Genomic DNA, 56356 nt, shown 5'->3' with positions numbered 1-56356 from the left:
GGACTACTGGTCCTCAGCGTGGTCATGTCGGTCCTGCTGCTCGTCCCGATCAACAACCGCAACAAGACCTGGACCACCGAGAACCGGCCCGCCGACTGGAAGGAGCAGTTGCAGCGCTGGAACCGCTACCACTACCTGCGCGTCGCCGTCCTCGTCGCCGCGTTCACCCTGCTGGTCGCCGCCCTCGCCTGACAGCGCACCACGCCCTCCGCAGCACGACACCCGCGTGCAACCCACCAACGGCCGCAACGGCCACGGCTCGCGCTGCCGATCCGACGACCGGCCACGCCTGCCACGGACCCTCACCCGGACCATGGTCCCGGGGCTCGTTCCCGCACTCACCGACACCGGCCCTCGGCGGCCAGGACTGCCGTGAGGCCTTCTCGCAGGTCCTCGACGAAGTACCCGGGAACTTCCAGCGACGGGAAGTGGCCGCCCGCTTCCGCCGTCCTCCAGCGGACGATCTGCCGGTACCGCTGCCGCGCCCAGGGGCGTGGGCACTTCTCGATGTCGCGGGGGTACATGGTGATGGCCGACGGGACGTCGACGCGGAGGCCGGGGTCGAAGGCGTCGACGCCGCCGTGGCTCTCGTAGTAGATCCGGGCAGCGGAGGCGCCGGTCCGTGTCAGCCAGTACAGGGTGACGTCGTCGAGGATGCGGTCGACGGAGATCCTCTCGAAGGGACTGTCGTCGGTGTCCGTCCATTCGGCGAACTTGTCGAGGATCCAGGCGAGGAGTCCGACCGGGGAGTCGACGAGCGAGTATCCGATGGTCTGCGGCCGGGTCGCCTGCTGTTTCGCGTACGCCGAGCGGTGACGCCAGAAGTCGCGGGTCTCCTCGGCCCATTGGCGTTCGGCCGGCGTCAGGCCTTCGGTGCTCAGGCCGGAGGGTGCCTGCGCGAGTGTGGTGTGGATGCCGAGGACATGCGCGGGGAACCTGCCGCCGAGGACGGTCGTGATCACGCCTCCCCAGTCGCCGCCGTGGGCCGCGAACCTCTCGTAGCCGAGCCTGCGCATGAGTTCGACCCAGGCGGCCGCGATCCTGCCGGTCCCCCACCCGGTGGTGGTCGGCTTGTCGCTGTGGCCGAAGCCCGGCAGCGACGGGGCCACGATGTGGAACGCCGGCGCGTCGGCATCCTCCGGATCGGCCAATTCGTCCATCACGTCGATGAATTCGGCGATGCTGCCCGGCCAGCCATGGGTCAGGAGCAGCGGGGTGGCGTCCGCGCGTACCGACCGGCGGTGCAGGAAGTGGATCCCCAGGCCGTCGATGGTGGTGCGGTACTGGCCGAGTGCGTTCAGGCGGTCCTCGAACCACCGCCAGTCGTACGCGGTGCGCCAGTGGTGGACGACATCGACGAGGTCGCAGAGCGGTACGCCCTGGCTCCACCGGCGCGGGCCGGGTGCGGCGCCGTGGACCGTCTCGGCCTCCGGCAGCCGCGCCGCGGCCAGGCGTGCGCGCAGCTCGTCGAGTTCGGCCTCGGCGGCACGGGGGGTGAACGCGTACACGTCACCGGTCGGGTGGGACACGGGAGCCTCCTGGGCATCGCGGCACCGGCCGCACTCGCTCGCGAACCGGCATTGACGGTTCTAGCGTGAGCTCCCGCCCGCGTGCAACCGGCTATGGTGGTTTCATGCGCCCCGAGTTTCCTGACTTCCGCCTCGGATCCGTGCTGGCGACCAGCTTCACGGGGACCTTGTCCGAGCGTCATGGCGACGCCGTGGAGCGCATCCCCACGCCGCGGCGGCTCGTGGACTGGCTGGCGGTGTACGGCCTCGACGTGGACTCCTGCACCCCTGAGCAGCTCGACCTCGCCCGGAGACTGAGGGAGTCGATCCACACGACCGCGACCGCTGCCGCACTCCGGGAGCCCCTGCCCGCATCCGCCGTCCGCGTCCTCAATGACCGCAGCGGGCGGGGCGGGGCCTCGGCGGTCCTGACACCCGCGGGAGAACGCCACTGGCGGCTCGGTCCGGCCTCCGGCCTGGAGGACGCCCTGGGCGTGATCGCCGCCGACGCGATCGACGTCATCGCAGGTGAACGGGATGGACGGCTGGCCCTGTGCGCCTCACCGACGTGCCGAGCCGCCTTCTTCGACACCAGCCGGAGCCGCACCCGCCGATGGTGCGACATGAACACCTGCGGCAACCGCCAGAAAAGGGCACGCTTCCAGGCCAACCAGCGCAAGAGCACCATCCCGGCCGAGTGACGACCGCCGCCGGAACGGCCGACTGCCGCGCCACGCCTGCGTATGCCCTGGCCTCCGGGAATCCGGGCGCAACATGGACCGCTCGGGCAGACCGCCCCATGGCCGTCTCGCGCCTCGGCGCGGACATCGCCTGAATCAGGGACGCACCGACACCGGAAGGCGATGCCCCTTCCCGCTCACTTCCCGCGCTGGCGCAGGGGCTTCGCCGCCATGGCGACACCGACTGTCACGACCACTGCGACGACGAGGACCCGGCCCCGAAACCGGACCGTCGGCCACCTGGCATCGCTGAAGGCCGGAGCCGCGTCCCCTGCCACCCCGTCCGCGACAGGACACCCCTCAGCCCCGCGGCCCCGGCAGCCGCTCCGGGCCCGCCGCGGGCCTGGCGCCGCCCGGGGCGCTCGCGGTGGAGCCCCGGACCACGAGTTCGGGCATGAAGACGAACTCGCTGTGCGGGGCGGGGGTGCCCTCGATCTCCTCCAGGAGGGTGCGCACCGCCGCCTGGCCCATCGCGGGCACCGGTTTGCGCACGGTGGTCAGCGGCGGGTCGGTGAAGGCGATCAGCGGGGAGTCGTCGAAGCCGACCACGGAGACCTCCTGCGGCACCCGCAGGCCCTGCCGGCGGGCGGCCCGGATCGCGCCGAGCGCCATCATGTCGCTGGCGCAGACGATCGCGGTGCACTCGCGGCCGAGCAGGGCGGTGGCGGCGGCCTGCCCGCCCTCCAGGGTGTAGAGCGAGTGCTGCACCAGTTGCTCGGCCACCTCCTCGCGGTCCAGGCCGAGTTGCTCGTGCATGGTGCGGACGAAGCCCTCGATCTTGCGCTGGACCGGCACGAAGCGCTTGGGCCCGAGCGCGAGGCCGATCCTGGTGTGGCCCAGCGAGGCGAGATGGGTGACCGCGAGGTCCATCGCGGCGCGGTCGTCCGGGGAGATGAAGGGCGCCTGCACCCGCGAGGAGAATCCGTCGACCAGGACGAACGGCACGCCCCTGGCGCGCAGTTGCTCGTAGCGGGAGGTGTCTGCGGTGGTGTCGGCGTGCAGTCCGGAGACGTAGATGATGCCGCTGACCCCGCGGTCCACCAGCATCTCGGTCAGCTCGTCCTCGGTGGAGCCGCCGGGGGTCTGGGTGGCGAGCACCGGGGTGTAGCCCTGGCGGGTGAGCGCCTGGCCGATGACCTGGGCCAGCGCCGGGAAGATCGGGTTCTCCAGCTCGGGGGTGATCAGCCCGACCAGGCCCGCGCTGCGCTGCCGCAGCCGGACCGGGCGCTCGTAGCCGAGGACGTCGAGCGCGGCGAGCACCGACTGGGTGGTGGCGGCGACGCCCGGCTTGCCGTTGAGGACGCGACTGACGGTCGCCTCGCTGACCCCTGCCTGGGCGGCGATGTCGGAGAGCCGTGCGGTCACAGGGGTGGACCCTACCGGGCGGGGGCCGACAGGCTCACCAACCGGCCTTCCGGGACGGGCAGTTGACCCGGCCCCTGCTGACTCCTGCGGCATCGCGCTCCTTCGGCTCCCGGCGGCCGAGGCGCCACCGGATGTCGTGATGATCCCCGCAGCGCTCACTCCTGGCAAGACCTTTCAACTCCTTGCGCAAGGAAGCCGCCGGACATCGATGCAGCACAGAGAGTGGGAGCCAGGGGCAATACCCCCTCATCCGGACATCACGCCACCGCCCTTGCACTGTTTTGCTGCAAGGTCTTTCGCTTCGCTTTCCGCGCTGTTACGTTCTCGTCGCCCGGCAGCCGGAAGTCGTGCTGCTTCCCCCGGACATGGCGCAACGGGACCGCGCGATGTCCCTGGGCCCTCACCCTCAAGGAGATCTCATGCGGCGTGGCACAGCGGCCATCGCGCTGGCAGCGTCCCTGGCGCTCGCGGCGACGGCCTGCGGCAGCAGCGACGACGACGGCAAGGCGGACGGCCCCCTCACGATCACCTGGTGGGACACCTCGAACGCCACCAACGAACAGCCCGCCTACGAGGCCCTGGTCAAGGACTTCGAGAAGGCCAACCCGGGCATCAAGGTGGACTACGTCAACGTCCCCTTCGACAAGGCGCAGAACAAGTTCGACACCGCCGCGGGCAGCAAGGGCGCCCCGGACGTGCTGCGCGCCGAGGTCGGCTGGACCCCCGCCTTCGCGAAGAAGAGCTATCTGCTGCCGCTGGACGGCACCGAGGCCCTGAGCGAGAAGTCGGCCTTCCGCCAGAACCTCGTCAAGCAGGCGCAGTTCGACGGCAAGACCTACGGCGTCCCGCTGGTCACCGACACCCTCGCCTTCGTCTACAACAAGGCGCTGTTCGAGAAGGCCGGCATCACCGAGCCGCCCGCCACCTGGGCCGAACTGCGCGCCGACGCCGCGAAGATCAAGGCGAAGACCGGGGCCGACGGCTACTGGGGCTCCACCAAGGGCTACTACGCCCAGCCCTTCCTCTACGGCGAGGGCACCGACACCGTCGACGCCGCCGCGAAGAAGCGGACCATCACCTCCGCCGAGGCCGTCAAGGGCATCAAGACCTGGCAGGGCCTCTTCTCCGGCAAGGGCCTGCACAAGGCGGACACCACCGCGGACGCCTACGCCCACATCCAGGACGCCTTCGTCAACGGCAAGGCCGCCTCCACCCTGCAGGGCCCCTGGGAGATCACCAACTTCTACAAGGGCAAGGCCTTCAAGGACAAGGGGAACCTCGGCATCGCCCCGGTGCCCGCGGGCTCCACCGGCAAGGCGGGCGCCCCGACCGGCGGCCACAACCTCTCGGTGTACGCGGGCTCGGACTCCGCGCACCAGAAGGCCGCGCTGAAGTTCGTGGGCTTCATGGCCTCCGCCAAGTCGCAGGAGACCATCGCCCTGAAGAACTCCACGCTGCCGACCCGCGAGGACGCCTACACCGCGAAGGTGAAGGCCGACCCGGGCATCGCGGGCTTCCAGAAGGTGCTCGGCACCGCGCTGCCGCGGCCCGAACTGCCCGAGTACAGCTCGCTGTGGACGCCGCTCGACACCGAACTGCCGAAGATCGCCGGCGGACGGGTCTCCCTCGACAAGGGCCTGAAGAACGCGGACCTGGCCATGGCCGGTCTGCTGCCCGACTTCAAGAAGTGAGCCCGGTGGCCGCGGGCGACCGCGGCCACCCACCCGCCCCCGCACATCCCCGAGAAGGTGTCGCCTGATGACAGTCGCCGTCGACCGCGCGGCCACCGGGCGCGGAGAACGCCCCGGTCTCCGCGCGCGCCTGGTCCGCTCCTACCGCCGCCACTGGTACGCGTACGCGATGATCGCCCCGGTCGTCATCGTCCTCGGCGTGCTCGTCGGGTACCCGCTGGCCCGCGGCGTCTATCTGACCTTCACCGACGCCGACAGCCTCAACTCGGCCCGCACCATCGGCGTCAACCACATCGACGCCACCTACAAGTTCGTCGGCCTCGACAACTACGCCGACATCCTCTGGGGCCCGACCTCCGGCGACCGCTTCTGGTCGCACTTCGTGTGGACCATCGTCTGGACGGTCAGCTGCGTCGCCCTGCACTACGTGATCGGCCTCGGGCTCGCCCTGCTGCTGCACCAGAAGCTGCGCGGCCGCACCGCCTACCGGCTGATGCTCATCCTGCCCTGGGCGGTGCCCACCTTCGTCACGGTCTTCTCCTGGCGGATCATGCTCGCCGACGGCGGCTTCCTCAACACCGCGCTCGGCTCCCTGCACCTGCCCCAGCCGGCCTGGCTGGAGGACCCCTTCTTCCAGCGCCTCGCCGCGATCATGGTGAACACCTGGTGCGGGGTGCCCTTCATGATGGTCTCGCTCCTCGGCGGCCTGCAGTCCATCGACGCGACGCTCTACGAGGCCGCCGAGATGGACGGGGCCAACGCCTGGCAGCGCTTCCGCTACGTCACCCTGCCGGGGCTGCGCACGGTCAGCTCCACGGTCGTGCTGCTCGGTGTGATCTGGACCTTCAACCAGTTCACCGTGATCTTCCTGCTCTTCGGCACCGGCGCCCCCGACGCGCAGATCCTGGTGACCTGGGCCTACTACCTCGGCTTCGGCCAACAGCCCCGTGACTACGCCCAGTCGGCAGCGTACGGCGTACTGCTCCTGTCGATGCTGATCGTCTTCACCTCCCTCTACCGACGCTGGCTCGCCCGCGGCGAGCAGTTCGCCTCCTGAGGAAGGACACCGATGACCACCACCACCGAGCCGACGCCCGCCGAGGTCCGCCCCGCCGCGCCCGCCCCCGCTCCGGAGCGCGCGCTGCGGCGCGGGGAGAGCAGCCGGACGGCGCGCCTGCTCTCGCACACCGTGCTCAGCCTGGCCAGCCTGATCGCCCTCTTCCCCATCGTCTGGCTGGTCTTCCTCTCGCTGGGGCCGGACAAGGACGACTATCTGCACCCCTCGCGGATCCTCGACAAGGCGACGCTGTCCAACTACACCCACGTACTGCAGGACACCAACTTCTTCCAGTGGCTCGGCAGCACCCTGATCGTCTCGCTGGGCACCACCGTCATCGGGGTGCTGCTCGCCGCCACCACCGGCTACGCGGTCTCCCGGATGCGCTTCCCCGGCTACCGCAAGCTGATGTGGCTGCTCCTCGTCACCCAGATGTTCCCGATCGCCGTCCTCATCGTCCCGATGTACGAGATCCTCTCCGAACTCCAGCTCATCGACAGCTACGGCGGGCTGATCCTGGTCTACTGCTCGACCGCGGTGCCCTACAGCGCCTGGCTGCTCAAGGGCTACTTCGACACCATCCCGATGGAGATCGACGAGGCGGGCCGGGTGGACGGGCTCTCCCCCTTCGGCACCTTCCTGCGGCTGATCATCCCGCTGGCCAAGCCCGGCCTCGCGGTGGCCGCCTTCTACAACCTGATCACCGCCTGGGGCGAGGTCGCCTTCGCCTCCACCTTCCTGCTCGACGACGAGAAGTACACCTTCGCCGTCGGCCTCTCCAGCTTCGTCAGCGAACACGACGCCCAGTGGAACTACATGGCCGCCACCGCGGTACTCATCGCGGTGCCCGTCTCCGCCTTCTTCTACGTGGTGCAGAAGCACCTGGTCACCGGCCTGACGGCCGGGGGCACCAAGGGCTGAGCACCCCCGCCCACGCGCCCTGTCCCTCCCCCTCACGCAGCAAGGACGCCATGAGCCAGCACCTCGCCGACGGCACCCGCACCGCCACGCTGACCGCCGACGCCCGCCCCGGATGGTGGCGCGACGCGGTGATCTACCAGGTCTATCCGCGCAGCTTCGCCGACGCCGACGGGAACGGCATGGGCGATCTGGCGGGGGTCCGCTCCCGGCTCGGCTATCTGCGCGAACTCGGCGTGGACGCGGTCTGGTTGAGCCCCTTCTACGCCTCCCCGCAGGCGGACGCCGGATACGACGTCGCCGACTACCGCACCGTCGACCCGATGTTCGGCGACCTCGCGGACGCCGAGGCCCTCATCGAGGACGCCCATACGCTCGGCCTGCGCCTCATCGTCGACCTGGTGCCCAACCACTCCTCGGACCGGCACGAGTGGTTCCGGCGGGCCGTCGCCGAGGGCCCCGGATCCCCGCTCAGGGGGCGCTACCACTTCCGCCCCGGCAAGGGGAAGGACGGCGAACTCCCGCCCAACGACTGGACCTCCCTCTTCGGCGGCCCCGCCTGGACCCGGCTCCCGGACGGCGAGTGGTACCTGCACCTCTTCGCCCCCGAGCAGCCCGACTTCAACTGGGAACACCCCGCGGTCGCCGACGAGTTCCGCTCCATCCTGCGCTTCTGGCTGGACAAGGGCGTGGACGGCTTCCGCATCGATGTCGCGCACGGCCTGGTCAAGCAGGAGGGCCTGCCCGACCTCGGCGACCACGAGGAGCTGCGGCTCCTGGACAACGGCGCGGTCCCCTTCTTCGACCAGGAGGGCGTGCACGAGATCTACCGCGACTGGCGCCGGCTGCTCGACGAGTACGCGGCCGAGGGCTCGGGTGGCCTCGGCGAGCGCATCTTCGTCGCCGAGGCCTGGACCCCGACGGTCGAGCGCACCGCCGCCTACGTACGCCCCGACGAACTGCACCAGGCCTTCAACTTCCCCTATCTGAGCACCTCCTGGGACGCGGAGGACCTGCGCGCCGTCATCGACCGCTCGCTGGAGGCGATGCGCCCGGTCGGCGCCCCGGCCACCTGGGTGCTCTCCAACCACGACGTCACCCGGCACACCACCCGCTTCGCCAACCCGCCCGGGCTCGGCACCCAGCTGCGCACCCCCGGCGACCCGGAGCTCGGTCTGCGGCGGGCCCGCGCGGCGACCCTGCTGATGCTGGCGCTGCCCGGCTCCGCCTACGTCTACCAGGGCGAGGAACTGGGCCTGCCCGATGTCGTGGACCTGCCGGACGAGGTGCGCCAGGACCCCTCGTACTTCCGCGCGCACGGGCAGGACGGCTTCCGGGACGGCTGCCGGGTGCCGCTGCCCTGGACGCGTGGCGGCTCCGCGCACGGCTTCGGCGCGGGCGGCAGCTGGCTTCCGCAGCCCGAGGGCTGGGGCGAGCTGAGCGTGGAGGCGCAGCAGGGGGTGCCCGGTTCGACCCTGGAGCTGTACCGCGCCGCGCTCGCCGCCCGCCGCGAACACCCGGCGCTCGGCGCGGGCGACTCCCTGACCTGGCTCGACGCACCCGAGGGCGTGCTCGTCTTCCGGCGCACCGCCGAGGACGGCACCCGCTTCTTCTGCACCGCCAACACCACCGGCGCCACGGTCCGCCTCCCGGCCCCCGGGCAGCTCCTCCTGGCCAGCACGGCCGAGCAGCCCGCCCGCGGCACCGAGGGCGAGGTGCTGCTGCCGCCCGATTCGACCGTGTGGTGGACCGCCTGAGCCCCTGGGCCCCGCACGGTGGGCGGCCCGGCACCCCGGGCCGCCCGCACTCCCCACCTCACCCGCACCTCGACAGCACCCCCACGTGCAAGGAGGAACCATGCCAAGGAGATACGCCGAAGACACCCGAAGGACCCGCCGCCCCGCGCGGATCGCGCTCGCCGCGGCCGTGGCGGCCGCCGCCGGACTCGGCGGCACCCTGCTCGCCCCGCCCGGGCAGGCCGCGGCGGCCCCGCCCGGCGAGAAAGACGTGACCGCCGTCCTCTTCGAGTGGGACTACGACTCGGTGGCCGCCGAGTGCGGCCGCAGCCTCGGCCCGGCGGGCTACGGCTCCGTCCAGGTCTCGCCGCCCGCCGAGCACATCCAGGGCGGCCAGTGGTGGACCTCGTACCAGCCGGTCAGCTACCGGATCGCGGGGCGGCTCGGGGACCGGGCGGCCTTCTCGAAGATGGTGGAGGCCTGCCACAGCGCCGGGGTCAAGGTGGTCGCGGACGCCGTGATCAACCACATGTCGGCCGGTTCGGGCACCGGGACCGGCGGCTCCTCGTACACCAAGTACGACTACCCGGGGATCTACGCCGCCGCCGACTTCGACGACTGCACCTCGGAGATCGTCGACTACCAGGACCGGTTCAACGTCCAGCACTGCGAACTCGTCGGCCTGGCCGACCTGGACACCGGTGAGGAGCACGTCAGGGCGGGCATCGCCGGATACCTGAACGACCTGCTCTCGCTCGGCGTGGACGGCTTCCGGATCGACGCGGCCAAGCACATCCCGGCCGAGGACCTGGCCGACATCAAGTCCCGGCTGAGCGACCCGGGGGTGTACTGGAAGCAGGAGTTCATCGCCGGTGGCGGGGAGGCCGTGCAGCCCGGGGAGTACACCGGCGTCGGCGATGTGCAGGAGTTCCGCTACGCCCGGGACCTCAAGCGGGTCTTCACCTCCGAGAAGCTCGCCTATCTGAAGAACTTCGGCGAGGAGTGGGGCTATCTGCCCGGCTCCCAGGCCGCCGTCTTCGTCGACAACCACGACACCGAGCGCAACGGCGAGACCCTCAACTACAAGGACGGCGCGGCCTATACGCTCGCGGGCGTCTTCATGCTGGCCTGGCCGTACTCCTCCCCCGATGTGCACTCCGGCTACGAGTGGAGCGAGAAGGACGCCGGGCCGCCGAACGGCGGCCGGGTGGACGCCTGCTACCAGGACGGCTGGAAGTGCCAGCACGCCTGGCCCGAGATCAGCTCGATGGTCGCCTGGCACAACACCGCCCGGGGCCAGGACGTCACCGACTGGTGGGACAACGGCGGCAACCAGATCGCCTTCGGCCGGGGCGACAAGGCGTACGTGGCCCTCAACCACGAGTCCACCGAGCTGAACCACACCTTCCAGACCGGGCTGCCCGCAGGGGACTACTGCGACGTCCAGGGCAAGCGCACGGTGAGCGTCGACGGCTCCGGACAGTTCACCGCCACGCTCGCCCCGGACACGGCACTCGCCCTGCACACCGGGGCGAAGGACTGCTGAGGGGGCGCGGCTCGTCGAGCCGGGGGGCGCGGCCCTCCGGGTGAACGGGCGCGGCTCGTCGAGGCAGCATCCGGTGCTCCCCGGCCGTCTGTGCGCGGACGGCCGGGGCATCGGGTGCTGCCTCTTCTTCGTGGTTCTTCGTGGTTCTTCGACTCCTCTCACGGCTCTTCGGGGCGCGGGTACGAAGGTCGCGATGCGCGCGAGTACGGCGGTCGCGTATGCCGCGTGTATTGCAGTCGTATGAAAGCTCCGGTGGCCGTCCCCGTGGACTTCGGGGCCGGGGCGAGGCCTTCACCGTACGGGCGCGGCAGGGCTGTTGACGCAGGTCAGCACGGGGACGGCGGGGAGAGGGCCAAAGTCCCCGGGGTCGCGGGCGGCCGCCGCCGCGCAAGGTGAGCGGTGGGCGGGCGGCTGTTGACGGCGGCAGGGTGCCCTGCGAGTCTCCGGCACATGCCCGTCACGACCCACCTCGTAGCGCGGCTCCACGTCGATCTGGAGCGCCTCGCCTCCGCGGCGTGTACGGGCCGCTCCGCCGCGCCCGCCCGCGCCTGATCCCGGGCCCCGGCCGCCGGAGCACTGCCCGCGAGCCCCTCCGGCGCTCCCGCTCCTCCGCACTCCCCCACTCCCGGTGACTCCGCCGGCTCTCCGGCTTCCGTCCGCGGCAGGCCCGCCGGGTGGTTCCCGCACTCCGAAGGGATTCCCATGACCTCCGCCCCCGCCACGCACGCGCCCTCCCGCCCGGCCGCGCCCGCCCCCGAGACCTCCCCCGCCGTGACCGTGGAGAAGATCGGCGGCCGCGTCGGCGCGGTGATCGGCGGGGTACGGCTCGGCGGCGACCTCCCCGCCGAGACCCTCGCCGCCGTGCGGGCCGCGATCCTCGCCCACAAGGTGGTCTTCTTCCGCGGCCAGCACCACCTGGACGAGACGGCGCACGAGGCCTTCGCCCGGCTGCTCGGCACCCCGGTGGCGCACCCCACCGTGCCCTCCCGGGACGGGCGCTACTCGCTCGGCATCGACTCCGGCTCCGACCTCGGCGGCCGGGCCAACCAGTGGCACACGGACGTCACCTTCGTACCGGCCTACCCCGCCTTCTCGATCCTGCGGGCCGTGACCATCCCCCCGTACGGCGGCGACACCCTCTGGGCCAACACCGCCACCGCCTACGAGAACCTGCCCGCCCCGCTGCGCACCCTGGCCGAGACCCTGCGCGCCGTGCACAGCAACGAGTACGACTACGTCGGGGCCCGGCCCGGGGCGAGCGAGGAGCAGCTGGCGCAGTTCCAGCAGGTCTTCCTCTCCACCCGGTTCACCACCGAGCACCCGGTGGTGCGGGTGCACCCGGAGACCGGTGAACGCACCCTGGTGCTCGGCAACTTCGTACAGAAGATCCAGGGCCTGAGCGGGCAGGACTCGCGGCGCCTCGTCGAGCTGTTCCAGGCCCATGTGGAACGCCCGGAGAACACGGTGCGCTGGCACTGGGCGACCGGGGACGTGGCCATCTGGGACAACCGGGCCACCCAGCACTACGGCGTCGACGACTCCGACGACCACGACCGCGCGCTGCGCCGCGTCACCATCGACGGCGAGGTGCCGGTGGGCGTGGACGGCCGCAGCTCGCAGCTGCTCACCCCGCGCGAGGTGCCGGAGCCCGCCTTCGGGGTGGCCTCGGGGGCGTCCGGCGCGACCGGCGCGGCGGACGCTGCCTGACGGACAGCGCTCGGCCGGACGGCCTCCTGCCCGCCGGCCTCCCGGCCGAGGGCGGTACGGATCCGGCTCCCCCTTCGGGTGTCAGCGCGTGGGGCGGCGCAGCTGCCGCCACACCGCCTTGGCCGCGTTGTGCCCGCTCATGCCGTGCACCCCGGGGCCGGGCGGCGTCGCGCTGGAGCAGAGGAAGACCGCGGGGCGGGGCGTGCGGTACGGGGCGAGGGTCAGCCTCGGGCGAAGGAGCAGCTGCAGCCCGTCCGAGGCACCGCAACCGATGTCCCCGCCCACGTAGTTGGCGTTCTTCGCGGCCATCTCGGGCGGCCCCGCGGTGGCCCGGGCGAGCACCCGGTCCCGGAACCCCGGGGCGAAGCGCTCCAGTTGGCGTTCCACGGTCTCGGTGAAGTCGCCGCGCCAGCCGGCCGGGACATGCCCGTACGCCCAGAAGACCTGCTTGCCCTCGGGGGCGCGGCCGGGGTCGGCGAGGGAGGGCTGCACGGTGATGAGGAAGGGCTCGGTGGGCGGCCGGTTCTCGCGGGAGACGGCCCGCAGGGCGGCGTTGATCTCCCGGGGACCGGCGCCGACGTGGACGGTGCCCGCGCGGCGGGCGTCCTCGGAGGTCCAGGGCACCGGACCGTCCAGGGCGTAGTCGATCTTGAACGAGCCGGGGCCGTAGCGGTAGCCCGCGTAGTACCGGCCGAGGCCCGCGATCCGGGCGAGGGCGGTCGGCGAGGTGTCGAAGACATAGGCGCGGGCGGGCGGCAGATCGTCGAGGCGCTTGACCTCGAAGTCGGTGTGCACGCTGCCGCCGAGGTCCTTCAGATAGGCGGCGAGAGCCTCGGAGATGCGCCCCGAGCCGCCGCGCGCGACCGGCCACCCCACCGCGTGCGCGGCCAGCGCGAACACCAGGCCGACCGCGCCGGTGGCCGGGCCCGTCAGCGGCGCCCTGATATGGGCGACGAGACCGGCGAGCAGGGTCTTGGCGGGCTGGTCGCGGAAGCGGCGCAGCAGCCAGGAGGCGGGCGGCCCGCCCGCGAGGCCGAAGCGCGCGAGAGTCAGCGGATCGCGGGGCAGCGCGGTGCCCGGCAGCTGCATGAAGTCGCGCGCCAGCGTCTCCCACCTGCCCGCGAAGGGGGCCGTCAGGCGCCGGTAGATGACCGCGTCGTGCGCGCCGAGGGAGGCACCGGTCTCCGCGACGGAGCGGGCGAGGACCGCGGCGGAGCCGTTCGGGAGCGGATGGGCCATCGGCAGCGGGGCGTGCAGCCACTCCAGGCCGTAGCGCGCCAGCGGCATGGTGGAGAAGACGGGTGAGCCCGCGCCGAGCGGATGGGCCGCCGAGCAGGGGTCGTGCAGGAAACCGGGCAGGGTGAGTTCCTCGGTGCGCGCCCCGCCGCCGACGGTGTCCCGGGCCTCGAAGAGGGCGACGTCCATGCCCCGGCGGGCCAGTTCGACCGCGGCGGTCAGCCCGTTGGGGCCCGCGCCCACCACGACCGCGTCGAGCATCGAAGGCACCTCGGACTCCTTTGTCAGCGGGCGACCACTCGCCTCAGGATATGCCGGGTGCCCCGCGGCCCGGCGGCCGGGCCGAGCCGCGGTCGCACACGCTCAGGCACCCGCCGCGAGCAGCCCCGCGATCCGCCGCGCGGTGGCCTCGTCCCGGGCCGCGGTGAAGGGCAGCGCGTTGCCCCCGGTGATCCGGAAGGGCACGCCCTCGCGGGTCAGCTGGGCACCGCCCGCCTCCTCGACCAGGAGCAGGCCCGCGGCGTGGTCCCAGGCCGCCTCCCAGGAGAAGGCGGTCGCGTCCAGCTCGCCGCGCGCCACCGCCAGGTACTCCAGCCCCGCCGAGCCGCAGGGCCGGGGCCGTATCCCCTCGGTCCGCAGGGTGAGCAGGGCCCGCTTCTGCTCCTCGGTGGTGTAGTCGGGGTGCGAGGTCGCGACCTCGAGTATCCGGTCCCCGGCGGGGGCGCCCGGGGCGAGGGGGCGGCCGTCGAGGGTGGCGCCCCGCCCGCGTACCGCGACCGCGAGCTGGTCGAGGGCGGGCGCGAAGGTCCAGGAGGCGTGCAGGACGCCGTGGTGCGCGAGGGCGACCAGGGTGCAGAAGCCGGGGTCGCCGTGCACGAACTGCCGGGTGCCGTCCACCGGGTCGACTATCCAGACCGGGGCGTCCCCCTGGAGCGCCCGATAGGTGTCCGGGTCGGCGTGCACGGCCTCCTCGCCGACGACGACGGAGCCGGGCAGCAGCCGGGTGAGCGCGGCGGTCAGGTGCTCCTCGGCGCGGCGGTCGGCGACGGTGACGAGATCGTGCGGGCCGTTCTTCTCGACGATCTCGTGGGCCGCGAGCTGCCGGAACCTGGGCATGACCTCCACGGCCGCCGCCTTGCGGACGGCCTCTTCCACCTCGGACAGGCCGGTTGCGAGAAAGTCCTCGATCATGTCCCCCATGACACCACGCGGGTCTGACATCCCGTACCGGCCCGGTGAAGCCCTCGTTGAGCGCGGGTGAAATCAGCGCGCCGCCCGGCAGCCGCGCCCGTCCCCCGGCCGCCCGCGCGCGGCCCGTCGGCGGGGCCTGCGCGCCCCCGGCCCCTTCCGCGGATCTCCACCTACGAAGCGCTGCCCACCGCGTCCGGCTCCATGCCGCGGCTGTCCTGCCCGGGCACGCGCGGCGCCGGAGAGGAGGACACCCGGCCGTCCCGCAGCCGGAGCTCCGCGCGGCCGGACTCCGGGTCGCGCTCAAGCACCACGTACCGGCCGAGGACGGCGAGGGCGACCAGGCAGCCGCTCATCTCCAGGCCCTCCTCCACGATCGTCCCCAGCATGAGCACGGTGCTGTAGTCGTTCTCGTGCGCCCATCCGTTGAACGCCTCGGTCAGCAGCGCCCCGCCCAGGTACACCGCCAAGGCGCTCAGCAGTCCGACCCGCAGCTCGCGCGGCAGCCGCCGCGCCCAGAGCACCGCGCACACGGTGCCCGCGGCCGCGAGGAGCGCCCCGGGCACCACCCAGGCGTGGGTCGGCAGCGAGACCCCGGCCCACTCCTTCCACGACTTGCCGAACTCGCCGAGCCGCTCGTGCAGGGAGACCGTCTCGTCGATGCTGAGCAGCGTGGTGGCGGCCGCGAGACCGAGCCAGGACAGCCGCCCGGGGCGCGCGCCGCTCCCGCTGAGCATGGCGGCGATCAGCGCCACCCCCGCCACGGCGAGCAGCAGCGTGCTGTTCCACCAGGCGGGCAGGTTGGTCTCCAGGTCGACGTTGACCAGCCTGCGCAGGCTCGGTATCCGGTCGTAGTGGTTGTAGGCGCGCGTGCCGAGGTCCGCGAGGAGCAGGGCCCCGGTGACACAGGCGGCTAAACGCAGGAGGGGGCGCGACGGCGGCCGCTGAAGCTCACCCACGATCCGGTCATGGGTTCGAATGTCGGTCATGTGCATGGAGGTTATCGGCTCGGCGGGAGCGCGAATTCCCCGGGGTGCCCCGGTCGGGCGTGCTCAGCGCGGCGCCGCGGACTCCCCGGGCGCCCGGTACCAGGCCGAGCGGCCGAGCCTGCCGGTGCTGCCCAGGTCGATCGGCGCGGTCGGCCGCACCACCTCGGGCTCCGCCCCGGCCACCGCGGCGGCCTCGACGTAGGCCGCGTTCACCGGCGGCTTCGAGGTGTCCTGGTAGGTGTTGCGCCAGGCGAGGCTCGCGTGCAGCGACTCGCCGGGGCGGAGCGTGTAGGAGCGCGGCGACTCGTCCCGGACGCCTCCGGCGATGGCCGAAGTACCGCGCAGGATCCGTACGTCGAGGGGTTCCCGGTCGGCGCCGAGGAGCCGGAGCCGGGGGTAGCCCGCGAGCGTCTTCGCCGCGCGTCCGCAGTTGGTGACGGTGAGCCGTTCGACGCGCAGCCCCATCGCCGCTTCCGGCAGGCCCATCGCCATCCGCAGCCCGGAGGCGGGGCAGGGCCCGGGACTCCCGGCGGGCGCGCTCGGCTCCGTGCCGTAGGGGGTGCGGTGGACGTCCAGCGGCTCGGTGCGGACCGGGGCGGGTACGCCGGAGGGGGCGGTCGCGGGCGTGCCGGTGGCCGCGGCACCCCGGGCGCCGCCGCCGGGCTCCGTACCGCAGCCGGTGGCGAGCAGGCACAGCGCGGCGGCCAGGGTCAGGGCACTGGGGAACGCCCCAAGGCGCGGGGCGGCGCGGAAGGCTCTCACGGCGTGATCATGCCACGTGGCCACACCCGGCAGGGCCTCACGGCCGCCCGGCCCCGAACCGGCTCAACTGCCCGCATCCCGGCACCTCTTGAAGCCCAGGACCCGCAGTAGTATAAATCTCGTACTAGTGGGAGATCCGAAAGCGGGGGACGTGAGCCCATCACACGGCGCGTGGATACGCGCCTGCCTGCAGCTCTGCCTGCTCGGCATCCTGGACGGCGAGGGCGAGAGCTACGGCTACGCGCTGCTCAACCGGCTCGCCGAGGCGGGGCTCGACGGGGTCAAGCCCGCGACGCTGTATCCGGCGCTGACCCGGCTCGCCGAGGAGGGCGCCGTGGCCGTCCGCTGGTCGCCGGGCGAGAGCGGTCCGGGGCGCAAGTACTACGCGCTCACCGACCGGGGACGCGCGCGGCTCGCGGCGGACAGGTCCGACTGGCAGGACTTCATCACGACCGTCGGCACGCTCACGGGGGCACCATGACCGCAAGGGACACCATCGACTGGGCCCGCGAGGAGGACGCCCGCTGGGCCGCCGCCTTCGAGCTGCGGCTCGTCCTGCACCACGAGGTCCCCTCGGCGCTGCCCGGTCAGGCGCTCGCCGAAGTCCGGGAGCTGACCGAGGAGTCGGGGGCACCTGCCGAGGAACTCCTCGGGGATCCGCGCGCCTACGCGGACAGCGTCGCCGCCGAACGCGTCGGCGAGAAGCACACCGGCGCCGTCGACCTCTCCGGACTCACCCCCGCCCAGCGCTTCCGCTCCCTCGGCTACGCCGCCGCCTTCACGGCCGCCGTGCTCACCTGCGTGCACTGGGCGCAGGAGGGCATGCGGGTCCGGGTCTCCCCCGCCGCCGGGCTGTTCGCGGTGCTCCTGACCGCCGCGGTGCTCGCCTGCGCGGTCGCCGCCGGGCTGTACCACGCGGGGCGGCACCGGGCGATGAGCGGCTGGTGCCTCGCCGCGGCCGGGCTCCTCTCGGGGGCGATCGCGGCCGGGGCGGGCCTCTCCGACGACCCGCTGTTCAAACTGCCCACCCCCGTGGTCCTGATCGTCTCGGCGCTGCTCGCCGCCACGGTCCGCACCTTCTCCGGCCCCGGCACCGACGACTGGTTCCGCGGGCCCGCCGAGGAACCGGACGACGCACGCTGGATCCGCCGCCTCGGCGGGCTGCTCCGCGGGCGCCACGGGCTCGGCTTCCGGGAGGCCCGCGGCCACACCGCCGAGGTCCGCTCGCACCTCGCCGCCTCCGGCACCGGCGCCCAACAGGCCTACGGGGACGTGGCGGTGTACGCGGCGCGCCTCGCGGGCAAGACCGGCCGGGCCCGGCGCAAGGAGCGCCGCCGGCGCCTCGCCTTCGGCGGCCTGACCGCCCTGGTGCTCCTCGTCGACGAGGAGTACGTACGCCGTGGTGAGTTCGGCGCCTATCAGTTCTGGCTGGTGCTCGGGGTCCTGGCGCTCTTCCTGTGGGAGGCCCTGGTCCGTCCCCGCCTTCAGCGGCGCACCAAATAACCGCCGCCGGGCCCGCCCCGTACGAGAACGGACCCGGCCCCCCGCTCACCCCTCCACGCGCAGCGAGCCCCCCGCGGGGATCCGCACCGCCCGCCGGTGCCCGCCGATCACCACGGTGGTACGCGCCCCCGGCCTGCCGTGCAGCGTGGCCTCGGTGACCCGGCCCGCGCGCCAGCGCAGGTCCACGGTGAAGCCGCCGCGTACGCCCAGGCCCCGCGCGCTGCCCTCGGCGGACCAGGCGCCGGGCAGGGCGGGCAGCAGTTCCACCCGGTCCGGCCGGGACTGGACCAGCATCTCGGCCATCGCGGCGGGGATGCCGAAGTTGGCGTCGATCTGGAAGACCGAACTGGTGGCGCCGAGCCGGTACATGTCGAAGAAGTTGGGCGCGCTGCCGTTGCCGTGGTCCACCGAGGGCTTCAGGACCGCGAGCACCAGGCGGTAGGCCTTCTCGGCGTTCTTCAGCCGGGCCCAGCACAGGGCCCGCCAGGCGCTCGCCCAGCCGTAGGTGTCCATGCCGCGCGCGGTGAGCAGCGCGGTCGCCCCGTCGACGATCTCCTTCGGCGAGTCCTCGACGGTGATCCGGTCGCCGGGGAAGAGCCCGGCGAGGGGCGAGAGATGGCGGTGCGTGGTCTCGCCGAGGTTCTCGTCGGTCATCCACTCCTGGAGCCCGCCCGTGGTGCGGCTGACCCCCGGCAGGTGCAGCCGGTCCTGGAGCCCGGCGACGGTCCGCGCGTAGTCGCTGTCGCGGCGCAGGACGGCGGCCGCCGTACGGTAGTTGCGGAACAGCTGCCAGACGAGTTCCTGGGCGTAGGTGATGCCGCGGGTGTCGGTGGGGCCGTGCTCGGCGGACCAGTCGTGGTCGTCGATCAGCACCTCGCGGCTCTCGCCGGTGGCGGGATCGGTGACCGTGGTGGTGATCAGCCGCGCCTCCCAGAACTCGCAGGCGCCCTTGAGCAAGGGGTAGATCCGGCGCAGTCGGCCGGTGTCCCCGGTGTACTGGTAGTGCTCGAAGAGCGAGTTGCACAGCCAGGCGTTGCCGGGCGGATGCCACCACCAGCCGTTGCCGCCCCAGACATTGGTGGAGATGGCGACGGTCCAGCCCGCGATCTTCCCGGAGGTGTTGCGGAAGCCGTTGCGGGAGTCGTTGAAGAGCTCCCGGGTAGCGGACTCCCAGCGGGGCAGCTGGCTCAGGCAGTAGTCGGTGAGGGCCTCGAAGCACTCCGGCAGCCCGAGGCGGTCGGGCAGCCAGTAGTTCATCTGCACATTGATGTCGGTGTGGTAGTCGCTCATCCAGGCCGGGTCGTCGCGGTCGATCCACAGCCCCTGGAGGTTGAGGGGCAGCCCGCCGCCGCGCGAGCCGCAGATCATCAGATACCGGCCGAACTGCAGGTAGGAGGCCTCCAGTTCGGGATCGGGCGCGGCACCCGCGGCGGCCCGGGCGGCGAGCCGGGCCGGGGTGTCCAGGGCCCGCTGCTCCGCGCTGGAGGTGCCGAGGCTGACCGCGGTGCGCCGGTGCAGCCGCTGGTAGTCGGCGACATGGGTGGCGAGCAGCGCCTCGCCCCCGGCCCGGGCCGCCGCCTCGGCCTTCGCGGCGGCCAGGGCCAGCGGCTCGCGCTCCGGGTCGAGATACCCGGTCTCGGGCCGCGCCGTGTAGTTGGTGCCGCCGGAGACGATGAGCAGGACCTCCGTACAGCCCGCGAAGGTGATCCGCGAGCCCGCCGCGGAGACCTTCCCGCCCCGGACCACCGCCTTCACCAGGGCCGCGTACGCCAGCGCATTGGGCAGCTCGGCGGCGAAGGACACCGTCGCGGCCCCGCGGTCGGCGTGTACCGTCTCGCCGCGGGTCCCCGCGAGCTCCAGCGAGCCGGTCAGTACACCGCCGCCGCGCTGCCCGAGCCGCACCACGAGGACGTCGTCGGGAGCGCTGGCGTACACCTCCCGCCGATGGTCGGTGCCCTCGAAACCGTAGGCCGCGGTCACCAGTCCGTTGCTGAGGTCGAGGGTGCGCCGGTAGCCGGTGACGGCCTCCGGGGTGTGGCCCGTGACTTCGAGGCGGAGCCGGCAGAGCTGCCCGAAGCTGCCGAAGTCCTGTGCGCCGTACGGGAATTGACCCTCGCCGTCCAAGGCGGCATTGGGTCCACCGGTCCACATGGCGGCGTCCGTGACGGTGAACTCCTCCCGCGCCGGATGCCCGTCGGACAGCGCCCCCAGGCGTCCGTTGCCGACCGGGAGGCCCTCCCGCATCAGCGCGTCGGGGGCTCCGGGGCGCCGGTACCAGAGGCCCAGCGCCTCGGCCGCCGGGACCAGCGGCGCGCTCTCCGGCCGGGTCACCGCCGCGGCCCGCGGCGCGAACTCGGGCACCGCGGCGAGCGAGAACGCGGCACCGGCGACGGCACCGGCACGCAGCACTCCACGCCGGGACAGGGCGCCCTCCGCGGGGGTACCGGAAGTGGGGGATGCGGGGGGTGTCATGGCGGGTCCTTCATCCGGGGGGCGGGGACGGGGTCTCGTAGGCGGCGTCCCGGGGACGGGATCCCGTGGAGCAAGGTCCCGCGGCCTCCGGAAGCGCACGGGGGCTCGGGGCGCCGAACGCCGAGTACCTGACTGCTGACTGCTGACTGCTGACTGCTGACTGCTGACTGCTGACGGCGCGATCCTCGCCCTCACCAGAGATCCGATCAATCTGCGCAGAATCTAGAGTGGGGTCAGGGAAAGACGCAAGAGTCGGGACACAAATCCCCTCATGCGGCGAGTAGTACGAGACGACCCCTCGGAGGACTCGCCTCCACGTTCCGGGGAATTCACCCGAGGTGTCGACGCGCGTACGGGCGCCAGAGCCGGAAGGCCGATCTGCCCTTTCGCGCCTCAGCCCGCCCCTTCGCGCTCCTCCCAGCCCTCCCCCGCCTCAGCCCCCGACGCCCGCCACCCGCAGGGCGTGCACCAGATTCCCGGCACAGAGCGGGGAGATCTCCGCCGCCTGGCCGCGCAGCAGCGGGACCAGGCGGGCGGGGGCGAGTTGGGCGAGGTCCGCGGCCTCCTGGGCGCTGCGCGTACGCAGGAAGCTGTCCAGCACCGCGTGGACCTCGCGGTGCCGCCCGCTCTCCGCGAGCCGCAGCACCGCGGCGCCGATCTCGGCGGGCGGGCGCCCCGCGCCCTGCCGCAGCAGATGCGCGGCGTCCTGGGCGCGGCCCCCGGCGGTGAGGGCGTCCGCCACCGCGACCAGGCGTTCGGTGGGCAGCGAGGACACCTCCCACAGCAGGGTGTCCCAGTCCGCGGCCAGCCCCGCGCGGCCGAACAGGGCGGCGATCCGCGGGAATACGGACGCGGGCCACTGGGCGGCCTCGGCGAGCAGGATGTGCGCCTCTCCGGTCCGGCCCGCTGTCCGCAGCCGGAGCAGGGCGGCGATCATCTCGGCGATCTCCCGGTCCGCGGCGGCCCCCCGGTCCACGGCGGTGTCCGCCTCCGGGCCGGTGCCCCCGCGCGGGCCGCTCTCGTCGGGCACCGCCCGCTCCGCGTCCCGAACTCCCGCGAAACGGGCGCCTCTTGGTGCCGCGCCACCCACCGCCGGGAGCGCCGCCCCCAACTCGGGCAGGGCGGGCTCGCTCTCCGCCACCGCCCCGGCGAACCTGGCCCCGCCCCGCGCCCGGCGCCGCTGCCGCGTGCCGGCGGTGGCCTGCTCGGGCACCACCGCCGTGTCTCGCGGACGGGGCTCGGCGACGGATTCCACCCCCGCCGAACGAGGCCCGGGCACAGAGCCCCCCTCCGCCGGACGAGGCCCGGACGCAGCATCCCCCTCCGCCGAACGAGGCTCGGGCACAGTCACCGAACGCTCTTCGCCGGACCAGCCCCCAGCAGACCCGGCGGCAGCAGCGACCCCGCCCCCGACCGACCGCCGCTGCTCCAACGCGCCCAGCCGGAAACGGAGTTCGGCGCAGCGCGCCCGCGCCCGGTGCTGGTCGTCCCGGGCCCAGGAGAGTTCGTACGCGATCTCGCGGGCCCGGGTGGCGGAGTCGGCGGTGGAGAGCCGGGCCGCCAGTTCCTGGAGCCGTCCGGTGGCCCGGCGCTGTTCGCCGAGCATCAGCTCCAGTCTGCCGAGCAGCGCCTCGCGTCCGCCGCTACGCGCGTCATATGCGGCCGCGCAGGCGCCGTGCAGGGCGCGCGCCCGGGGCCTTTCGCCTGCCGCCGCCTCGGCGCCCTCGTGTGCGGCGAGGTCCTGGAGCAGCGCCTCGACCACGTCCCAGGGCGGCACCTCCCGGCCCTCGGCGCAGGCGCGCATGCCCTGCGGATCGCGCTGCCAGAACACGCCGTACCATCCCGCGCGCGGATCGAGGCGCGCCAGCAGCGCGCCCCAGTAGTCCACGAACTCCCGTATGTGTACGGGTAGTTGTTCCGCCACCATCGATGCTGCCCCCCGTCAGGACCGGAAGCCGTGCAAGGGGACAGCAAACACCCCGCGTGTTACGGGATCGCTAAGCGGAGCTTTCCTGCCCTGCCCGCCGCGCTCGCGCCGCATCGGGACGGGGACGGTCACGCGCAGGGGCCGGGGAAGCCCTCGGCCTCCCCGGCCCCTGCGATCGCATCCGCTGCCGGCCCTCGGGCCGGACCACCCGCGGTCGGGCGTACTACCGGTTGTCGCGTCGTACTACCGGTTGTCGGGCCGGACCACCATGGCGGAGCCGCCGCCCCGGCGTTCGGTCTCGGCGGCGGCGAGCCAGCGTCCGTCGCCGAGACGCTGCACCCCGGTGGCCGCGCCGATCTCGGGGTTCTGGGTGAAGGCGTGCCCGAGTTGGCCGAGCCGGTCCTTCAACGGGCTGTTCCACAGGGCCGGTTCGAGTTCGGTGGTCGCCTGGTTGCGCTGGCTGGCGCGGGGCGCGGCGATCGCGTCGACCAGGGGCATGCCGCGGTCCAGGAAGTTGGTGAGCGTCTGGAGCACCGTGGTGATGATGGTGGCGCCGCCGGGGGTGCCGAGGGCGAGGACCGGGCGGTGCTGCGCGTCGAGGACGATGGTCGGCGAGATCGAGGACCGCGGGCGCTTGCCGGGCCCCGGCAGGTTGGGGTCGTGGACGGCCGGGTCCGCGGGGGCGAAGGAGAAGTCGGTCAGCTCGTTGTTGAGCAGGAAACCGCGGCCCGGGACCGTGATGCCGCTGCCGCCGGTCTGCTCGATGGTCAGCGTGTACGAGACGACGTTGCCCCATTTGTCGGCGGCGGTGAGGTGGGTGGTGTTCTCACCCTCGTAGGTGGTGGGGGCGGCCTTGTCCCCGGTGCCGCAGTCGGCCGGGTGGCGGGGGTCGCCGGGCGCGAGCGGGCTGGACAGCGCCTTGTCGTCCTTGATCAGGCAGGCCCGGCTGTCGGCGAAGCGCTGGGAGAGCAGCTCCTTGGCGGGGACGTCCTCGAAGGCCGGGTCGCCGACCCAGCGCCCGCGGTCGGCGAAACCGATCCGGCTCGCCTCGATGTAGCGGTGCAGATACTGCTCCTCGGACAGCTTCGCGAGGTCGCTGCCCTCCAGGATGTTCAGGGCCTCGCCGACGGTGGTGCCGCCGGAGGAGGACGGGGCGATGGAGTAGACGCCGAGCCCGCGGTAGGAGGTGCGGGTGGGCGCCTGCCGCTTCGTCCGGTAGGCCGCGAGGTCCTTGGTGGTCAGCGCCCCGGGCCGTACCGTGCGGCCCGAGTCCGGGTCGACCGGCGGCTTGTTCACCGTACGGACGATGTCCTTGCCGATCCCTCCGCGGTACAGGGACTCCACGCCGTGCCGGCCGAGTTCGCGGTAGGTGCGGGCGAGGTCGGGGTTCTTCAGGGTGCTGCCGACGGCGGGCGGGGCGCCGCCGGGCAGGAAGAGCTCGGCGCTGGCCGGGAAGTCCTTGAAGCGGTCCGCGTTGTCGGCGGTCTGCTGGCGGAAGGTCTTGTCCACGGTGAAGCCGTGCCGGGCGAGCCGCTCCGCCGGGCGCAGCACCGCGCCGAGCGGCCTGCTCCCCCAGGCGTCGAGGGCGCTACGCCAGGTGGCCGGGGTCCCCGGGGTGCCCACCGAGAGCCCGCTGGTGACGGCGTCGTCGAAGGGGATCGGCTTGCCGTCCTCCAGGAAGAGGCCCTTGTCGGCGGAGAGGGGTGCGGTCTCGCGGCCGTCCAGGGTGTGCACGCTGCGGGTGCGGGCGTCGTAGTAGACGAAGTAGCCGCCTCCGCCGACCCCGGCCGAGTAGGGCTCGGTCACGCCGAGGGCGGCGGCGGTCGCCACGGCGGCGTCGACCGCGTTGCCGCCCTTGCGCAGCACCTCGATGCCCGCGGCCGAGGCGTCCGCGTCGACGCTGGCCACCACCCCGCCGTGGCCGACGGCGACCGGTGACTTCTCCGGCTCCCCACCGGTGTCCGGGGCGGCGGGGGGCGCCGTCGCGCCGATCCCCACCAGGGTGGCGGCAGCGGCGAGTAGAGAGAGTTTCCGCGCGAGCGGGCGGCGCATCCGTACCTCCAGTGGCAAGCGTCCCCGCAGAGTAGCCGGAGCCCTGACCCCTTTCCAGGACCTCTCGAACCTTCGTGCCCTCGGCCGCTAGCATGCGCGCCCATGACAGACGAACTGCGCCTGATCCTGCTGGGCCTGGCGGTGGCGGTCCTCGGCGCCGCCCTCGGCTGGCTGCTCCGCTCCTCGCTGTGGCGCCGGGGCCTGCGCCGCAGGCAGTCCTTCTTCGGTCTGCCGCCCAGCGCGGAGTGCCTGCTCGTGGTCGACCGGGAGGCGGGCGCCACGGAGTTCACGGTCACCCGTCACGACGTCTTCGCACTGCTCGAACTCTCCCCGCTCATCAAGGAGTGCGGCGCGCACGCGCAGGTCCACGGCCATGACGCGCCCCTGCAGAGCCTCGGGGAGCGCACCGAGTTCTGCGTCGGCGGCCCGGAGTCGAGCCGCCGGATGGCCCTGCATCTGCGGTCGCTGCTGCCGGGCGTACGGGTGCACTCGGATCCCGAACTGGGGCCCCGCCACGGCGAGTTCCGGATAGGCGGCGATACCTACCCGATGGAGCAGGGCGTCACCGAGTACGTCCTGCTCGCCCGGCTCACCGCCGGGGAGGGGCCCGAGGAGCGCCCGGCCTTCCTCTTCTGCGGCCAGCGCGCGATCACCCACCAGGCGGCCGCCCGCTATCTCGCCCGCCACCACCAGCGTCTGCACCGCAGGTACGGGCGCCGCCCCTTCGTCCTGCTCCTCAAGGTGGTCAACTCCCAGGCGTACGGCCCCGATGTGGTCGAACTGGTCGCCGATGTGACCCGCAAGGCGCGCACCGCCACGGCCAAGAGCGCGAAGGACACGAAGGACAGCAAGGACGGGAAGGGCGAGAAGAGCGAAAGCTAGGGCGGACCACGAGCACACCGTGCGGTCTCCGCCCCTCGCCACCGCCCCTCGCCACCGCGCGGCACCCTCCCCCGCGATGCACTCCCCCCGGAACCAAGGGAGCGGCACCCCCGCCATCCTCAGGTGGCGTGGTGCCGCTCGGCCTCGGCGAGCCGGACAGTCCGGTGCGCGTGCGGCGTCCGGCGGTTGCTGTCCCGCTCCGCGATGAGCACAACCCGACCGGTGGCGGTGCAGCTGACCTTCTTCCCGCCGGGCTCCGCACACTGGTTCGTGGCGGTGCCGCTGCGCGAGGAGTGATCTCCGGCTGCTGCCGGGCGGGCTCGGCCCTGCGAGCTACTGGCGGACCGGGCACCTGCCGTACCCGGTCGATTTCCTCCCTGGTCCGCGGGCCCTCGCCCGCCCGGCCAGGTGCCCGGGTCCGAGGACCTGGCGGGCGGGCCGTTGCCGGATAGGTGCCTCGACGTCACTCAGCGCGATCAGAAGATCGACAACCATGCCAAGTCCTGCCCACTTTCTGTGTCGGTCCGCGCAAACTATCCACCGCAATATGGGACTTATTGGACGACACGCACTGATCTCGATTAACCGTATCTTCAGGAATCCTGGCTCTTCGCACTACCGGATCCCCGGACTCCCCGCCCTTCGGGCACCCGATACGACGGCGTCCCGGGGCGCCGCTCCCCCGCGTCCTCCGGGCTCCCGGGGCCCGGCCCGCGCAGTTCAGGCCTCGGCGGCCTCGGCGTAGATCTGGGTCAGCTCGGGGGCGCCGTTGACCGCCCAGTCCAGGCCCGCCTCGACGACCTGGAGCTCGCGGCCGGAGGCGAGGCGCACCACCGGATGGCCGCCGGGCCACACGTGCCAGCGCGCGCCGGGCACACCGCGAGTGATCACGGTGCCGAGATAGAGCCCGGCGTCGTTGCCGAGCCAGGGCAGCAGCTCCGGATCCTCGCGCCAGCGCGGGAGGAGCTGGTCGAGGGCCTGGAGCGAGGCGGGTGAGTCGTCGAGCGTGAGACCGGCCACCGCGGCCTGCGAGCGCAGCAGCTCGCACTCGGAGAGCAGCTCCCCGACCCCTTCGGGATCGTCCTCGAACACACCCGCGAGACCGCTTTCGCGGCGCTCCGCCTGCCGCTTGCGCCAGTTGTCCAAGAAGGGGATGTTCATACCGCCAGGGTGACACTGCCCGGCACCCCCGCACCACAGGCACGCGCGGCCCGGTGACGTACGCGCCTGTTCGCGCCGCGTTCATGCGTGGCTCATTGACGCGTTCCTGTCGTCTTCCTACGTTCATGGCGCCTCGATCCCTTCCTGCTACCGCAAGGAGCACGCGTGCGCCCTCGCCTGTGGACCACGGCTGCCGTACTCGCCTGTTTTCTGGCCCTGCCGCCCTGGCCCCCGGGGACCGCGCGCGCCGAGTCCGCCGCCACCGGGCAGCCGCTGGAGCGGCTCTACGACAACACCGCGGTCGGCGTGGACGGGCGGCCCTCCGGCGCCGGCTTCGACGGGGCGGGAAACGCACTTTCGGCCGGTGATCTCGCCGCGGCGGGCTGGACCCCGGGCCGCACCCTGACCCTCGGTGGCGCCACCTTCACCCTCCCCCGCTACGCGCCGGGGCGCCCCGACAACCTCGTCGCCGACGGCCAGCGGGTACGCCTGACCGGCCGCGGCTCCTCGCTCGCCCTGCTCGTCGCCGCGACCGGCGGCCCCGCGACGGGCACCGGCACCCTGCGCTACCGCGACGGCTCCCGGCAGAGCTTCACGCTGGGCGCCCCGGACTGGCGCACCGGACCGCTCGGCTCGAAGGCCGTGGCGCTGCCCCATGTGAACTCCCCCGGCGGCCAGCTCACCGAGCAGGCGAAGCTGTACACCGTCTCCGTGCCGCTGGAGCGGCGGCGCGCCCTCGCCTCGGTCGAGCTGCCCCGGGACAACGGGCCCGATCTGCACGTCTTCGCGGCCTCGGTGCAGAGCGAGTCCCCCGACTGGAGCGGGAGTTGGGCCGCCGCCACCTCCGGGCAGCCCGCGGTCGGGCCCTGGGCGGACCGCAGTCTGCGCCTGGTGGTGCACACCTCGGCGGGCGGGCCGCGGGTCAGGGTGCGCCTGGACAACACCTTCGCCTCGGCTCCGGTGGACATCGGCGGGGCGAGTGTGGCGGTGCAGGAGTCCGGGGCCACCGCCGCCTCGGACCCGCGCCCGCTGCGCTTCGGCGGGGCCACCGGGACCCGGATCGCCGCCGGGGCGCAGGCGCTCAGCGATCCGCTGGACTTCGAGGTGCCCGCCGACAGCAACCTTCTGGTCAGCTTCCATCTGCCGGGGACGGTGGCCTCGGCGCCGCTGCACCAGCTCGCCGTGCAGGAGTCCTACCTCAGCGAGGGCGGCGACCACACCGCCGAGCGCACCGGCGAGGCGTACACCGGGACGCTCACCAACTGGCCGCTGCTCGCCGGGGTGGACGTCGGCGGCGGCCCGGGTTCCGTGGTGGTGCTCGGCGACTCCATCACGGACGGGGAGCGCACCACGGCGGGCGCCAACCGCCGCTGGCCGGACCTGCTCGCGGACCGGCTGCGCGGCCAGCGGGAGGTCCCCCGGTACGGGGTGCTCAACCAGGGCATCTCCGCGAACCGGGTGCTCTCCGACCGCTACCCGGGCGACGGCGTCAGCACCGACACCGGCGGGGTCAGCGCCCTCAACCGCCTGGAGCGGGACGTGCTGGCCCAGACCTCGGCCCGTACCGTGATCCTCTTCATGGGCGTCAACGACGTGCGGTGGGGCGCGCGGGCGGACCAGGTGAGCGCGGGGCTGCGGGAGATCGCCGCGCGGACCCGGGCGCGCGGGCTGAAGGTGCTCGCGGCGACCATCGCGCCCTGCCAGGGCGAGAGCAGGTGCACGGCCCAGGTGGAGGCCGAACGGGCCGCCGTGAACGCCGAGTTGCGGACCGGCGCGGGCTTCGACGCGGTGCTCGACTTCGACGCGGTGCTCCGCGATCCGGCAAACCAGGCCCGGCTGGCGCCCGCCTACGACAGCGGCGACCATCTGCACCCCTCGGAGGCCGGGCTCGCCGCGCTCGCCGACTCGGTGGAGCTGGGGCTGCTGCGCAACTGAGGCCCGGGGGCGGGGACTTGGCGGGCTCAGTTCCAGTGCGCGGGGCGGTCCAGGGCCGGGGGGAGCCGGGTGCGGCCGTCACCCCTGGCCGCCGCGAGCTGGGACCGGGTGAGGAAGACCGTGTCGGTGAGGTCGGCGCCCGCCAGGTCCGCGTCCCGCAGATCGGCGCCGATCAGATCGGCGAAGCGGAGGTCGGCGCCGCGCAGATCGGCCGCGACCAGGCAGGCGCCGCGCAGGCTCGCCCCGCGCAGGTCGGCGCGGCGCAGCCGGGCGCCGAAGAGGTCGGCGCCCCGGTGGTCGCGGCCCTTGCGCGGAGCCCCAGCGCGGTGCAGCTCTCCCGCCTTCAGCAGGAAGGAGTTGACCCGCTCGCGCAGCGCGGGCACGTCCAGGGCGAGCAGCTCGGCGGCCTCGGCGCGGCTGAGCCGGTCCAACTCGGCGCAGATCTCACGCAGTTCGGCGCGGATCGGAACCGCCGCGGGCAGTTCGCTCGCCTCGGTGGCGTACCAGAGCAGTTCGTGCAGCCGAAGCATGACCGGGAAGACCTCGAACATGGTGCGCGCGCTGTCCGGGTGGTTGCGCCAGTCGCGGCCGCCGAAGGTGTGCCGGGAGACCTTCTGGCCGGCGCCGAAGCAGTCGAAGACGGTGCAGCCCGGGAAGCCGCTCTCGCGCAGCCGGGCGTGGATGCCGCAGCGGAAGTCCTCGCGCAGCTGGGCGCAGGCGGTGCCCGCCGCCTTGTCCACGGCGAAGTCCGAGGAGGCGGCGAAGGGCAGCGCCACGCAGCAGAGCCCGAAGCAGTCGCCGCAGTCGGAGACCAGGCCGAGGCTCCGGCGGCCCTCCGCCCCGGGAACCGGGGTGCTCTCCTGCCGGGCGCTCACAGCTCCAGGTCCACGACGACGGGTGCGTGGTCGGAGGCGCCCTTGCCCTTGCGCTCCTCGCGGTCGACATAGGAGTCGGAGACGGCCTTGGCGAAGGGGGCGTTGCCGTAGACCAGGTCGATGCGCATGCCGCGGTTCTTCGGGAAGCCGAGCTGGCGGTAGTCCCAGTACGTGAAGGGGTGGTCGTACTTGAGGGGGCGCGGGACCACATCGCTGAGGCCGGTCTCGCGCAGGGCCGTCAGGGCGGCGCGCTCGGCCTCGGTGACATGGGTGGCGCCGTCGAAGGCGGCGATGTCCCAGACGTCCTCGTCGGCCGGGGCGATGTTGTAGTCCCCGAGGACGGCGAAGGGCAGCGGGCCCGCGGCGTCCGCGGCGACGGTCTGCTTCAGCGCCTCCAGCCAGCGCAGCTTGTAGGCGTAGTGGGCGTGGCCCACCTCGCGGCCGTTGGGCACGTAGACCGAGCGGACCCGCACTCCGCCGCAGGTGGCGGCGACGGAGCGCGGCTCGGCCACCTCCTCGTACCCCGGGTCGCCGTCGAGGCCCTGGGCCACGTCCGTCAGGCCGACGCGGGAGACGACCGCGACGCCGTTCCACCGGCCGGTGGCGTGCACCGCGGACTCGTAGCCCAGCTCGCGCAGCTGGTCGGTGGGGAACTGCTCGGCGGTGGTCTTGGTCTCCTGCACGCACAGCACGTCGGTTCCGCTGTTCTCCAGCCAGGCGAGCAGCCGGGGGAGGCGGGCGGTGATCGAGTTCACGTTCCAGGTGGCGATGCGCATGGGCCCCAACCTACCCGGCCCCACCGACAACCCGGCCCGCCCGCCGGCCGGCCTCAGATCTCGGCGGCACCGCCGGGTGCCAGGCGCAGGTGCTCGGCCTCGGCGAGGGAGCCGATCTGCCGGTCGTAGATCGGCCGGGCCAGGTCGGTCAGGAGGGCGTCGTGCACGTCGTAGGCGCGGCGCGGGCGGACCTCGCGTACGTAGTCGACGACCTCCGAGAGCTTGCTCCAGGGGGCCATCACCGGGAGCAGCAGGGTGTCCACCGGCTGGTCCGGCACGGTCAGGGCGTCGCCGGGGTGGAAGACCGTGCCGTCCACGAGGTAGCCGACGTTGGTGATCCGCGGGATGTCCGGGTGGATCACCGCGTGCAGTTCGCCGTGGACCTGGACCTCGAAGCCCGCCGCGGTGAAGGTGTCGCCGTGGCCCACGGTGTGGACCCGGCCGGGGAAGGCGGGACCGATCTTGTCGGCGACCGCGCGCAGGGTCCAGATCCGGGTCCCGGGGTCGGCCTCCATGGCGGCCCGCAGCCGTCCCTCGTCGAAGTGGTCCGGGTGCTCGTGGGTGACCAGGATCGCCTCGGCGCCGAGTGCCGCGTCCTCCTCGGTGAAACCGCCGGGATCGATGACGAGGGTGCCCGCCGGTGACTGGAGCCGGACGCAGGAGTGCGTCTTCTTGGTGAGCTTCATGCCGCCATCCTGCTACGCGCCGCCACCCGGGCAGAGCGCCCGGGCCGGGTGTTTCGGCCACCGGCCCGGCACCCGGCCCGCCCGCGCCGCCCGCCGCCGGGGGCTACTCGCGCGGGGTGGTCTCCTCCCGTACGACCTCCTGGACGATGCGGAAGGCCTGGTGGGCGGCGGGCATCCCGCAGTACACCGCGGTCTGCAGGAGGACCTCCTTGATCTCGTCGGGGGTCAGCCCGCTGCGCAGGGCGGCCTTGGTGTGGCCGGCGAGTTCCGTCCAGTGGCCGCCCGCGACCAGCGCGGCAAGGGCGACGCAGCTGCGGGCCCGGCGGTCCAGGCCCGGGCGGCTGTACACCTCGCCCCAGGCGTAGCGGGTGGCGAGCCGCTGGAAGTCCTCCGCGAAGCCCTCCGCCTCGGCGAGGACCCGGTCGACCTCGGCGTCGCCGAGGACCTCGCGGCGCACCTTGAGCCCGGCCTCGTACTGGTCGGCGGGTACCGCCTCGGCCACCGGCTCCTCGAAGGGGGCGATCTCGGCGACCGGCGCGGGCGGCGGGCTGAGCACCGGCTTGACCGGCACCGGCGGGGTGCCGGGGGCCTCCTGCCAGGAGGTGGAGAAGTGGCGTACGAGCAGGTCGGTCACGGCGGCCGGCTGCTCGACGGGGGCGAGGTGCGAGGCGCCGGGCACCACGGCGAGCCGGGCGTCCGGGATGCCCGCGACCAGGGTGCGGGCCGCGGCGGGCCCGGTGACCTGGTCCTCGGAGCCGACCAGGACCAGGGTCTCCACCCCGATCCGGTCGAGGCTGCCCCGTACATCGAAGGTGGCGAGCGCCTCGCAGGCGGCGATGTAGCAGCCCGGGTCGGTGGTACGCACCATCTGCACGGCCCACTCGGTGATCGCGGGCTGGTTGGCGGCGAAGCCCGGGGTGAACCAGCGCTCGGGCGAGGTGCGGGCGATGGGGTCGAGCCCGTTGGTGCGGACGATCACCCCGCGCTGGCGGAACTCGTCGGCGGTGCCGAAGCGCGGGGAGGAGGCGATGAGGGTGAGCGCGGCGACCCGGTCCGGGTGGCGCAGCGCGAGGTCGGTGCCGATCGCGCCGCCCAGCGCGCAGCCCGCGTAGCCGAAGCGGTGCACCCCCAGCTCGTCGAGGGTGGCGAGCAGCCGGTCGGCGAGCTGCTCCACCGACTCGGCGGGATGCGCCGGTGCGCCGCCGTGCCCGGGCAGATCGAAGCGGAACACCCGCCACTGCTGCGACAGTTCGGGTATCTGCCGGTCCCACATGTGCCAGGTGGTGCCGAGGGACGGCCCCAGGATCAGGACCGGAGCGTCGTCGGGCCCGTCGAAGCGGTACTGCAGGGCCTCAGTAGTCGTCTCACTCACGCGGCCGACCCTCTCATCTGTCACGAGATGTCACACCGCCGGGGTGGATCTGGCGGGCTCCGCCCCGCACGGGCGCCGCCGGACCCGCCGAGGCGGCGGCTCCTCCCGGGCCGCGCCCTCCCTCAGCCGCTACGGGGCGGGTGTCGCTACGCGGCGGGCAGGGGGAAGAGCAGGCAGCTGCTCGTGGCGTGGGCGAGCAGGCGGTCGCCGGCGTCGAGGAGCCTCGCCTCGGCCAGCGCGGTCTGCCGGCCCCGGCTGACCACCGTGCCGACGGCCCGCACCCGGCCGGTGTCCGCGGTGATCCGCTTGAGGAACTTCACGGTCAGGTCGAGCGAGGTGTACCCCATCCCCGGCGGCAGGGTGGAGTGGACGGCGCATCCGGCCGCCGAGTCGAGCAGGGTGGCGTAGACGCCGCCGTGCACGCTGCCGAGCGGGTTGTAGTGCTCCTCGCCCGGCATCACCGCGAACATCACCCTGCCCTCGTCCACCTCGTCGAGGGTGAAGTCGAGGGTCGCCGAGACGGGCGGCCCGGGCAGGCGGCCCGCCTGGATCTCGCGCAGGAACTCCAGGCCGGAGACGCGCCCCACGACGGCGGCGGTGATCGAGGGGTCCTCCCACTCGTACGTGCGTGAGCGTCCCATGTCTCGGCATCCTCCCGGCTGACTCTGTCGAGCGAAGTTAGCCCGCCCCGGCGCTGGCTGTCAAAGCCGAAGTCAGCGCCTAGGATGGGGACATGGAGTGGCTCGACGTCAGTACGGAGAACTGCCCCGTCCAGCGCTCACTGGATCTGGTCGGGGAGAAGTGGACGCTGCTGATCCTGCGTGACGCCGCCAGCGGGGTACGCCGCTTCGACGACTTCCGCCGCCATATCGGCGTCTCCGAGGCCGTCCTGAGCGACCGGCTCCGGAAGCTGACCGCGGCCGGCATCCTGGCCACCGTCGCCTACCGGGAGCCGGGCAGCCGCTCCCGCAACGCGTACCGGCTGACCCGCAAGGGCTGGGACCTGTGGCCCGTGCTCGTCGCCCTGCGCCAGTGGGGCGAGACGTACGCCCCGGATCCCGAGGGCCCGGTCCTGGACATGCGCCACACGGGGTGCGGAGCACCGGTCCGCGTGGTCGTCGAATGCGCCGAGGAACACGACGCCTTGACCCCCCGGCAGGTCACCGCCCGGCCGGGCCCCGGAGCACGCCGCCGGGAGTGAGACGCCGGGCGTGGAGGGGCCGGGGCGGGCCGGGGCGTACGGCGTCGGCGGTCAGCCGCCCGGCTTCCAGCCGAGCGCGGGGCCGAGACGGCCGGCGATGTCGGTGAGGATCTGCTCGTAGTCCTCCTCGCCGAAGGTGAACGGGAGCGCGAAGGCCACCTCGTCCACCTCGCGGAAGGCCGCGTGCGCCCGCAGGCGCTCCGCGATCCAGTCGGAGGGGCCCACCAGGTCCGGGGCGAACAGCAGCCGGGCCGGGCCCTGCGGACGGACGGTACGGGGCAGCCGCGCCGCCGCGTACTCCGCGTACCTGGCGCGCTGCGCGGCGTCGGCGGAGTCGGTGGGGATCACCACGAGTCCCTGGGAGACCCGGGCGGCCTCCCCGGCGGGATGGGCGGCCCGGAAGGCGCGGATCTGGGCGCGTTGGAGGGCGGCGAAGTCCCAGGGCCCCTCCTGCTCCTCGGCCTTGACGACGCTGCTGGTGAGGAGGTTCATCGCGTTCTCCCCCGCCCAGCGGGCCGAGCGCAGGCTGCCGCCGCCGTACCACATGCGCTCCCGCAGACCGGGGGAACGCGGCTGCACCCGGTCGGAGAAGGACTCGATACCCTCCGTGCCGCGGAAGCCGGTGACCGGCTCTCCGGCGAGGTGGTCCAGGAGCCGCCGCACCCGTGTATAGCCGAAGTCCTCGGTGTCCGCGGTGTCCGGATAGAGCGCCTCCCTGACCCGCTCGTAGTGTGTCGGGGCACCGGTGCTGACACCCGGGTTGAGGCGGCCGCCGGAGAGGATGTCCACGGTCGCCAGGTCCTCGGCGAGGCGCAGCGGGTTCTCCCAGCCCAGCGGGGTGACCGCGGTGCCCAGGGCGATCCGGCGGGTGCGCTGGGTGGCTGCGGCGAGGACCGCGACCGGTGAGGCGATGCCGTACTGGAGGTGCCGATGGCGCACCCACGCACTGTCGTAGCCGAGTTCCTCGCCCCGCTCCAGCGTGCGCAGCGTGCTCTCGTGGCCCCGGGCCGGATCGTCCTCGTCGAACAGCCCGATCGTGAGGAACCCCAGCTTCTTCAGCGGCCTGTCACCCATACCCACCCGATTCCGCCCGGCAGGGGCCGCACAGCCCCGCATAGCGAGAGTAACGAGCGCGGCCGACTGGGGACGCCCGCGCGGATGGGCGGCCGGAACACCCCGGCAGGGCCGTGGCCTGCGGGAAGAGCGCACCGCGGACGGGCACGGCGGGCATCGCGAAAGGGCCGCGTCCCCGTGAGCGTTCACGAGATCGCAACACCCGTTCCCAGCATGCGGGATCGGCCCTCCGCGGTCTCGACAGGCAGGGCTTCGCGCGGTAAGTCTCCCGGCATGAATCTCGTCCTCGGGAACTCTCACGGTCCTCGCATACCCCGGAGCCTCGCGGCCCTCGCCCTGCTGGCCGCGGTGGCCGGCTGCGCCCCGCAGCCGGACGACGAGGGGGCCCCGGACTCCGGCGGCGGCCCGGAGCGCTGCGACCGGGGAGCACTGAGGACGGAGACCGCGGGCAAGCTGACCGTCGCCACGGACAAGCCCGCGTACGAGCCCTGGTTCCAGGGCGACGACCCCGCGAACGGCAAGGGCTTCGAGTCGGCCACCGCCTACGCCGTGGCGAAGCAACTCGGCTACGGCAAGGCCGAGGTGGTGTGGCAGACGGTGCCCTTCAACAAGGCCTTCGCCCCGGGCCGCAAGAGCTTCGACTTCGACATCAACCAGGTCTCCGTCAGCGAGGAGCGCAAGAGGGCGGTGGACTTCTCCGCCGGCTACTACGACGTACGGCAGGCCGTCGTCGCCCTCAAGGGCTCACCGGCCGCGAAGGCGAAGACCGTCGCCGCGCTGAAGAAGGTGAAGCTCGGCGCCCAGGTCGGCACCACCAGCCTGGACGTCATCGACGACGTGGTGCGGCCCCGGCGGGATGCCGCCGCCTTCGCCAAGAACGACCAGGCCAAGTCCGCGCTGCGCAACGGCCAGGTGGACGCCATCGTGGTGGACCTGCCGACGGCCTTCTACATCACCGCGGCCGAGGTGGAGGACGCGGAGATCGTCGGCCAGTTCGCCGAACGGGGCAGCGCGCCCGAGCAGTTCGGCCTCGTCCTCGACAAGGGCAGCGCGCTGACCTCCTGCGTCTCGAAGGCGGTGGACGCCCTGCGCGAGAACGGAACGCTCGCGAAGATCGAGAAGCGGTGGCTCACCGAGGCCGCCGACGTGCCGGTGCTCAAGTGACCCTGGCGAAGGAGGAGCCGGACCGCGGCGAACCGCTCGCGCCGGGCGGCCAGGACCCCTACGTACCCTCCGAACGCCGTCTCGCCCGGGAGCGGTACAAGCGCACCCGGTCCCGCCGTGCCGTGGCCGTCGCCGCGCTCTCCTCACTCGTGACGGCGGCGGCACTCGTCCTGGTCGTCGTCAACGCGCCGGGCTGGTCCCGCACCCGGGAGACCTTCTTCGACGCGGGCTACGCGCGCGAGGCGCTGCCGCTGGTACTGGACGGGCTCTGGCTCAACGTCCGGCTGCTGCTGGTCTGCGGCGCCGCGGTCCTGGTCCTCGGGATGCTCATCGCCGTCGCCCGGACCCTGCCGGGGCCGGTCTTCTTCCCGCTGCGCGCGCTGGCCGCCGCCTACACCGACTTCTTCCGCGGGCTGCCGCTCATCATCAATCTGATGATCGTGGTCCTGGGGGTGCCCGCGCTGCGCCTCCAGGGCGTGAGCGTCGATCCCGTACTGCTCGGCGGTACCGCGCTCACCCTCACCTACTCCGCCTACGTCGCCGAGGTCTTCCGGGCGGGCATCGAGTCCGTCCACCCCTCGCAGCGGGCGGCGGCCCGCTCGCTGGGGCTGACCAACCGGCAGGCCCTGCGGCACGTCGTCCTGCCCCAGGCGGTCCGCCGCCAGGTGCCGCCGCTCCTCAACGACCTGGTGTCCCTGCAGAAGGACACCGGGCTCGTCTCGATCGGCGGCGCGGTCGACGCGGTGCGGGCGGCGGACATCATCGTGGGCCGCAGCCTCAACTACACCCCGTACCTGGTCGCCGGGCTGCTCTTCATCGCGCTGACCATTCCCATGACCCGCCTCACCGACTGGGTCACCGCGCGGACGGACCGCCGCCGCGCACAAGGAGGCCTGCTGTGAGCGACCGACCCGGCGGCCCGGACACCGCGGACCCGGGGCCCGTACTGCGCATGCGGTCCGTACGGAAGACCTTCGGCGAGAGCCTCGTGCTGCGCGAGGTGGACCTGGAGGTCGCCCCGCACACCGTCACCGCGCTCATCGGCGCCTCCGGCTCGGGCAAGTCGACCCTGCTGCGCTGCGCCAACCTCCTGGAGGAGATAGACGACGGGGCGATCTGGCTGGACGGCGAGGAGATCACCGATCCCCGCGTGGACCAGGACGCGGTGCGCCGCCGCATCGGCGTGGTCTTCCAGGCGTACAACCTCTTCCCGCACATGAGCGTGCTGGAGAACATCACCCTCGCCCCGCGCCGGGTGCACGGCGTCCCCCGGGCGGAGGCCGAGCAACGCGGGCGGGAACTCCTGGAACGGCTCGGCCTCGGCGCCAAGGCCGACGCCTACCCCGACCGGTTGAGCGGCGGACAGCAGCAACGGGCCGCCATCGTGCGGGCGTTGGCCGTGCGACCCCGGCTGCTGCTCCTCGACGAGATCACCGCGGCCCTCGATCCCGAACTGGTGGCGGAGGTCCTGGAGGTCGTACGGGACCTCAAGGAGCAGGGCATGACCATGGTGCTGGCCACGCACGAGATGGCCTTCGCCCGCGACATCGCCGACCAGGTGTGCTTCCTGGACGCGGGCGTGGTCCTGGAACGCGGATCCGCCGAGCAGATCTTCCACGCCCCGCGCGAGGAACGCACGCGTCGCTTCCTGCGGCGCTTCACGGACTCCGGCCGACTCTGACCGCAGCGCGGCCGTTCGCCCTAAAATGCGACCATGATTCGCGCGGTGGTTTTCGATATCGGGGAATGCCTGCTCGACAGGACTCGGGAGTACGGTGCCTGGGCGGATTGGCTGGGGGTACCGCGGCACACATTTTCCGCCGTGTTCGGCGCGGTTGTCGCACAGGGGCGCGACTTCCGCGAGACCTTCCAGATATTCCGGCCCGGTTTCGACCTGGCCGAGGAGCGGGCACGGCGGGATGCCGCAGGCGTGAGCGAGTGCTGCGGTGAGGAGGATCTGTATTCCGATGTCCGCCCGGCACTCTCCGCCCTGCGCGAGAACGGTCTCTGGGTCGGTATCGCCGGAAATCAGAGCCGTTATGTCGCCGCATCGTTGCGCGCGCTGCGCCTGCCGGCGGATCTGGTCACCGCGAGTGGCGACCGGGGCATTTCCAAGCCGGATCCCGCCTTTTTCCGGCACCTTGTCGACGCGGCGCCCGCCGAACCGCACGAGATCCTGTACGTCGGCGACCAGTTGCGCAATGACGTCCACCCCGCCCTGCGAGCGGGCCTGCTGGCCGCGTGGATCCGGCGCGGGCCTTGGGGTCTGATGCCGTCCGGCGCCCCGGCGGACTCCGTACCCGCCACGATGCAGATCGACTCCCTTGCCCAACTCCCCGAGCTCATCGCCGAGTTCAACGAGGGCGGGCGCTGAACGGCAGCGGACCGCCGCCTGACGTGAGTCGGGCGGCGGCAGCAACCGTCCTACTGGGACGGAGGCTTCGGCTTGGCAGCGGAACCCGGGGCGGGCCTGCGGGATCCCAGCTTCAAGCCCGAACGACAGGTCCGGGGAGCGGACGGGAGGACGATGATCTGCTTGTGCCGCATGTGTTCTCCTTCCGAGGGGAATTACGGAGCTGGTAGAACTTCTTCAGCCTAGGCAGGCCAATTGACGAGGTCAATGGCGAGACGAGGGACACCATGCCGTGCGTTCTGGTCACCGGAGTCAATGGGGTCGGCAAATCGACGGTTGTCGCGGAAGTATTGAGAGCCGCGCCCGACTGCCGGTACTTCTCCGCCTCCACCGCCCTCATGGACCACTTCGGATTGGCACCCGGGGATTATTCGGCGCTGGATTCCCTCCCCTTGCGGCAGCGGATCTCCGCGAGTCACGCACTGCTCACCGAGGCCATCACCGGCACTCCCGGTCCTCTTCTCCTCGACGCACATCTGCTGACGTTCGAAAGAGTCGAGCCCGTGGACTGCGGGGGCCCCTGGATCTCCCTGCTGCGAGGAATCGTCCTGCTCACCGCATCGGCCGCGCAGATAGACGCCCGGCTCCGCGCGGACGCCCTGTCCGGACGGACGCGCCGCTGGCTCGACCTGTCGGCGGAGGCGCGGTCGGAGCGTGTCGACCTGATCGCGCGTCGGCAGCGACTGCTGGGCGCGCACACGGACCAAGTGAGCGCCTCGTGGGGGGTCCCGGCCCTGCGGGTGACGAACGAGGGGGACGTCGGGTCCACGGCGACCGCGGTCCTCGGTCTGCTGACCGCGTGAGGAAGGGGTGTTCATCCCTCACCCCTCTGAGGTGCCATCAACTGCCTGCCGAAGTCGGCGAGTTGCGAGGGGCGGACGTTGGCATGCTGGGCGATGGCCAACAGGTCCCGAAGACGCCGCTGGACAGGGGTGCCGTTGAAGAGCGCGGCGCTTCCCGCGTTCTGGAAGCACCACAGGCCGATCTCCACCGCGGTCCCCACGCCGTGCACCGCGGCAGCGGCCAGGGCGGTGGCGTCACCGGCGGTCAGCGCGCCGCCCGAGGCGACCAGGGACCATGCCCCGCGCCCCTGGTGTTCCAGTCCGGCGAGTGCGGCATCCAGGCGTGCCCTCCTGTCGCCGAGTTGCCACTCTTGTAGGAGATCGCGGCCGTCCTCCTGTCCTCTGCCGGTCTGCTGCGGGGGCGCGGTGAGGCAGGCCAGGGCGGCCTGCGCGGTGCCGATGGCCACCGCCGCCGTATGGAGGGCGAAGGCCGGTCGCACGGGCAGCAGGCTGTGGGGGGTCGCCGCCGCGGAGAGGTGTCCCTGGAGGGGGTAGAGGTCCTCTTCGGCGACGGGGATTTCCCGGGCATGGACCGTCTCGCTGCCGGTGCCGCGCAGACCGAGGACATCCCAGGAGGAGTCCACGCGGAGCATCGGCTTTCGCACGAGTACGCCCTGCGCCTCCTCGCCCTCGCCCAGGGCGGCGCGGCAGTGCAGGAGCACCCACTCGGCATGGTGGACCCCGCTGGTGAACCGCCAGGAACCGGACAGGCGCGGGCCGTCACCGGCGTCGGTGACGCTGCCGTCGCCCGCGGAGGTGGCGGAGACCACGACGTCGGGACCGGATCCCACCACCTTCTCGAAGGCGGGGAGCCGAAGTCGCGCCAAGGTGATCTGCGACTGCGCCCAGACCATGACGTTCCATGCCACGGAGGCGTCGGCGACGGCGATTTCGCGCAGCGTGCGCAGGAGTTCCGGGAGAGCGGTCTCGGTGCCGCCGTACTTCCGCGCCAGGGTCAGGCGCAGGCAGCCGTGCGCGACCAGGTCCCGCAGCAGATCCCCGCTCGGCCGTCCCCTCTGCTCGGTCTTCTCGGCGGCTTCGGCGATCCTGCACAGGAGGCCTTCACAGGTGGGCGAGGGTGTCGCGGAGTCGGCGCCGGGGAGGTCCGCCGCGCAGCCGGGACACTCCTTCGGCAGCGCTGTCGACGCCATCAGCCGGCCACGCTCCGCCGCCCCAGGGAGGCCGAGACGAGCGCGTCGATGTGGACCTCGGCCGTGTCGACGAGGACCGCCTCGTCGAGGTCGGACTCCGATACCAGGAGACCGAGTTCGGTACAGGCGAGCAGGACGCCGTCCGCACCCGCGGCCACCGCGGAGGAGATGATCTCCTTCAGCAGCCGGCGCGATTCCTCGGTGACCCTGCCCAGACAGAGTTCGTCGTAGATCATCCGATCGAGGGCGACCTGGACGTCGGTGGGGACGGGCTGCGAGATGATGCCGCGGCTCCGCAGCGCCTGAGCGTAGGAGGGCATCGCCGCCGTGAAGCGGGTGCCGAGCACCACGGCGCTCTTGACCTCGCGGGCGAGCGCGGCATCCGCCGCGGACTCGACGAGGTCGACCAGGGGCAGGCCGGTGGCCTCGCGTACTTCGGCCGCGACACGGTGCATCGTGTTGCAGGCGATCCCGACGAGATCGGCGCCCGCGGCCTCCAGCCTCCGCGCGGAGTGGGCCAGGCGGCTTCCCGCGGCCTCCCATTCATCGTGCAGCTGCATGCGCTCGATCTCGGCGTAGTCGTCCGAGCAGATGACAAGGCGCGCGGAATGCGAGCCGCCCAGAATGCGGCCCACTCTCTCGTTGATCTCGCGGTAGTAGGTCAGCGTGGAGGGCCAGCTCATGCCTCCGATGAGGCCGATACATCGCGCCTCGTCCGTGTGGTTCGAGTGATCCGGATCGACCGATCGCGAGCGGGTCATGGCAGGAAACTGTACCCGCGCCGCGGTCGGCGGCAAGTATTCCCGAAAATCTCTCACCAAACGGGCAGGGCATCTTCCGAAACGGGCAGCCGGAGAGGCCGGAAAGGCACGGGGAGAACGATTGATCGCCACCGGATATCACCCCTTGTGTTCAATTCACGGCGCCGTACGAGGACATTGCCGGGGCGGCCGCGGGTGGCCTCACGCACGGCCCGCGGCGCAGTCCGCAATCCGGAGGGCCGAAGGCGCGTCGCGGCCTGAAGTGCCGACTCGGCGCGATCGGCCCGGAGGGAACGGAGGTCGCACCCCGGGAGCGCGGGCACCGCTCGCCACGGCAAGAACGGCGCGGGGTGGCCGCACGGAAACCCGCCGAAAGTGACCCACTGTGATGTCACACAGAAGAAACAACGGACTCGACTACTTCCAGTTACCTGCCGACGGCGACTTGAATTGGCTGCCTCGCCAGGCAACACGGGGAAGCACAGCCGAGCACGAGCACCCTCCGCCTCAGTTGAGCCTTCTTCAACTTTTGCCGCCCCCTGGTCACGGGGAGTCAGCATCTCGACTGGGCCCTTCTTCGTCGAGGAAGAGCTCCGAGAAGCGCACGACCTGTAGAGATCACCTCTCGGGCCAACCCGACGCGACCGCGTTCGTCCGAACGCGAAGCGTCACCGTCTTCATTCGCCAGGAGGGCCACGACAGTCGCCCCGCACCTTGTCGGCCTGATGCCCGAAGCATATTTCCGGCCACCGCAAAGTGCACCAAAACCGACCGAACCGCTTGCGGTGATTTCCCCGGGAGTTTCGGGTGGTATCAAATCCAGAGAGTCCGGGTAGATTGCTTTCCGTCGTCGTCCGGTGCGACGGAATAACAAGAGAGCCGACATCCGGATTTCACTTCTCTGCACCCGCCGACGAGTACCGCGTCACCACGCCTCCGCAGAATCCTGCTGAAAGTCTCTCGTTTCCCGTGCCCAGCCCTGCGGAATTCACATTCACAGCGATCTCCTCTTCAGCAGTCCTCCTGGAAACCTCTCGAATTCGGTGAAGAACTCCCATGGCCCCCACCATGCGGAGGGAGGATCGACCATGCCCGTACGCCTCGACCACATGCTTGCCGACGCCTGCGCACGCTTCGGTTCCCAGGAAGCTCTGGACGACGGCACCCGCAGGCTCACCTTTCGCGAACTGGCGCAGGACGCCGATCGTCTCCATGCGGAGCTGAAAGCGGCCGGCCACGAACCGGGGCGCCCCGTCCTCGTGGCGGTGAGCAACCGGGCAGAGGACCTCGTCTGCCATTTCGCGGCCTGGAAGGCCCGGGCAGCGGTCGTCCCCGTACACCGCAATTCACCGGTCGCGGCTGTCGTCACCACCGCTCGGCGCACCGGCGCCCGGCTGCTGCTGGGAGCACCGCCGCATCACCCCCCGGCCTGGGACGCGTTCACGCCCTTGCCAGCACCGGGGCGTACGGAACCGGCGCGTACGGACCCCGCCCGCCCGAGCGCGGCATGGCTGCGCCTCTCCCAGGGCGGCACCTCCCCCGCGGCGCTTCAGGACTTCGCCCCGCCGGAGGAACTCGACGGCGACCAGGCCCTCGTGGTCTTCACCTCGGGCTCCACGGGACAGCCCAAGGGGGTGGTGCTCTCCCACGCGGCCTTCGCCGGCAAACTCGCCGCGATACAGGAGGTGCTGCCCTTCTCCCCCGGGTCGCGTACCACCCAGGTACTTCAGCTCAACTTCAGCTTCGCGCAGTGGACCGCGCTGCTCACCCTCGCCCACGGCGGCTCCCTGCGCCTGCTCCCCCGGTTCGACGCGGAGCGGGTACTGGAGGTGCTCGGCTCCTCGCGGACCGACCGTATCGCGATGGTCCCCAGCATGCTCCGCCTGCTCGCCCGTGCCCTCGACGCCTCCGCGGCACCACGTGAGCTGCTGGCCGAACGGGTCTCGCCCGGACTGATCATCGCCGGTGGGGAGCCCTTGTCGGCCGGACTCGGCAGGCGGTTGAGGGAGCTTCTGCCGCACACCGGGCTCGCGGACGTGTACGGACTGAGCGAGACCTCGACCTCCGACTTCATCCTCACCCCGGAGGCGTACGACGAGGGCGCGGGGACCATCGGCACCCCGAGCCCCCAGGTCTCCTTCCGTGTCGCGGACGAACAGGGCGAGGAGTGTCCCGCCGGGGAGACCGGGGACCTGTGGATCCGTACGCCGTATGTGATGACCGGCTATCTGGGAGACCCGCGGGAGACCCGTGCGGCCTTCACGGACGGCTGGCTCCGTACCGGCGACCTCGCCCGGCTGCGGCCCGGTGACAAACTGGTCGAACTCGGCGGACGCACCAAGCAGTTGATCTCCCGCGGCGGCATCAAGATCTCCCCCTTGGAGATCGAGAACTGCTACGCGAGCCACCCCGCGTGCACCGAGTGCCTCGCCGTCGGGGTGCCCGATCCGGATCTCGGCGAGCGCACCCATCTGCTGGTCGTCCGCGGATCCCGGCCGGTGCCGCCCCGCGGGGAGCTGCGGGCGTGGGGCCGCGAGCGCCTGGAGCCGTACAAGCTGCCGGACCAGGTGCACACCGTCGACGAACTCCCGCTGGGCCGGACCGGCAAGGCGGACCGCCTCGCCGCGCGGGAGCTGGCCCTGCGCCTGGCGGGTGGTGCCCCATGACCCTGCTCGGTGTCTCGACGAGCGCGCTCGCCGACCCGGACGCCCTGGACCGGCTCAGGCACTTCGAGCCGGACGTGGTCGAGTTCTACAACTACCCGTCCGGCGCCCTGCCCGCGATCACGGACTTCTGCCGCCGGACAGGTGTCCGCCCCGCGCTGCACACCCCGGTCCCCTACGACGGGCCGCAGCCGCTGCGCAGGTTCGCGCCCACCGGTCCGGAGCCCGGCGACGCCGAGGAGGCGCTCCGCCTCGTGACCGAGACGGTCCGCTGCGCGGCCCGGATCGACGCCGTCCATGTCGTCGTCCACTTCCCCAGCCCCTACCCGCCGTTCCGGCCGGAAGGCTTCGCCGCCGCCCGCGACGGGTTCCTGGACAGCCTGGCCGGGCTCGCCAGGACATACGGGGTCCCCGTACTCATCGAGAACCTCTCCCCGAATCCCCTGCTGCGCACACCCGAGCAGTACCGCGCCGCCCTCGACGGCCGCCCGGAGCTGGGGTTCTGCCTCGACCTCGGGCACGCCCACCTCCTCGGCCCGCCCTACGGTCCCGTGCGGTTCGCCCGGCACCTCGGGCGCTCGATCCGCAGCATGCACGTGTACAACACCACCGCCGAGCGGTACCCCGTCCACGGGCACGAGCCGGCTCTTCCCGACCAGCGGCCCGGCGACGGGTACCTCGACCTGCCGGCGGTGCTCCCCGAGCTCCTGGCCCGGGCGTCACCGGCGGTCCTGGTGCTCGAACACGGCCCCAGGTGGGACGAGGAGACGGCCGCGCGCACCGGTGCCTGGCTGCGCGAGCTCCTCGGGGATCACGACGCCCGCGCCCGCGTCGGCAGGGGCACCGCATCCGCGCACGACCAGGACCTCGACAGGAGAGGGCGTCAACCGTGGCAGTGACCGCGCACACCGAATGTTGTCTTGCCGTAGCCCATGCGGAGAGCCCGAAGGCGCGCTCCGCCGCGCTCAAGAAGCTGTCCGAGACGACCCAGTCCCTCCTCGACACCACCGGACGCGGACTGGACCTCGTGGAGGCGGACCTCGCCGGTCTCGACCTGAGCGGGGCGGATCTGCGGCGCGCCACGCTCAACCGGGCGGTCCTGCACGGCACCGTCCTGCAGGGCGCCGACCTCAGCGAGGTCACCATGGTGTGCCCGGGCATGGAGCGCACCGACCTCGCCGGGGCCAGCCTGCGCGCCGCCTACGTCCACGCGCTCGCGGTGCAGACCTGCAGACTCGACGGGGCCGACCTCACGGGGCTGCGGGACGCCACCGGCACCCTCTTCCACGGGTGCAGCATGCGGGACGTCCAGCTGGGCGGTTCCCAGCTGGCGGGCGCGGGCTTCTACCAGTGCGATCTGAGCCGGGCCTCCCTGCCCGGAGCCAATCTGCAGGGCGCCACCCTCAACGAGTGCCTCCTCGATCACGCCGGTCTGGACCGGGCCCGTCTGGACCAGACGACGGTGACGAAGTCGAGCCTGCGCGGCACCTCGCTGCGGGCGGCGACCGGGCACGGGCTGGTGCTGCAACGCCTCACCTGCGCCGACGAGTTGGTGCTGGCCGAGGCGAGCCTGCCCGGTCTGCGGGTGGACACGGTCCGCGGACGGGGCTGGTCCGCCGCGGGCCTGGCCGCCGTGGGAGCGGACCTCTGCGACGTCGCCGTGGAAGGGGCCGTACTGCGCCGAGCCGACCTCACCGGCGTGCGCATCCGCCGCTCCGCGCTCAACGGCGCCGACCTCGCCGGCGCCGCGCTCTCCGACGGCAAGATCTCGACGACCTCGCTGCGCGGCGCGGACCTGCGCGAAGCCACCGCGGAGAACCTGCACCTCGTCGAGAGCGATCTCTCCGGCGCCGATCTCACCGCGCTCATCGGCCGGTGCCTGACGGCCCGTGACACCGACCTCAGCGACGCGCGGCTGCGCAACGCCAACCTCTACCGCGCCTGCATCACCGGCGACCCGCCGCGCGGGATGCGGCTGCGCGGCGCGGACCTGCGCAACAGCACCCTCGTCCAGGCGATCGTCGCCGCCGACCTGCGCGAGGCCCAACTGGCGGGCGCCAACTGCGCCTACAGCCGCTTCAGCCAGTCCGACCTGACCGGAGCCGTCCTGGACGGGGCCGCGCTCTACGAGTCCACCTGGGTCAAGGTCGTCGCACACGGCGTCTCCCTGGCCGGGGTCAAGGCGCCCCTCTTCGCCGACCGCTGCCCCGGGCTGGACAAGGCGGTCACCGACTCCGGCGGCCCGAACGCCGAGGAACTGCGCGTCTTCCTGCACGCTTTCGCCGAGACGCTGGCGACCAGCCGCAAGGGGTCCACATGAACCCCGTACTCGTCGTCGCCGCCCACCCCGACGACGCGGAGCTGGCGGTGGGAGGGACGGTCGCCCAGCTCTGCGACCGGGGCTCGGAGGTGACCGTGGCCTTCGCGACCGTGTCCGAGCACGACCCCGCGCTGCGTCCGCAGCGCAGAGCCGCGGCCGAGAGGGCCGCCGAGATCCTCGGACACCGCCTCCACTGGCTCGCGGAGGGCCGGTACGACCAGGTCGAGGACATCCCCGAGTACCGGCTGGTGGGGCTGATCGACACCCTGGTCGAGAAGACGCGGCCCGCCGCGGTCCTGACGCACTGGGAGGGCGACTCCCACCGGGACCACGTACGCCTGGCCGACGCGGTGGTCTCCTCCTCCCGGCGCTGGCCGGACACCGGGCTCGTCCAGTTCGGGCCCAACGAGTTCCGCACCGTACGGCACAGCGAGTTCACTCCGAACCTGTACGTACCCGTGGTGGACCAGCTGGACCGGAAGAAGCGGGCACTGCGCTGCTACAGCTACGCCGGCCAGGGCTTTCGAGGGCTGGACGAGGACGCGGTCGAACTGCTGGCCCGCCACCACGGGCTCGCGGTCGGAGCACCCGCCGCCGAGGCCCTCCTGGTGCGGCGGGCCCGCACGGACCGCCCCTTCCCCCTCCTCGGCTGACGTCGTCGGCGACGACCACACGTACTCCGGTTGCCACCACACGGAAGAGAAGACCCCCATGACTGCTGCCTCCACAGACCAACAGGTTCCGCAGACCGGCCGGAGCCCGGAGGAATACCGCTCGGACCTCCTCAGCGGCCGGTGCGCCGTGTCGGTGTGGGGAATGGGCTACATCGGCTTCTCCACCTTCGAGGCCCTGAGGGCGGAGAAGGTGCGCGTCGTCGGGTACGACATCAGCGGCGAGCGGGTGGCCGCGCTGCGCGCCGCGGGCGCCGCGGACACCGAGGACCCTGTCGGTACGCCCGCGGCGACGCTCACCGACGACCGCGCGGAGGCGCTCGCGCCGGATGTGGCCGTGCACTTCGTCGCCGTCCCCACCGAACGCGGCGCCCGCCCGCACTCCCGGGACCTGGTGGACGTCCTCACCGCGATCGTCGAGGCCACCGCCGCACGCCCGAAGGCCCGCCCCCCGCTGGTGATCGTCGAGTCCACGCTCACCCCCGGCACCGTCGAGACGCTGCTGCTGCCCCTGCTGCACGCCAACGGCCTCGCCGCGGACCGTGATCTGCTGCTCGCCCTGGCCCCGCGCCGCGACTGGTTCATCGCCGAGGGCTACGGTCTGCGCGACCTGGACCGCGTCTACTCCGGAGTGGGCGGCCGGTCGGCGGAAGCCGCGTACGCGGTCCTCTCGCTGATGTGCGACACGCTGCACCGCGCCCCGAGCCATATCGAGGGCGAGCTGGTGAAGTGCGTGGAGAACGCCTACCGGCACCTGGAGATCACCCTCGGCAACCAACTGACCCTCGCCTACCCCGATGTGGACATGGTGGAGGTCCTGCGCCTGGCCGGTACGAAGTGGAACATCGGCACCTTCCATCCCTCCTTCGGCACCGGCGGCTACTGCGTCCCCCTCGGCAGCCGCTATCTCCTCGCCGGGACCGAGCACGCCGAGGAGCTGACCCTGCTCTCGCAGGCCGTGGAGACGGACATGCGGATGCGTTCCGTGGTGGCCGACGCCGTCGCCCTGCGCGGACCGGTCGTCATCCTGGGACTCGCGTACAAGGGCGACATCAAGGTGTCCACCCTCAGCCCCACGGTCGGTATCAGTGCCCGCCTGGCCCAACTGGGCGTTCCCTTCGGGGTCTTCGACCCTCTCTACAGCGCCGAGGAGATCAACCGGGTGCTGGGCGCCGAGGTCGCCCTCTCCCGGCTGCCGGAGGCGGTCCGGGCGGCCCGGGCGGTGCTGATCGTGACGGACCACGCGGAGTTCCGCGAGGAGGCGTACCTCAGCCTGCTCACCGAGCCCCGGGAGGGCGAGCTGGTGGTCCTGGACAACCAGGGCGTGCTGGCCGGCCGGGCCTGGCCCGAACACGTCGTGTACCGGCAGGCGGGCCATCCCGCCTGGCTGCGGCCGAGGGCGCTCGGCGCGGAGACCGGCACAGCGGCACCCTCCCCGCTGCCCGGGCGGCCCGGATGACCGGGGGCCGGGAGATCCGTGCGGTGACCGAGGCCGACGGACTGCTCCGGTCCGGACCGCTCAGCGCGGAGCGGGCCCGCCACTACGCGGACCACGGGGCGGCGTACGCCCGGGGCGCGGAGCAGTTCGTCGCCTTCCCCTCCTACGACCCGGTGCTCGACTCCCAGGACCTCTACGTCCCCGCGCACGAATTCGCCGTCATGGGAGGCGAGTTGGCCGAGGACCTGCTCGCGGCCGGTGAGGCGGACCGGGTCCTGCTGCGCGTGGAGGCCCAGGCGGGCGCCGTCCCGGAGAAGCCGTTCCGCAGGCTGGTGCGCTATGTGGCGCGCACCGAGGGCCCCCCGTCCGCCGAGCCTCCGCCGGGAATCCGGCTGGTCCCCGCGGACGCGGGGAGCGTGCCCTTCGTGAAGTCGATGATGCGGCGGGCCATGCTCGACGGCTACCACGGCGCGGTGCGCGACCCCCGGGCCGTCGACGCCTATCTGGAGGAGACGGTGCGGTTCACCGGCCCAGGGGCGCTGCACGGTCTGGTGGCCGAGGCGGCGGGAGGCGAGATCGGCCACATCACCTGGACCGACCCCGCCCCGGACGAGGTGACCGGCGCTCTCTTCCACGACCTGATCGATGTCCATGTCCTCCCCGAGTTCGAGGAGCGCGCGATGACGGCCGCGCTGACCCGTGCCATGTTCGACCGCATCGCCCGGAGCGCCGCAGGTGTGCGCGGCAATGTGATCGAGGACGAGGAGGGGAAGGCCGACCGGCTCCACGACGGTCTGCTGCGCGCCGGGTGGGCGCCGCTCTTCGCGCTGTGGGTGACCACGTCATGACGGCGGAGGAGGGCCTGATGGCCGAGGAGCAGGGCACCGCGGCCGAGGAGGTCACCGCGGCCGAGGACGGCGCGGACTTCCGCGAGCTGAGCAGCGAGTACCTGGCGGACCTGCTGCGTGCCGTGGAGCGCTCCCACGAGCCGAGCTGGATGGCGGTCTTCCGGTACGCCTCGCGGCACAAGCTGCGGATCGTCCTCGCCAGCGCCCTGCTCACCGAGGGCTATCCGCTCACCCCCGGGCTCGCCTACGAGGTCTCCTTCTGGCGGGAACAGGAGCAGCGCTACGGGGGCCTGGTGGGCGAGTTGACCCGCGCCGTACCGGAACTGCGCCGGATGAAGGGGCCGGAGATCGGCCGCCTCTACCCGCCGGGCTGGCTTCGCGACTCCACCGACGTGGATCTGGTGGCCCGCACTCCGCGGCAGGTCTGGGAGGCCGCGGGGCACCTGCGGGACCAGGGGTGGCAGCCGGACTCCCTGGCCTTCCAGGGCACCGAGCGCGGTGTCGATGTCGCCCTGAACATGGTGCGGCCCTCCCACGACGAACTGCTTCTCGACCATCAGGCGGTCGAGCTCGTCTCCATGGAGACCACCGGCCGGCCCTGGCGGGTCCGCCCGGTCTCCGATCCGCCCGGGGTGCGCCGCACCGGCCCGGCCCGGCAGCTGCTGGCCCTGCTGGAGGAGGGCTTCGAACGGGACTGGCGGGCACGCGATCTGCTCGACGCCTCCCTGCTGCTCGTGGAGATCACCGAGGAGGGCGTCCCGGCGCTGGCGCGGGAGGTGGACGCGCTCGGCCTGGGCCGGCAGTGGCACACCCTCACCCGCCGCCTGCGCGGCTACGGACTGGTCGACGACGCGCTGCTGCCCGCCCCCGGGCGGCCGTGGCGGGCCTCGGCACAGCGGCTGCGCCGGGCGGCGAGCCTGGCCTCCCGGCCGCCCGCGGTCGCGGCGGGTGTCCTGCAGACCTTGCAGCGGCGCAAGGCCGAACCGCTCGGCTCCGCCGGTGAGCGCTGGCTGCTCGACCATCTCCCCGGGCGGTCCGTGCTGGCCGCCGGGCTCCCCGTCTGGGGGGTGCGCGTCGGCGACCGCTGCGCCGAGGGCACCGAGGTCGCCTACCGGACCCGCTCGGGGCGCACCTACGCCACCACCCCGGTCGGCACCTATCTGCTGCTGTACGTACCGCACTTCGACCCGTCATGGCTGCACGCCCCCTCCCCCGTCTCCGGCCAGGGCGACTGACCCCGTACGAAAGGCCCGCTGTGCGCACCACAGGTGACCCCGTGCTCTCCCCCTCCGCCGCCGAGTGGCGGCAACTGACCAGTCAACCCGTCAAACGCGCGGTGTACGCGGCCGAGCCCTGCGCCGGGCAGGGCTGGCAGAGCGCCACCGAGGCCCTCGGTGACCGCGCCGCCTGGACACTGCAGCGCAGCGCCCTCACCGTCTTCCGTCCCGACGCCCTGTTCGCGCAGCGGGTCGCGGCGGGTCTCGCCTACATCGCACGGCTCGGCCTCGAACCCGTCTTCGCGGCGGAGGCCCGCTTCACCGGGCGGACCGCGGCCCTGATGTGGCAGCACCAGTGGGGCGGCGCCTCCCCGGACCGCACCGCCCTGATGACCACCCTGCTCTCCAGCGGCCCCTCCCTGCTGGTCGCCTTCCGCGAGCGGGCCGGGACCATCGAACTCCCCGCGCCGGTACGGCTTTCCGCGGTCAAGGGCTCCGGGCACCCCGCCGAACGCAGCGGCGGTGAGCTGCGCAGCGCGCTGCACTCCCCCAACAGGGTGCTCACCTTCGTCCACGTGGCGGACGAACCCGCCGACATCCTGCGGGAGACGGCGATCCTGCTCCCCGCCGAGCAGCGGCGCGCGCTCTTCACCGCGCTCGGCACCGGAACGCGGACGACGCCGCTGCCGCCCCTGCCCGCGGCCGAGGCGCCGGACCTCGACGGGCGCCGGGCCGTCACCCGGATCATCGCGAGGCTGGAGCAGGAGGCGCCCCTTCGCGGGGAAGACGCCGAACGGGCCCGCGCCCGGCTCCTCACCACGCTGGCGGGGGTCCTCGACGGGCGGCGTCTGGCCTGGGGTCCGTTCCGCGAGGCGGTGGCCCGGTCGGGGGTGGCAGTGCCCCTGTGGGACCAGTTGCTGGCGGGTGCCGCGCACATTCCCTACGACAGCGTGGACGGTACGTCCGTCATCCCCGACTCGGGCCGCCGCGGATGGCTCGCGGGGCACGGCACGGTCCTCAGCGCACCCGGCGGCGGATCCCTCCGGCAGCGGGAGGCGAGCCGGTGAGCCGCGCTCCTGCCGCCGGGCGGACCCTCGACCCGGTGGACAGCTGGGAACTCGCCGTTCTCGACGCCTGGCGCCCCCTGCTGCTCACCGAACACCTCACCCGCGGCACCGACTTCTTCGAGGCGGGCGGCACCTCGGTGGCCGCCGCCCAGGTCATGAGCCGGCTGCGCCGCAGCCTGGCACAGCGGTATCCGCTCAGCCTGCTCATGGAGAACCCGGTGTTCGCCGACTTCGTCCGGGCGGTCAGAGGCGGCGCGGCCCGGTCCGTACCGCTGGTGCGCCTCGCCGCGACCGAGGCCCCTCCCGCCGGGACGGCGCCCGCCTCGGCGTGGATACACGCCGCCGGAGGCGAGGTGATGTTCCTGCACGCGCTCGCGGCCCTGGTCCCCTACGCGCACTTCCTCGGCGTCCGCGACACCGACTGGGACCTGTCCCCCTACGCCCCGCTGGTCCCGCGGGAGTTCACGGCCGGCGCGGCACACCACCACGCGCTGCTGTCCTCGGAGGGCGTGACCCACATCGCGGGCTACTCCTCCGGAGCGTTTGTGGCCCACGAGACGGTACTGCTGCGCCTGCGCGCGGGCCTGCCGACGGCCCCTGCCCTGCTGGTGGACCCGCCGGCGCTGCACCCCACCGTGAGCCGCCCCTCCTACGCCCAGGTGCTCGCGCGGCGGCTCGGCATCGCCCCCGAGGTGGCCGAGGAACCGCAGGCGCACCCCGAGAGGTGGCGGGCGGCCCTCGCCCGGCGGTCCCCGGTGGGCGCCCTGCCCGAGGAGTCGTACGAGGACTGGCTCACCCAGCTCTGCCGGATCAGCGCGAAGGGGGAGTGGGCGCTGTGCCGCTACCGGCCCGGCCCCTCCCCGGTGCGGCACCGGCTCGTGCTCGCGAAGGGCCGCCCGGACCTGGCGCAGACGGTGGCCGACTGGTCGGCCGTCTGCGGCCGGCCTCCACTCGTCGTGACCGTCGACGCCTCGCACGACGAGATCATCGCCGACAAGGCCCTGGCGCACGCCGTCGCGGACTGGCTCGGCGAACCGGCCGACGGGAGCCGCGCCCGTGCGTGAGCTGCCCGGCGCGGAGAACGGCGCCCGCCCGCTGGACCTGCGGTACCTGGAGCGGCCCGCGGGCCTGCACCACCGCCCCTACTTCCCGTTCGTGGCAGCACACGCCTTCCGGGGGGCGGAGTCCACCGAACACGGGCTGCTCGACGTCGGCAGCGCCAACGGCGCCTTCCTCCACTACCTGAGCACCCGCAGACCGGCCGTACGCTGCTCGGGCCTGGACGTGCTGCCCGAACTCGTCGCCCACGCGCGGCGGCAGGTACCGGAGGCCTCCTTCTCGGTGGGTGACATCACCGATGCCGGGTCCTTGCCGCGTGAGCGCTTCTCCGTGGTGACGATGCTGACGCTGCACAGCCACTTCGACACGCTCGACCCCTGGCTGGAGAACCTCCTCGCGCTCGTCGCGGAGGGCGGCCGCGCCCTGGTCTTCGGCCCCTTCAACCCGAGTCCGGTGGACGCGCTGGTGCGGTTGCGGGTCTCCGGCGGGACGCCCTCGGAGTGGACCTGCGGCTGGAACGTCCACGCGCGGCACTCCTTCGCGAGGCGCCTGAGCGCGGCCGGTCACCGGTTCGCCTTCCACGACTACACACCCCCGGACGAGGCGGGCGGCCCCGGCGACGGGGTCACCGATCCGCTGGCCACCAGGCCCGCCGTCCTGGACGGAAGGACCGTGCTGATGAACGCCTCCGGAGTCGCCCTGCCCTTCGCGCTCCTGGAGATCCGCCCGTGAACGCCCCGGTGGTCCTGGAGGTGGAGGCGCCCTGGCTGAGCGCTCTGCGCAGCCCCGTCAACAGGCGCCCGCTGCGCCCGTACCGGCCCGGTCTGCTCACCGACGGGGACCGCCTGTGGCCGTGCCTCGACACCATCCCCTATCTGCGCACCGGCCGGGAGGCCGTGCGCGAGGCGGCCGTGTCCGCGCTGCTGTGCGAGGACCCCGTCACCGCGCTCGTCGTGCTGCTCGGCGACCGCAAGGACGCCTCGATCCCCCCGGTGCGGCCGGACGCGGTGCGGGCCGCGGTGGTCCGCCCCGGCACCGCGCGGCGGGCGATGGAACTCCTCGACTACGGCGGCATGGCCCCCTATCTGCTGCACCGCTGGTCGCTGCCCACCTACCTCAGCGGACTCGCGCTGCTGGAGGCGCACGCCCCGGCGGGCGCCCGCCTCAGCGAGATCGGCTGCGGGGCGGGCCACTTCCTGCGGGCCTGGAGCCGGGAGCGGGACGGAGACGGCACCACCGGGGCCGACCTGGTCTTCTCCATGCTGTGGCTGGCCCGGCGGTACGTGTGCCCCCGGGCCCGGCTGGTCTGCTGCGACACCGAGGACCCCTTCCCCCTCGCCGGGGACTCCGCGGACGTGGTCCTCAGCCACGACTCCTTCCACTACTTCCGCGGCAAGTCCCATGTCCTGGCCCAGATGCGGCGCCTGTGCCCGGCGGGGACGCTGCTGGTGGGCCACGCGCACAACGCGGACCGGCCCAACCACTCCCCCGGACTGCCGCTCACCGCCGAGGAGTACCAGGCCCTCCTCGGCCCCGGGACCTCCTACGACGACGCCGCGCTGACCACCGCCGCGCTCACCGGCCTGCCTCCCCGGCCCGCGGACCGGAAGGCGCTGCGCGAGGCCGACGCGTTGGCCTTCGCCTGCGGTCCCGGGACACCGCCGGGCCTGTCCGCCCGTCTCGTCCTGCCGGCCCCGGGCACGCCCCTGCGGGCCAACCCCCTGCTGCACGGCGCGGCTCCCAGGTGGCCGAACGCCAAGTTCGAGGACGAGTACGTCGAGCCCTGGCCCTACCTCCGCGGCCTGCGCCGCCCCGAGGGCATCGGCACGGACATCGCCATGGACTCCTCCCCCCGGCTCGAAGGACTCGTACGCGAACGGGTCCTGCTCGACCTCCCGCCCCGCTGGCTCTGACACCCCCTCCCGAAGGAGACACCGTGAACACCCTCTCGCCGGTTTCCGACCTCACCGAACAGAGCCTGGACACCGTGCCCGCGGACTGCGTGGTCGGTCGCAACGTCCGCGTACGGGCCGGGCGGTTGAGGATCGGCAGCGGCGTACACCTCGGTGACGACGCCGTCCTCGTGGGGGACGAGGTGGACCTCGCCGACGGCGTCAGGATCGGAGCCGGCACGGACCTGCGCGCCTCCTCGCTCGTGCTCGGCACCGGCTCGGAGGTCGCGGCGGGGGTGCGCGCCCTGGTCGCCGAGCGGCTGTGGACGGGGCGGGCGGCCCGTGTCTCCGCGGGCGTGGACATCCTGTGCCGCGATTTCACCGCCGGGAACCTCCTCTACCTGGGAGACGGCACGAGCGTGGGCTACGGCGGCACGACCACGTCCACGGCCACCGTGCGGATCGGTGACCGGGTCACCGTCGGGCAGCACACGATCCTCAACGCCAACCACGGCATCGTGCTGGGCGACAACGTCGGCACCGGTTCCTATCTGGCCGTGTGGACGCACGGATACCACTTCGGCCACGGCCCGCTGATCGGCGTCGCACCGGCCTACGCACCGGTCCACGTCGGACGGAACGTATGGCTCGGCTTCCAGGTCACCCTGCTGCCCGGAGTGACCATCGGCGACAACACCATGGTCGCGGCGGGCTCCGTCGTCACCGGTCCGGTACCGGGCGACGTCCTGGTGGGAGGGGTGCCCGCCAAGGTCAAGAAGCAGTTGGACGGCACGGCGGTCACCGGGGACGCGGCCGACCTGGCGGTGCGCGAGGTACTGCGGACCTGGCTGCGCGAGCTGAGGTGGAAGGGCTGCGCCGTCACCGAGGAGGCGGGGGACCCGGAGGCGGCGGAGCTGCGCGTCGCCCTCGCCGACGGTTCCGAGGAACTGCGGGCCGTTCTGCTGCCCCACGGCGCACCGCCGCCGCTGCCGCGCGCGGAACCGCTGGCGCTCGTGACGGTGGAGGACCGTCCGGACCTCCGCACCGGGGACGGCTCGCCGCTCACCGTCTTCGAACTGCGCTCGGGCCGCCTGCGGGGCCGGGATTCCGCACTCGTCCAGGACCTGCGCGACCAGCTGCGCCGCCATGCGATGCCCTGCGGGGACAGCACCTGTTTCACCGCGGTGACTCCCTCGGCCTTCGCCCGGCTGGCATCGGCCGTGCCGGGCGGCTGAACCGCCCTTCCCCGAACCGATGGGAGACCCCATGACCACCACGCCACCGGACGGCCTCGGCACGGTGCTCGGCAGGGCAGCGGCCGCCCACGCCGCCGACCGCACGGACCGCTTCCTCGACCTCGCCCGGCAGGCCGCCCGTCTCGCCGACGGCGGCGGCGTTCCCCACGCCGGTGTCCCCCCGCTGCTCCAGGTGGCGGTCGACGCGCTGTACGAGGGGGAGACGGACGTCCCGGAAGCCCTGTTCCTCGCGGCCCTGCCCGCCCTTGAGCAGCCGGAGGACGCGGCCACCCGCGCCTCGGTGCTCCACAACCTGGCTCTGCTGGCGCTCACCCGGGAGGACTTCGCCCGGGCCCACCGCCTGGACAGCGAGGGCAGGGACCTGGCGGCCGCCGCGGGTGAACCCCTCGTGGAGGCGGAGTGCCTGCACGGCATCGGCGCCGCGCTGGTGGCGCAGCGGGACTACCCGCCCGCCTGCGCGCCCCTCGAACGCTGCCTGGCCCTCTTCGAGGAACTCGGCGACGAGGACGCCGTAGCGGCGGCCGCGCACTCCCTGGCGATGGCCCGTCAGGAACTCGGCGACCTGGAGCGGGCGCGGGAGCTGTTCGGGCGGTGCGTGGCCATCTGGCGCGCGAGCGGCTACGGGCACGGACTCACCGAGGCGCTCCAGGGCATCGGTGAGATCGCCCAGAGCAGGGGCGAGTACCGGGAGGCAGTGGCACGGCACGCCGACGCCCTGCCCGTCCTCCTGGAGATGGACGAACTCCCCGGCGTCTCCGAGTCGTTGGAGGGTGTCGCCCTGGCGCTCGCGGGGGCAGGCCGCACCGAGGACGCGGTGCGGCTCTTCGCGGCCGCCACCGGCATCCGCGACCGGCTCGGGGCCGAAGTGCCGCCCGCCGTACGGGAGCGGGTCGCCGGGGACATCGCCCGGGCGCGCACCGCCCTGGGCGCCGGCCCGTTTCGTACGCACTGGGCCTGGGGGCACGCGCTCGCCACCGAGGAGGCGGTCGCGTACGCGCTCGGCCGGGACGGAGACCTGCTGAGCAGATCCGGCCCCGAATGACCGGCCCCCGCACCGTGTTCCGTCCACGCCACAGATCGGAAGTCCGCCCATGATGTCCGACCCGAACAGGGCCGAGGCGACAGCGTCCGCCCGAGACAGCCTTCTCCCCGCGCTCTACGAGGGCCGGGCGGCGCTGCGCTGCGGGACCCAGTCGCTGCAAGGAGACGAACTCGCCGGTGCCGTCGGCGCCGTG

The 56356-nt window shown here is 73.0% G+C and carries 50 protein-coding genes and 1 pseudogene (2 of these 51 running past the window's edge); 33 read left to right on the top strand and 18 right to left on the bottom strand.

Features of this window, described 5'->3' with window-relative positions:
- Nucleotides 1-192: the final stretch of an anthrone oxygenase family protein gene (locus HFV08_RS23720; protein WP_168542227.1), read on the top strand. Its footprint begins 255 nt before the window's first position; the window shows 192 of its 447 coding nt (coding positions 256-447); its start codon lies beyond the left edge, outside the window; its stop codon occupies nt 190-192.
- Between the two features lie 146 nt (nt 193-338).
- On the opposite strand, the gene HFV08_RS23715 is transcribed toward HFV08_RS23720, so the two are convergent.
- On the bottom strand, nt 339-1529 hold the full coding sequence (locus HFV08_RS23715; protein ID WP_168542225.1) for an epoxide hydrolase family protein: 1191 nt from the start codon (nt 1527-1529) through the stop codon (nt 339-341).
- 104 nt (nt 1530-1633) lie between these two features.
- On the opposite strand from HFV08_RS23715, the gene HFV08_RS23710 reads away from it, so the two are divergent.
- A complete protein-coding gene (locus HFV08_RS23710) occupies nt 1634-2209 on the top strand; it encodes a CGNR zinc finger domain-containing protein (protein WP_168542223.1) in 576 nt (191 codons plus the stop codon).
- 339 nt (nt 2210-2548) lie between these two features.
- Here HFV08_RS23710 and HFV08_RS23705 read toward each other — a convergent pair whose 3' ends face one another.
- A complete protein-coding gene (locus HFV08_RS23705) occupies nt 2549-3613 on the bottom strand; it encodes a LacI family DNA-binding transcriptional regulator (RefSeq protein ID WP_168542221.1) in 1065 nt (354 codons plus the stop codon).
- Nucleotides 3614-4032: 419 nt separating this feature from the next.
- On the opposite strand from HFV08_RS23705, the gene HFV08_RS23700 reads away from it, so the two are divergent.
- From HFV08_RS23700 to HFV08_RS23675, 7 genes and pseudogenes are all read left to right on the top strand, one after another.
- The gene (locus HFV08_RS23700; protein WP_168542219.1) at nt 4033-5304 is read left to right on the top strand and encodes an extracellular solute-binding protein; all 1272 of its coding nucleotides are present in this window, start codon (nt 4033-4035) and stop codon (nt 5302-5304) included.
- Nucleotides 5305-5371: 67 nt separating this feature from the next.
- On the top strand, nt 5372-6361 hold the full coding sequence (locus HFV08_RS23695) for a carbohydrate ABC transporter permease (RefSeq protein WP_168542217.1): 990 nt from the start codon (nt 5372-5374) through the stop codon (nt 6359-6361).
- Between the two features lie 12 nt (nt 6362-6373).
- Entirely contained in the window at nt 6374-7282 is a 909-nt protein-coding gene (locus tag HFV08_RS23690; protein WP_168542215.1) for a sugar ABC transporter permease, read from the top strand.
- 50 nt (nt 7283-7332) lie between these two features.
- A complete protein-coding gene (locus HFV08_RS23685; RefSeq protein WP_168542213.1) occupies nt 7333-9036 on the top strand; it encodes a glycoside hydrolase family 13 protein in 1704 nt (567 codons plus the stop codon).
- Nucleotides 9037-9136: 100 nt separating this feature from the next.
- A pseudogene (locus tag HFV08_RS23680) lies at nt 9137-10558 on the top strand (alpha-amylase); the annotation flags it as partial.
- Between the two features lie 453 nt (nt 10559-11011).
- Nucleotides 11012-11113, top strand: a complete 102-nt coding sequence (locus HFV08_RS32410) for a putative leader peptide (protein ID WP_312885800.1) — start codon at nt 11012-11014, stop codon at nt 11111-11113.
- Between the two features lie 150 nt (nt 11114-11263).
- Nucleotides 11264-12268 (top strand): TauD/TfdA dioxygenase family protein, encoded by a 1005-nt coding sequence (locus HFV08_RS23675; RefSeq protein WP_168542209.1) that lies wholly within the window; start codon nt 11264-11266, stop codon nt 12266-12268.
- Nucleotides 12269-12349: 81 nt separating this feature from the next.
- Here HFV08_RS23675 and HFV08_RS23670 read toward each other — a convergent pair whose 3' ends face one another.
- From HFV08_RS23670 to HFV08_RS31855, 4 genes are all read right to left on the bottom strand, one after another.
- A complete protein-coding gene (locus tag HFV08_RS23670) occupies nt 12350-13765 on the bottom strand; it encodes a phytoene desaturase family protein (RefSeq protein ID WP_168542283.1) in 1416 nt (471 codons plus the stop codon).
- Between the two features lie 102 nt (nt 13766-13867).
- Complete coding sequence (locus HFV08_RS23665; protein ID WP_168542207.1) at nt 13868-14695, bottom strand: inositol monophosphatase family protein; 828 nt, start codon at nt 14693-14695, stop codon at nt 13868-13870.
- Nucleotides 14696-14865: 170 nt separating this feature from the next.
- Nucleotides 14866-15681: a DUF8692 domain-containing protein gene (locus HFV08_RS23660; RefSeq protein WP_246341964.1), complete on the bottom strand. Its 816-nt coding sequence runs from the start codon at nt 15679-15681 to the stop codon at nt 14866-14868.
- Nucleotides 15682-15744: 63 nt separating this feature from the next.
- Nucleotides 15745-16443, bottom strand: a complete 699-nt coding sequence (locus HFV08_RS31855) for a DUF4232 domain-containing protein (RefSeq protein WP_168542205.1) — start codon at nt 16441-16443, stop codon at nt 15745-15747.
- A gap of 151 nt (nt 16444-16594) precedes the next feature.
- Here HFV08_RS31855 and HFV08_RS23650 point away from each other — a divergent pair, with 151 nt between their 5' ends.
- Nucleotides 16595-16924 (top strand): PadR family transcriptional regulator, encoded by a 330-nt coding sequence (locus HFV08_RS23650; protein WP_168542203.1) that lies wholly within the window; start codon nt 16595-16597, stop codon nt 16922-16924.
- Entirely contained in the window at nt 16921-17946 is a 1026-nt protein-coding gene (locus tag HFV08_RS23645) for a hypothetical protein (protein ID WP_168542201.1), read from the top strand. Before HFV08_RS23650 ends, HFV08_RS23645 begins: the two co-directional genes overlap by 4 nt.
- Before the next feature lie 45 nt (nt 17947-17991).
- Here HFV08_RS23645 and HFV08_RS23640 read toward each other — a convergent pair whose 3' ends face one another.
- The 3 genes from HFV08_RS23640 to ggt form a co-directional block, all read right to left on the bottom strand.
- A complete protein-coding gene (locus tag HFV08_RS23640) occupies nt 17992-20418 on the bottom strand; it encodes a glycosyl hydrolase family 95 catalytic domain-containing protein (protein ID WP_168542199.1) in 2427 nt (808 codons plus the stop codon).
- Between the two features lie 433 nt (nt 20419-20851).
- Entirely contained in the window at nt 20852-22345 is a 1494-nt protein-coding gene (locus HFV08_RS23635) for a hypothetical protein (protein ID WP_168542197.1), read from the bottom strand.
- Between the two features lie 243 nt (nt 22346-22588).
- A complete protein-coding gene (gene ggt / locus HFV08_RS23630; protein ID WP_168542195.1) occupies nt 22589-24397 on the bottom strand; it encodes a gamma-glutamyltransferase in 1809 nt (602 codons plus the stop codon).
- Between the two features lie 102 nt (nt 24398-24499).
- On the opposite strand from ggt, the gene HFV08_RS23625 reads away from it, so the two are divergent.
- Nucleotides 24500-25279 carry a LapA family protein gene (locus HFV08_RS23625; RefSeq protein WP_168542193.1) on the top strand — a complete coding sequence of 260 codons (780 nt, stop codon included), beginning with the start codon at nt 24500-24502 and terminating at the stop codon, nt 25277-25279.
- A gap of 720 nt (nt 25280-25999) precedes the next feature.
- Here the strand turns inward: HFV08_RS23625 and HFV08_RS23620 are convergent.
- The gene (locus HFV08_RS23620) at nt 26000-26440 is read right to left on the bottom strand and encodes a DUF6278 family protein (RefSeq protein ID WP_168542191.1); all 441 of its coding nucleotides are present in this window, start codon (nt 26438-26440) and stop codon (nt 26000-26002) included.
- A gap of 165 nt (nt 26441-26605) precedes the next feature.
- Between HFV08_RS23620 and HFV08_RS23615 the strand changes: the two genes are divergently transcribed.
- The gene (locus tag HFV08_RS23615) at nt 26606-28375 is read left to right on the top strand and encodes an SGNH/GDSL hydrolase family protein (protein WP_312885799.1); all 1770 of its coding nucleotides are present in this window, start codon (nt 26606-26608) and stop codon (nt 28373-28375) included.
- 26 nt (nt 28376-28401) lie between these two features.
- On the opposite strand, the gene HFV08_RS23610 is transcribed toward HFV08_RS23615, so the two are convergent.
- The 5 genes from HFV08_RS23610 to HFV08_RS23590 form a co-directional block, all read right to left on the bottom strand.
- The gene (locus tag HFV08_RS23610) at nt 28402-29250 is read right to left on the bottom strand and encodes a pentapeptide repeat-containing protein (protein ID WP_168542189.1); all 849 of its coding nucleotides are present in this window, start codon (nt 29248-29250) and stop codon (nt 28402-28404) included.
- Complete coding sequence (locus HFV08_RS23605) at nt 29247-30026, bottom strand: exodeoxyribonuclease III (RefSeq protein ID WP_168542187.1); 780 nt, start codon at nt 30024-30026, stop codon at nt 29247-29249. Before HFV08_RS23605 ends, HFV08_RS23610 begins: the two co-directional genes overlap by 4 nt.
- A gap of 53 nt (nt 30027-30079) precedes the next feature.
- Nucleotides 30080-30712, bottom strand: a complete 633-nt coding sequence (locus HFV08_RS23600) for an MBL fold metallo-hydrolase (RefSeq protein ID WP_168542185.1) — start codon at nt 30710-30712, stop codon at nt 30080-30082.
- Between the two features lie 103 nt (nt 30713-30815).
- Nucleotides 30816-32084 (bottom strand): bifunctional 3-oxoadipate enol-lactonase/4-carboxymuconolactone decarboxylase PcaDC, encoded by a 1269-nt coding sequence (gene pcaDC, locus HFV08_RS23595; RefSeq protein WP_168542183.1) that lies wholly within the window; start codon nt 32082-32084, stop codon nt 30816-30818.
- Between the two features lie 146 nt (nt 32085-32230).
- On the bottom strand, nt 32231-32725 hold the full coding sequence (locus HFV08_RS23590) for a PaaI family thioesterase (RefSeq protein ID WP_168542181.1): 495 nt from the start codon (nt 32723-32725) through the stop codon (nt 32231-32233).
- A 92-nt stretch (nt 32726-32817) separates the two neighbouring features.
- On the opposite strand from HFV08_RS23590, the gene HFV08_RS23585 reads away from it, so the two are divergent.
- A complete protein-coding gene (locus HFV08_RS23585) occupies nt 32818-33285 on the top strand; it encodes a winged helix-turn-helix transcriptional regulator (RefSeq protein WP_168542179.1) in 468 nt (155 codons plus the stop codon).
- Between the two features lie 51 nt (nt 33286-33336).
- Here the strand turns inward: HFV08_RS23585 and HFV08_RS23580 are convergent, their stop codons facing one another.
- A complete protein-coding gene (locus tag HFV08_RS23580) occupies nt 33337-34359 on the bottom strand; it encodes an LLM class flavin-dependent oxidoreductase (RefSeq protein ID WP_168542177.1) in 1023 nt (340 codons plus the stop codon).
- 273 nt (nt 34360-34632) lie between these two features.
- On the opposite strand from HFV08_RS23580, the gene HFV08_RS23575 reads away from it, so the two are divergent.
- The 5 genes from HFV08_RS23575 (at nt 34633) to HFV08_RS23555 (ending at nt 38739) form a co-directional block, all read left to right on the top strand.
- Nucleotides 34633-35523, top strand: coding sequence for an ABC transporter substrate-binding protein (locus HFV08_RS23575; RefSeq protein ID WP_168542175.1), 891 nt, complete (start codon nt 34633-34635; stop codon nt 35521-35523).
- A complete protein-coding gene (locus tag HFV08_RS23570; protein ID WP_168542173.1) occupies nt 35520-36425 on the top strand; it encodes an amino acid ABC transporter permease in 906 nt (301 codons plus the stop codon). The genes HFV08_RS23575 and HFV08_RS23570 overlap by 4 nt, the downstream gene beginning before the upstream one ends.
- A gap of 50 nt (nt 36426-36475) precedes the next feature.
- On the top strand, nt 36476-37204 hold the full coding sequence (locus HFV08_RS23565) for an amino acid ABC transporter ATP-binding protein (protein WP_168542279.1): 729 nt from the start codon (nt 36476-36478) through the stop codon (nt 37202-37204).
- 33 nt (nt 37205-37237) lie between these two features.
- The gene (locus tag HFV08_RS23560) at nt 37238-37897 is read left to right on the top strand and encodes an HAD family hydrolase (RefSeq protein ID WP_168542171.1); all 660 of its coding nucleotides are present in this window, start codon (nt 37238-37240) and stop codon (nt 37895-37897) included.
- A gap of 266 nt (nt 37898-38163) precedes the next feature.
- Complete coding sequence (locus HFV08_RS23555; protein ID WP_168542169.1) at nt 38164-38739, top strand: AAA family ATPase; 576 nt, start codon at nt 38164-38166, stop codon at nt 38737-38739.
- 11 nt (nt 38740-38750) lie between these two features.
- On the opposite strand, the gene HFV08_RS23550 is transcribed toward HFV08_RS23555, so the two are convergent.
- Together HFV08_RS23550 and HFV08_RS23545 are read right to left on the bottom strand one after the other, a co-directional pair.
- A complete protein-coding gene (locus tag HFV08_RS23550; protein ID WP_168542167.1) occupies nt 38751-39929 on the bottom strand; it encodes an acyl-CoA dehydrogenase family protein in 1179 nt (392 codons plus the stop codon).
- Nucleotides 39929-40690 (bottom strand): aspartate/glutamate racemase family protein, encoded by a 762-nt coding sequence (locus HFV08_RS23545; RefSeq protein WP_168542165.1) that lies wholly within the window; start codon nt 40688-40690, stop codon nt 39929-39931. The genes HFV08_RS23550 and HFV08_RS23545 overlap by 1 nt, the downstream gene beginning before the upstream one ends.
- 1088 nt (nt 40691-41778) lie before the next feature.
- Between HFV08_RS23545 and HFV08_RS23540 the strand changes: the two genes are divergently transcribed.
- The 14 genes in view from HFV08_RS23540 to HFV08_RS23475 are tightly spaced (at most 58 nt apart) and all read left to right on the top strand, a layout consistent with a single transcriptional unit that may run on beyond the window.
- The gene (locus HFV08_RS23540; RefSeq protein WP_168542163.1) at nt 41779-43356 is read left to right on the top strand and encodes a class I adenylate-forming enzyme family protein; all 1578 of its coding nucleotides are present in this window, start codon (nt 41779-41781) and stop codon (nt 43354-43356) included.
- Nucleotides 43353-44252 carry a sugar phosphate isomerase/epimerase family protein gene (locus tag HFV08_RS23535; RefSeq protein WP_168542161.1) on the top strand — a complete coding sequence of 300 codons (900 nt, stop codon included), beginning with the start codon at nt 43353-43355 and terminating at the stop codon, nt 44250-44252. The genes HFV08_RS23540 and HFV08_RS23535 overlap by 4 nt, the downstream gene beginning before the upstream one ends.
- The gene (locus HFV08_RS23530; protein WP_168542159.1) at nt 44243-45673 is read left to right on the top strand and encodes a pentapeptide repeat-containing protein; all 1431 of its coding nucleotides are present in this window, start codon (nt 44243-44245) and stop codon (nt 45671-45673) included. The genes HFV08_RS23535 and HFV08_RS23530 overlap by 10 nt, the downstream gene beginning before the upstream one ends.
- The gene (locus tag HFV08_RS23525; protein WP_168542157.1) at nt 45670-46326 is read left to right on the top strand and encodes a PIG-L deacetylase family protein; all 657 of its coding nucleotides are present in this window, start codon (nt 45670-45672) and stop codon (nt 46324-46326) included. Before HFV08_RS23530 ends, HFV08_RS23525 begins: the two co-directional genes overlap by 4 nt.
- Nucleotides 46327-46384: 58 nt before the next feature.
- The gene (locus tag HFV08_RS23520; protein ID WP_168542155.1) at nt 46385-47803 is read left to right on the top strand and encodes a UDP binding domain-containing protein; all 1419 of its coding nucleotides are present in this window, start codon (nt 46385-46387) and stop codon (nt 47801-47803) included.
- Nucleotides 47804-47826: 23 nt separating this feature from the next.
- Nucleotides 47827-48630 (top strand): hypothetical protein, encoded by an 804-nt coding sequence (locus HFV08_RS23515; protein WP_168542153.1) that lies wholly within the window; start codon nt 47827-47829, stop codon nt 48628-48630.
- Nucleotides 48627-49865 (top strand): nucleotidyltransferase family protein, encoded by a 1239-nt coding sequence (locus HFV08_RS23510; protein WP_168542151.1) that lies wholly within the window; start codon nt 48627-48629, stop codon nt 49863-49865. Before HFV08_RS23515 ends, HFV08_RS23510 begins: the two co-directional genes overlap by 4 nt.
- Nucleotides 49866-49906: 41 nt before the next feature.
- Entirely contained in the window at nt 49907-50914 is a 1008-nt protein-coding gene (locus HFV08_RS23505; protein ID WP_168542149.1) for a hypothetical protein, read from the top strand.
- Complete coding sequence (locus HFV08_RS23500) at nt 50911-51978, top strand: phosphopantetheine-binding protein (protein WP_168542147.1); 1068 nt, start codon at nt 50911-50913, stop codon at nt 51976-51978. Before HFV08_RS23505 ends, HFV08_RS23500 begins: the two co-directional genes overlap by 4 nt.
- The gene (locus tag HFV08_RS23495) at nt 51971-52705 is read left to right on the top strand and encodes a class I SAM-dependent methyltransferase (RefSeq protein ID WP_168542145.1); all 735 of its coding nucleotides are present in this window, start codon (nt 51971-51973) and stop codon (nt 52703-52705) included. Before HFV08_RS23500 ends, HFV08_RS23495 begins: the two co-directional genes overlap by 8 nt.
- Nucleotides 52702-53886 (top strand): class I SAM-dependent methyltransferase, encoded by a 1185-nt coding sequence (locus tag HFV08_RS23490; protein ID WP_168542143.1) that lies wholly within the window; start codon nt 52702-52704, stop codon nt 53884-53886. The genes HFV08_RS23495 and HFV08_RS23490 overlap by 4 nt, the downstream gene beginning before the upstream one ends.
- A 23-nt stretch (nt 53887-53909) precedes the next feature.
- Complete coding sequence (locus HFV08_RS23485; protein WP_168542141.1) at nt 53910-55100, top strand: acyltransferase; 1191 nt, start codon at nt 53910-53912, stop codon at nt 55098-55100.
- A 31-nt stretch (nt 55101-55131) separates the two neighbouring features.
- Nucleotides 55132-56163 carry a tetratricopeptide repeat protein gene (locus tag HFV08_RS23480; RefSeq protein WP_168542139.1) on the top strand — a complete coding sequence of 344 codons (1032 nt, stop codon included), beginning with the start codon at nt 55132-55134 and terminating at the stop codon, nt 56161-56163.
- Nucleotides 56164-56212: 49 nt separating this feature from the next.
- Nucleotides 56213-56356, top strand: the 5' end (the start) of a protein-coding gene (locus HFV08_RS23475) for an AMP-binding protein (protein WP_246341961.1). The gene runs 1227 nt beyond the window's last position; the window shows 144 of its 1371 coding nt (coding positions 1-144); it begins with the start codon at nt 56213-56215; its stop codon lies off the right edge, out of view.

The sequence above is a fragment of the Streptomyces physcomitrii genome (assembly GCF_012273655.1).
Lineage (GTDB): Bacteria > Actinomycetota > Actinomycetes > Streptomycetales > Streptomycetaceae > Streptomyces > Streptomyces physcomitrii.
Note: the sequence above shows the minus strand (reverse complement) of the source record. Positions and strands in the feature narration are given on the sequence as shown.

What these genes read in the sequence shown, in the direction of transcription:
- HFV08_RS23710 (WP_168542223.1), top strand. Translation starts at nt 1,634, where the DNA reads ATGCGCCCCGAGTTTCCTGACTTCCGCCTCGGATCCGTGCTGGCGACC.
- HFV08_RS23700 (WP_168542219.1), top strand. Translation starts at nt 4,033, where the DNA reads ATGCGGCGTGGCACAGCGGCCATCGCGCTGGCAGCGTCCCTGGCGCTC.
- HFV08_RS23695 (WP_168542217.1), top strand. Translation starts at nt 5,372, where the DNA reads ATGACAGTCGCCGTCGACCGCGCGGCCACCGGGCGCGGAGAACGCCCC.
- HFV08_RS23690 (WP_168542215.1), top strand. Translation starts at nt 6,374, where the DNA reads ATGACCACCACCACCGAGCCGACGCCCGCCGAGGTCCGCCCCGCCGCG.
- HFV08_RS23685 (WP_168542213.1), top strand. Translation starts at nt 7,333, where the DNA reads ATGAGCCAGCACCTCGCCGACGGCACCCGCACCGCCACGCTGACCGCC.
- HFV08_RS32410 (WP_312885800.1), top strand. Translation starts at nt 11,012, where the DNA reads ATGCCCGTCACGACCCACCTCGTAGCGCGGCTCCACGTCGATCTGGAG.
- HFV08_RS23675 (WP_168542209.1), top strand. Translation starts at nt 11,264, where the DNA reads ATGACCTCCGCCCCCGCCACGCACGCGCCCTCCCGCCCGGCCGCGCCC.
- HFV08_RS23670 (WP_168542283.1), bottom strand. Translation starts at nt 13,765, where the DNA reads ATGCTCGACGCGGTCGTGGTGGGCGCGGGCCCCAACGGGCTGACCGCC.
- HFV08_RS23665 (WP_168542207.1), bottom strand. Translation starts at nt 14,695, where the DNA reads ATGATCGAGGACTTTCTCGCAACCGGCCTGTCCGAGGTGGAAGAGGCC.
- HFV08_RS23660 (WP_246341964.1), bottom strand. Translation starts at nt 15,681, where the DNA reads ATGACCGACATTCGAACCCATGACCGGATCGTGGGTGAGCTTCAGCGG.
- HFV08_RS23645 (WP_168542201.1), top strand. Translation starts at nt 16,921, where the DNA reads ATGACCGCAAGGGACACCATCGACTGGGCCCGCGAGGAGGACGCCCGC.
- HFV08_RS23640 (WP_168542199.1), bottom strand. Translation starts at nt 20,418, where the DNA reads ATGACACCCCCCGCATCCCCCACTTCCGGTACCCCCGCGGAGGGCGCC.
- HFV08_RS23635 (WP_168542197.1), bottom strand. Translation starts at nt 22,345, where the DNA reads ATGGTGGCGGAACAACTACCCGTACACATACGGGAGTTCGTGGACTAC.
- ggt (WP_168542195.1), bottom strand. Translation starts at nt 24,397, where the DNA reads ATGCGCCGCCCGCTCGCGCGGAAACTCTCTCTACTCGCCGCTGCCGCC.
- HFV08_RS23625 (WP_168542193.1), top strand. Translation starts at nt 24,500, where the DNA reads ATGACAGACGAACTGCGCCTGATCCTGCTGGGCCTGGCGGTGGCGGTC.
- HFV08_RS23620 (WP_168542191.1), bottom strand. Translation starts at nt 26,440, where the DNA reads ATGAACATCCCCTTCTTGGACAACTGGCGCAAGCGGCAGGCGGAGCGC.
- HFV08_RS23605 (WP_168542187.1), bottom strand. Translation starts at nt 30,026, where the DNA reads ATGCGCATCGCCACCTGGAACGTGAACTCGATCACCGCCCGCCTCCCC.
- HFV08_RS23600 (WP_168542185.1), bottom strand. Translation starts at nt 30,712, where the DNA reads ATGAAGCTCACCAAGAAGACGCACTCCTGCGTCCGGCTCCAGTCACCG.
- HFV08_RS23590 (WP_168542181.1), bottom strand. Translation starts at nt 32,725, where the DNA reads ATGGGACGCTCACGCACGTACGAGTGGGAGGACCCCTCGATCACCGCC.
- HFV08_RS23585 (WP_168542179.1), top strand. Translation starts at nt 32,818, where the DNA reads ATGGAGTGGCTCGACGTCAGTACGGAGAACTGCCCCGTCCAGCGCTCA.
- HFV08_RS23580 (WP_168542177.1), bottom strand. Translation starts at nt 34,359, where the DNA reads ATGGGTGACAGGCCGCTGAAGAAGCTGGGGTTCCTCACGATCGGGCTG.
- HFV08_RS23575 (WP_168542175.1), top strand. Translation starts at nt 34,633, where the DNA reads ATGAATCTCGTCCTCGGGAACTCTCACGGTCCTCGCATACCCCGGAGC.
- HFV08_RS23565 (WP_168542279.1), top strand. Translation starts at nt 36,476, where the DNA reads ATGCGGTCCGTACGGAAGACCTTCGGCGAGAGCCTCGTGCTGCGCGAG.
- HFV08_RS23560 (WP_168542171.1), top strand. Translation starts at nt 37,238, where the DNA reads ATGATTCGCGCGGTGGTTTTCGATATCGGGGAATGCCTGCTCGACAGG.
- HFV08_RS23555 (WP_168542169.1), top strand. Translation starts at nt 38,164, where the DNA reads ATGCCGTGCGTTCTGGTCACCGGAGTCAATGGGGTCGGCAAATCGACG.
- HFV08_RS23550 (WP_168542167.1), bottom strand. Translation starts at nt 39,929, where the DNA reads ATGGCGTCGACAGCGCTGCCGAAGGAGTGTCCCGGCTGCGCGGCGGAC.
- HFV08_RS23545 (WP_168542165.1), bottom strand. Translation starts at nt 40,690, where the DNA reads ATGACCCGCTCGCGATCGGTCGATCCGGATCACTCGAACCACACGGAC.
- HFV08_RS23540 (WP_168542163.1), top strand. Translation starts at nt 41,779, where the DNA reads ATGCCCGTACGCCTCGACCACATGCTTGCCGACGCCTGCGCACGCTTC.
- HFV08_RS23535 (WP_168542161.1), top strand. Translation starts at nt 43,353, where the DNA reads ATGACCCTGCTCGGTGTCTCGACGAGCGCGCTCGCCGACCCGGACGCC.
- HFV08_RS23525 (WP_168542157.1), top strand. Translation starts at nt 45,670, where the DNA reads ATGAACCCCGTACTCGTCGTCGCCGCCCACCCCGACGACGCGGAGCTG.
- HFV08_RS23520 (WP_168542155.1), top strand. Translation starts at nt 46,385, where the DNA reads ATGACTGCTGCCTCCACAGACCAACAGGTTCCGCAGACCGGCCGGAGC.
- HFV08_RS23510 (WP_168542151.1), top strand. Translation starts at nt 48,627, where the DNA reads ATGACGGCGGAGGAGGGCCTGATGGCCGAGGAGCAGGGCACCGCGGCC.
- HFV08_RS23480 (WP_168542139.1), top strand. Translation starts at nt 55,132, where the DNA reads ATGACCACCACGCCACCGGACGGCCTCGGCACGGTGCTCGGCAGGGCA.